This is a genomic window from Micromonospora sp. ATCC 39149, assembly GCF_000158815.1.
Classification (GTDB): Bacteria; Actinomycetota; Actinomycetes; order Mycobacteriales; family Micromonosporaceae; genus Micromonospora.
On the sequence record NZ_GG657738.1, the window covers coordinates 5081796 to 5122171 of the forward strand.

General features: G+C 73.4%; 33 protein-coding genes and 3 pseudogenes. 28 read left to right on the forward strand and 8 right to left on the reverse strand.

Annotated elements, in window-relative coordinates; genetic code table 11:
- Nucleotides 1–1127: pseudogene (locus MCAG_RS22240) on the reverse strand (YifB family Mg chelatase-like AAA ATPase); the annotation flags it as partial.
- A gap of 13 nt (nucleotides 1128–1140) precedes the next feature.
- On the reverse strand, nucleotides 1141–1500 hold the full coding sequence (locus MCAG_RS22245; RefSeq protein ID WP_007075228.1) for a YraN family protein: 360 nt from the start codon (nucleotides 1498–1500) through the stop codon (nucleotides 1141–1143).
- Between the two features lie 1110 nt (nucleotides 1501–2610).
- Here MCAG_RS22245 and MCAG_RS22250 point away from each other — a divergent pair.
- From MCAG_RS22250 to MCAG_RS22285, 8 genes are all read left to right on the forward strand, one after another.
- Nucleotides 2611–3003 carry a hypothetical protein gene (locus MCAG_RS22250; RefSeq protein WP_369751332.1) on the forward strand — a complete coding sequence of 131 codons (393 nt, stop codon included), beginning with the start codon at nucleotides 2611–2613 and terminating at the stop codon, nucleotides 3001–3003.
- A gap of 203 nt (nucleotides 3004–3206) precedes the next feature.
- Nucleotides 3207–4046: a 30S ribosomal protein S2 gene (gene rpsB, locus MCAG_RS22255; protein WP_007075231.1), complete on the forward strand. Its 840-nt coding sequence runs from the start codon at nucleotides 3207–3209 to the stop codon at nucleotides 4044–4046.
- Nucleotides 4047–4196: 150 nt separating this feature from the next.
- Nucleotides 4197–5024: a translation elongation factor Ts gene (gene tsf / locus MCAG_RS22260; protein ID WP_007075232.1), complete on the forward strand. Its 828-nt coding sequence runs from the start codon at nucleotides 4197–4199 to the stop codon at nucleotides 5022–5024.
- 191 nt (nucleotides 5025–5215) lie between these two features.
- Nucleotides 5216–5983: a UMP kinase gene (gene pyrH, locus MCAG_RS22265; protein ID WP_036374740.1), complete on the forward strand. Its 768-nt coding sequence runs from the start codon at nucleotides 5216–5218 to the stop codon at nucleotides 5981–5983.
- An 81-nt stretch (nucleotides 5984–6064) separates the two neighbouring features.
- Nucleotides 6065–6622, forward strand: coding sequence for a ribosome recycling factor (gene frr / locus MCAG_RS22270; RefSeq protein ID WP_007075234.1), 558 nt, complete (start codon nucleotides 6065–6067; stop codon nucleotides 6620–6622).
- A 403-nt stretch (nucleotides 6623–7025) separates the two neighbouring features.
- Nucleotides 7026–8321 (forward strand): phosphatidate cytidylyltransferase, encoded by a 1296-nt coding sequence (locus MCAG_RS22275; protein WP_007075235.1) that lies wholly within the window; start codon nucleotides 7026–7028, stop codon nucleotides 8319–8321.
- A 104-nt stretch (nucleotides 8322–8425) separates the two neighbouring features.
- Complete coding sequence (gene rlmN, locus MCAG_RS22280; RefSeq protein WP_036374742.1) at nucleotides 8426–9577, forward strand: 23S rRNA (adenine(2503)-C(2))-methyltransferase RlmN; 1152 nt, start codon at nucleotides 8426–8428, stop codon at nucleotides 9575–9577.
- A 30-nt stretch (nucleotides 9578–9607) separates the two neighbouring features.
- On the forward strand, nucleotides 9608–10756 hold the full coding sequence (locus MCAG_RS22285) for a DivIVA domain-containing protein (protein ID WP_007075237.1): 1149 nt from the start codon (nucleotides 9608–9610) through the stop codon (nucleotides 10754–10756).
- 118 nt (nucleotides 10757–10874) lie between these two features.
- On the opposite strand, the gene MCAG_RS22290 is transcribed toward MCAG_RS22285, so the two are convergent.
- Nucleotides 10875–11096, reverse strand: coding sequence for a DUF2631 domain-containing protein (locus MCAG_RS22290; RefSeq protein WP_083802333.1), 222 nt, complete (start codon nucleotides 11094–11096; stop codon nucleotides 10875–10877).
- A 242-nt stretch (nucleotides 11097–11338) separates the two neighbouring features.
- Between MCAG_RS22290 and MCAG_RS22295 the strand changes: the two genes are divergently transcribed.
- Entirely contained in the window at nucleotides 11339–12910 is a 1572-nt protein-coding gene (locus tag MCAG_RS22295) for a Rieske 2Fe-2S domain-containing protein (protein ID WP_007075239.1), read from the forward strand.
- Nucleotides 12911–13026: 116 nt separating this feature from the next.
- On the opposite strand, the gene MCAG_RS22300 is transcribed toward MCAG_RS22295, so the two are convergent.
- On the reverse strand, nucleotides 13027–14649 hold the full coding sequence (locus MCAG_RS22300; protein WP_036374747.1) for an NAD(P)/FAD-dependent oxidoreductase: 1623 nt from the start codon (nucleotides 14647–14649) through the stop codon (nucleotides 13027–13029).
- 181 nt (nucleotides 14650–14830) lie between these two features.
- Between MCAG_RS22300 and MCAG_RS22305 the strand changes: the two genes are divergently transcribed.
- Nucleotides 14831–15997, forward strand: coding sequence for an alkaline phosphatase PhoX (locus tag MCAG_RS22305; RefSeq protein ID WP_007075241.1), 1167 nt, complete (start codon nucleotides 14831–14833; stop codon nucleotides 15995–15997).
- Nucleotides 15998–16134: 137 nt separating this feature from the next.
- On the opposite strand, the gene MCAG_RS22310 is transcribed toward MCAG_RS22305, so the two are convergent.
- The gene (locus MCAG_RS22310) at nucleotides 16135–16980 is read right to left on the reverse strand and encodes a YhjD/YihY/BrkB family envelope integrity protein (RefSeq protein ID WP_007075242.1); all 846 of its coding nucleotides are present in this window, start codon (nucleotides 16978–16980) and stop codon (nucleotides 16135–16137) included.
- 51 nt (nucleotides 16981–17031) lie between these two features.
- Between MCAG_RS22310 and MCAG_RS22315 the strand changes: the two genes are divergently transcribed.
- Nucleotides 17032–17580 carry a GNAT family N-acetyltransferase gene (locus tag MCAG_RS22315; protein WP_007075243.1) on the forward strand — a complete coding sequence of 183 codons (549 nt, stop codon included), beginning with the start codon at nucleotides 17032–17034 and terminating at the stop codon, nucleotides 17578–17580.
- Nucleotides 17581–17873: 293 nt separating this feature from the next.
- On the opposite strand, the gene MCAG_RS22320 is transcribed toward MCAG_RS22315, so the two are convergent.
- Complete coding sequence (locus tag MCAG_RS22320; RefSeq protein WP_036374748.1) at nucleotides 17874–18431, reverse strand: DinB family protein; 558 nt, start codon at nucleotides 18429–18431, stop codon at nucleotides 17874–17876.
- Nucleotides 18432–18537: 106 nt separating this feature from the next.
- On the opposite strand from MCAG_RS22320, the pseudogene MCAG_RS35105 reads away from it, so the two are divergent.
- The 15 genes and pseudogenes from MCAG_RS35105 to ispG all read left to right on the forward strand — a co-directional run.
- Nucleotides 18538–18666 (forward strand): annotated as a pseudogene (locus MCAG_RS35105) (Tn3 family transposase); the annotation flags it as partial.
- A gap of 306 nt (nucleotides 18667–18972) precedes the next feature.
- Nucleotides 18973–20520 carry an isochorismate synthase MenF gene (locus MCAG_RS22325; protein ID WP_050778038.1) on the forward strand — a complete coding sequence of 516 codons (1548 nt, stop codon included), beginning with the start codon at nucleotides 18973–18975 and terminating at the stop codon, nucleotides 20518–20520.
- A complete protein-coding gene (locus MCAG_RS22330; protein ID WP_007075246.1) occupies nucleotides 20520–21701 on the forward strand; it encodes an AMP-binding protein in 1182 nt (393 codons plus the stop codon). Before MCAG_RS22325 ends, MCAG_RS22330 begins: the two co-directional genes overlap by 1 nt.
- Nucleotides 21698–22513 (forward strand): 1,4-dihydroxy-2-naphthoyl-CoA synthase, encoded by an 816-nt coding sequence (gene menB / locus MCAG_RS22335; protein WP_007075247.1) that lies wholly within the window; start codon nucleotides 21698–21700, stop codon nucleotides 22511–22513. The genes MCAG_RS22330 and menB overlap by 4 nt, the downstream gene beginning before the upstream one ends.
- Nucleotides 22513–23496: an o-succinylbenzoate synthase gene (locus MCAG_RS22340; protein WP_007075248.1), complete on the forward strand. Its 984-nt coding sequence runs from the start codon at nucleotides 22513–22515 to the stop codon at nucleotides 23494–23496. Before menB ends, MCAG_RS22340 begins: the two co-directional genes overlap by 1 nt.
- Nucleotides 23487–25184: a 2-succinyl-5-enolpyruvyl-6-hydroxy-3-cyclohexene-1-carboxylic-acid synthase gene (gene menD, locus MCAG_RS22345; protein ID WP_198141606.1), complete on the forward strand. Its 1698-nt coding sequence runs from the start codon at nucleotides 23487–23489 to the stop codon at nucleotides 25182–25184. The genes MCAG_RS22340 and menD overlap by 10 nt, the downstream gene beginning before the upstream one ends.
- Before the next feature lie 23 nt (nucleotides 25185–25207).
- A complete protein-coding gene (locus MCAG_RS22350; protein WP_007075250.1) occupies nucleotides 25208–25420 on the forward strand; it encodes a Trm112 family protein in 213 nt (70 codons plus the stop codon).
- Nucleotides 25413–25829: a VOC family protein gene (locus MCAG_RS22355; protein WP_036374750.1), complete on the forward strand. Its 417-nt coding sequence runs from the start codon at nucleotides 25413–25415 to the stop codon at nucleotides 25827–25829. Before MCAG_RS22350 ends, MCAG_RS22355 begins: the two co-directional genes overlap by 8 nt.
- Before the next feature lie 11 nt (nucleotides 25830–25840).
- A complete protein-coding gene (locus tag MCAG_RS22360) occupies nucleotides 25841–26533 on the forward strand; it encodes a ubiquinone/menaquinone biosynthesis methyltransferase (protein ID WP_007075252.1) in 693 nt (230 codons plus the stop codon).
- Nucleotides 26530–27540 (forward strand): amidohydrolase family protein, encoded by a 1011-nt coding sequence (locus MCAG_RS22365; protein ID WP_007075253.1) that lies wholly within the window; start codon nucleotides 26530–26532, stop codon nucleotides 27538–27540. The genes MCAG_RS22360 and MCAG_RS22365 overlap by 4 nt, the downstream gene beginning before the upstream one ends.
- A gap of 680 nt (nucleotides 27541–28220) precedes the next feature.
- Nucleotides 28221–28961 (forward strand): hypothetical protein, encoded by a 741-nt coding sequence (locus MCAG_RS22370; RefSeq protein ID WP_036374753.1) that lies wholly within the window; start codon nucleotides 28221–28223, stop codon nucleotides 28959–28961.
- A 50-nt stretch (nucleotides 28962–29011) separates the two neighbouring features.
- Nucleotides 29012–29794, forward strand: coding sequence for a hypothetical protein (locus MCAG_RS22375; RefSeq protein ID WP_007075255.1), 783 nt, complete (start codon nucleotides 29012–29014; stop codon nucleotides 29792–29794).
- A 186-nt stretch (nucleotides 29795–29980) separates the two neighbouring features.
- Complete coding sequence (dxr, locus tag MCAG_RS22380) at nucleotides 29981–31222, forward strand: 1-deoxy-D-xylulose-5-phosphate reductoisomerase (protein WP_085986126.1); 1242 nt, start codon at nucleotides 29981–29983, stop codon at nucleotides 31220–31222.
- Nucleotides 31222–32472: an RIP metalloprotease gene (locus MCAG_RS22385; protein WP_007075257.1), complete on the forward strand. Its 1251-nt coding sequence runs from the start codon at nucleotides 31222–31224 to the stop codon at nucleotides 32470–32472. The genes dxr and MCAG_RS22385 overlap by 1 nt, the downstream gene beginning before the upstream one ends.
- A 9-nt stretch (nucleotides 32473–32481) precedes the next feature.
- Nucleotides 32482–33654 carry a flavodoxin-dependent (E)-4-hydroxy-3-methylbut-2-enyl-diphosphate synthase gene (gene ispG / locus MCAG_RS22390; RefSeq protein WP_007075258.1) on the forward strand — a complete coding sequence of 391 codons (1173 nt, stop codon included), beginning with the start codon at nucleotides 32482–32484 and terminating at the stop codon, nucleotides 33652–33654.
- A gap of 124 nt (nucleotides 33655–33778) precedes the next feature.
- Here ispG and MCAG_RS22395 read toward each other — a convergent pair whose 3' ends face one another.
- A complete protein-coding gene (locus MCAG_RS22395) occupies nucleotides 33779–34363 on the reverse strand; it encodes a PadR family transcriptional regulator (protein ID WP_007075259.1) in 585 nt (194 codons plus the stop codon).
- Nucleotides 34364–34515: 152 nt separating this feature from the next.
- Here MCAG_RS22395 and MCAG_RS22400 point away from each other — a divergent pair, with 152 nt between their 5' ends.
- Both MCAG_RS22400 and MCAG_RS22405 read left to right on the forward strand, forming a co-directional pair.
- Nucleotides 34516–35355, forward strand: coding sequence for a DUF4081 domain-containing GNAT family N-acetyltransferase (locus tag MCAG_RS22400; protein ID WP_007075260.1), 840 nt, complete (start codon nucleotides 34516–34518; stop codon nucleotides 35353–35355).
- Between the two features lie 189 nt (nucleotides 35356–35544).
- A pseudogene (locus MCAG_RS22405) lies at nucleotides 35545–39131 on the forward strand (ATP-binding cassette domain-containing protein).
- A gap of 25 nt (nucleotides 39132–39156) precedes the next feature.
- Here MCAG_RS22405 and MCAG_RS22410 read toward each other — a convergent pair.
- A complete protein-coding gene (locus tag MCAG_RS22410) occupies nucleotides 39157–40224 on the reverse strand; it encodes an NADH:flavin oxidoreductase/NADH oxidase (RefSeq protein WP_007075263.1) in 1068 nt (355 codons plus the stop codon).
- Nucleotides 40225–40376 lie beyond the last annotated feature (152 nt).

The window sequence follows — 40376 nt, forward strand, 5'->3', positions numbered from 1 at the left end:
AGAGCCGGCCGAGGTAGCGCCGGCGGGCCTGTGGCGCGCACTCGCAGTACGCGTCGCCCGGCGGGCTTCGCGCAGGGACACGGATTGGCGGCGAGCACGAGCTGTGTCCGGGCCGGGTACTCGGTGCCGCCCCGGCTGCGGGCGAGTTGCACCCGGCCGTGCTCCAGCGGCTGGCGTAGCGCCTCCAGGGCCCTCTTGCCGAACTCCGGCGCCTCGTCGAGGAACAGCACCCCGCGGTGGGCGAGCGACACGGCACCGGGGCGGGCCAGCCCGGACCCGCCGCCGACCAGTGAGGCCACCGTGGCGGTGTGGTGCGGGGCCTGGAACGGCGGGCGGCGTAGCAGCCGGCCGCCCGCCGGCAGCAGCCCGGCCACCGAGTGCAGTGCGGTGACCTCCAGCGCCGCGTCGTCGTCCAGTTCGGGGAGGATCGACGGTAGGCGCTCGGCGAGCATGGTCTTGCCCGCGCCGGGCGGCCCGAACAGCGCCAGGTGGTGCCCGCCTGCGGCGGCCACCTCCAGGGCCCGCCGGCCCAGCGCCTGCCCGGCGACCTCCGCCAGGTCCGGCCCGTCCGGCCCGGTCGCCGGGGCGGCCCCGGGCGGTTCGATCAGCGGTGTGCCGTCCCGGACGAATCCGACCATCCGGTGCAGCGTGTCGACGGCACGAACCCGGACACCCGGGATGACCGCGGCCTCGGCGGCGTTGTCCACCGGCACGACCACCCGGTGCAGCCCCGCCCGCGCGGCGGCGGCCACCATGGGCAGCACCCCGCGCACCGGCCGGACGGTGCCGTCGAGTCCCAGCTCCCCGAGGATCACCACCCGTTCCAGCGGCAGCAGCGGCAACTCCCCGGAGCCACCGAGCAGCGCCACCGCGATCGCCAGATCGAAGGCCGAGCCGAACTTCGGCATCGTGGCCGGCAGCAGGTTGAGGGTGATCCGCCGGTTGGGCCAGCGCTGGCCGGAGTTGACGACCGCGGCGCGGACCCGGTCGCGGGCCTCGTGCAGGGCGGTGTCCGGCAGCCCGGAGATCACCACGGCGGGCAGCCCCGGGGCGAGGTCCGCCTCCACCTCCACCACGTGCCCGGTCACCCCGACCAGGCCGACGCAGAGCACCTTCGCGTAGCTCACGCCCGGCCGCCCATCAGAACGCGCCCTTGAGATGCTCGACGAGGGCCGCGCCGGCGTCGGGCAGGGCGACGGAGAGGACGTCGAATCGCACCTCGCCGGCGCTGGTGCCGGTTTCGGCGAGCCAGCGGGCCGCCAAGCCCCGCAGCCGCCGCGCCTTCGCCGGCACGACCGCCTCGGCCGGCGTCCCGTAGTGGGCCGCACGTCGGGTCTTCACCTCGCAGAAGGCCAGCACGGGGCCGTCCCAGGCGATGATGTCGATTTCGCCGGCCGGGCAGCGCCAGTTCCGGGCGACCGGGCGCAGCCCGGCTCCGATCAGGTGCCGGAGGGCGCATCGTTCCCCGTACGCGCCGACGGCCTGGTTCCGCTTCGTCATGCGTCGCACCCTGCCGAACCGTGGCCGCGTCCGCCGGCCGGCTGTGGATGACGGGGGCCGCTGTGGACAACCGGACGATCATGCCCTTGGTGTGCTACGGGGTGCTGGCCCCGTTCGTCCAGATGGCGCGGGGATGCGCGTGTCACATACGGTGCCCGTCGTGAACGCACGACGGAGCTTTCCCGAAGATCAGGAGTCGCGTTGGTACCCCGGCGAGCGCGGGTACGGCGAGCCGGACTGGCGGCCGGCGGGCGACGACCGCTATCGAGCGGACGAGTTCCGCGCCCCTGACCAGCACGAGGACACCGGCGAGCGGCGTTACGACGAGCTGACCGACCCGCCCGTCGGCCGGTACGGCGACACCGGGCGGCACGGCTTGGACGCGTACGGGGTCCCCGCCTCCGACACGGACAGTTACCGCCCCGCGCGGTCCCGCCGGGCCGACACGGGCTCGTTCGGGGTGTCGGCGGACGAACTCGCCGCTGAGCGGGAGGCACGCCGGGCGGCGCGTGACACCGACGCGGGACTGTCCGCCGACCCGACGCTGCCGGCGAGCCAGCACTCCGTCGCGTTCCCGCTGCCCCCCGCCCAGCGTGCCGTCGCGTTCCCGCTGACCGTCGGGCAGCGCCCCACGCCGGTCTCCGCCCCGCCGTACGAGGGTCCACCGCACGAGGGCCCACCGCTTTCTGGCGCGCCGCGCGAGGCGGGACCGCGGGACGCCTTGCTCGACGTGGACCCGCTCGGCGTCGACCGCGCCGCTCGGCCCGCCCCGCGCCGCTCGGTGGGTACCCGATCATCGAGCCCGGCCGCCCCGGCGAGCCCGGCCGCCCCGGCGAGCCCGGCCGCCCCGGCGAGCCCGGCCGCCCCGGCGAGCCCGGCCGCCCCGGCGAGCCGAGCCGCCCCGGCGAGCCGAGCCGACCCGCCGAGCAGGGCCGCCCGGACGAGCCGGCGGACCGGAGCACGGCGGCGTGGAACACGGCGGACCGGAGCACGGCGGACCGGGGCCTGGGGGCCACCACCACCGCGGCGGAGCCGGCGCGCGCCGCCGAGGCGGGCCGCCCGGCCGAACCGCCGCACCCGCTGGACCTGCCGACCGGGCCGATGCCGCCGGTGGCGGCCCGCCCGGACCTGCCGCCGCCCGGACTGGAGTCGGCGTACGGCCCGGACGGGCTACGCCGCTCCGGCCCGGCGCCCTCCGACGGCGTCTACCGGACCCGCCGCCCGGCGCTCGCCGTGCTGATCGCGGTGCTGGTGGCGATCTTCGAGGTGCCGGCCCTGCGGGTGCTGCGCCACGGCGTGCTGGGCGACCCGCTGTCGGCAGCCGACGTCGTGGTGGGCATCTTCCTGGTCGGCGGGCTGCCGATCTTCGGCATCGGGCTCTACGGTCTGCGCACGGGGGGTCTCGCGCTCGCCGACGGCAGCCGGGGCTGGCTCCGCCCGCCGACGGCGTACCTCACGGTGGGTCTGGTGCTCTTCCTCGCCGCCGCGCTCGCCGCCCGCTGACCGGCGGGCCGGGCAGGGGCGTACACTGGGCGCTTGGCGACCGCCGTACGCGGTCGACCTCGCGCGCCCTCCTCACGTTCTCGTGGGGCGGCGGCCTCCCTGGTCCCGATCCCGATCGGGCCCACCACGGCCGGCGACCGGGCGCCAGGACGCCCGGCCGCCGGCCGGGCGGCGCAACCAGGGATCACAAGGAGTACCCCACCATGGCCGTCGTGACCATGCGTCAGCTGCTGGAGAGCGGTGTCCACTTCGGGCACCAGACCCGGCGCTGGAACCCGAAGATGAAGCGCTTCATCTTCACCGAGCGCAACGGTATCTACATCATCGACCTGCGCCAGACCCTCGACTACATCGAGAAGGCGTACGACTTCGTGCGCAACACGGTGGCCGAGGGTGGCAGCATCCTGTTCGTCGGCACCAAGAAGCAGGCCCAGGAGGCCATCGCCGAGCAGGCGACCCGGGTCGGCCAGCCGTACGTCAACCACCGCTGGCTCGGCGGCATGCTGACCAACTTCCAGACGGTGTACAAGCGGCTCCAGCGGATGAAGGAGCTGGAGGCGCTGGGTGACCTGAGCGGCACCGCCGCCGGTTACACCAAGAAGGAGACCCTGCAGCTCTCCCGTGAGAAGATCAAGCTCACCCGCACCCTGGGTGGCCTCCGGGACATGCAGAAGCTCCCGGCCGCGATCTGGGTGGTCGACACCAAGAAGGAGCACATCGCCGTCGACGAGGCCCGCAAGCTGGGCATCCCGGTGATCGCGGTGCTCGACACCAACTGCGACCCGGACGAGGTCGACTTCCCGATCCCGGGCAACGACGACGCGATCCGTTCGGCCGAGCTGCTGACCCGGGTCGTGGCCGCCGCCGTCGCCGACGGCCTGATCGCCCGCTCCGGCCGTCGTCGGGGCGGCGACGAGAAGCCGGAGCCGGGCCAGGTCGGGGCCGACGAGCCGCTGGCCGAGTGGGAGCGCGAGCTGCTCGAGGAGCCGAAGAAGGCCGACGAGCAGCCGGCGGAGCAGCCGGCGGCGGCCGCCGCGGAGTGACCGCGCCGCCGCGTCCCCGCCGTCCGTTTTCCCAGGCGGCGGGGCGCGGTGGGCACGCCGGGCACACGCGGCCCGGATCCGGGTGACCGGCTCAGACTGGCCGCCCGGCCCCAGACCAACCCACCGAGTCCCAACACCGAAGAGAGAGTCATGTCCAACTTCACCGCCGCGGACGTCAAGAAGCTCCGCGACCTCACCGGCGCCGGCATGATGGACTCCAAGAAGGCGCTGACCGAGGCCGAGGGCGACTTCGACAAGGCCATCGAGATCCTGCGCGTCAAGGGCGCCAAGGACGTCGGCAAGCGGGCCGGCCGCACGGCCGCGAACGGCCTGGTCGCCCACTCGGGCAAGGCGCTGCTGGAGCTCAACTGCGAGACCGACTTCGTCGCCAAGAACGACGCCTTCATCGCGCTGGCCCAGCAGCTCGTCGAGCACGGTGAGGCCAGCGGCGCGACCTCCGCCGAGGAGCTGCTCGCCAGCAGCATCGACGGCAAGCCGGTCGCCGACCTGATCCAGGAGCAGTCCGCCAAGATCGGCGAGAAGCTGGTGCTCAACCGCTTCGCCAAGCTGGACGGCAACGTCGCGGTCTACCTGCACCGCAAGAGCCAGGACCTGCCGCCGGCGGTCGGCGTGCTGGTGGAGTACGCCGGCAAGACCGACGAGGCCGGGGACGCCGACGCGCGCGGTGTCGCCATGCAGATCGCCGCGATGCGGCCGAAGTACCTCACCCGTGACGAGGTGCCAGCCGACGTCGTCGAGTCCGAGCGGCGCATCGCCGAGCAGACCGCCCGCGAGGAGAACAAGCCCGAGGCCGCGCTGCCGAAGATCGTCGAGGGTCGGGTCAACGCCTTCTTCAAGGACTACGTCCTGATCGAGCAGGCGTCGGTCGCCGACAACAAGAAGACCGTGAAGCAGGTGCTGGCCGAGGCCGGCATCGAGGTGACCCGCTTCCTGCGGTTCGAGGTCGGCCAGGCCTGAGCCGCCGGTCGGGCGCGTTAGGCGCCCGTGGGCAGGAACATCGACGAGGAGGCCGCTGGTGTACGTGACAGGCACCGCGGCCTCCTCGTCACATGCCTGGCCCGCGCAGCCAACGGGGCGGCGTAGGGTCAGCGACGGCAGGTACGCGGTAACCGGCGCACGTGGGATGCGGCCGGGGAAGGGCGGGGCGGATGACGCAGGTTGTGAGTGACCGGAGCCTGGCGGCGGAGGATCCGACCGCCCCACCGCGCGGGCGGGCCCGGCGGGTGGTGCTGAAGCTCTCCGGCGAGGTCTTCGGCGGCGGAGCGATCGGCGTCGACCCCGACGTCGTCCAGGCCATCGCGCGGCAGATCGCCACCGTGGTCCGCCGTGGCGTACAGGTTTCCGTGGTCGTCGGCGGCGGCAACTTCTTCCGCGGCGCGGAGCTGCAGAAGCGGGGCATGGACCGCGCCCGCGCCGACTACATGGGCATGTTGGGCACCGTGATGAACTGCCTCGCTCTCCAGGACTTCCTGGAGAAGGAGGGCATCGAGACCCGGGTGCAGAGCGCCATCACGATGGCCCAGGTCGCCGAGCCGTACATTCCGCTGCGCGCGATCCGGCACCTGGAGAAGGGCCGGGTGGTCATCTTCGGCGCCGGCGCGGGCATGCCGTACTTCTCCACGGACACGGTGGCCGCCCAGCGGGCGCTGGAGATCCGGGCCGACGTGGTGCTGATGAGCAAGAACGGCGTGGACGGCGTCTACACCGCCGACCCCCGGGTCGACCCGACCGCCAGCAAGCTCGACTCGATCACCTTCTCCGAGGCGCTCCGCCGCAACCTGCGGGTGGCCGACGCCGCCGCGTTCAGCCTCTGCATGGAGAACGGTCTGCCGATGCTGGTCTTCGGCGCGCAGGGCGACGACACGATCATCCGTGCGGTGGGGGGCGACAAGATCGGCACCCTGATCACCGCCTGAGCGGCCGGCGGGCCGCGAGAGCCGGCCCCGCGACACCACAGCACAGCCCACGACGAGCACAAGAAGGAGGCGAGGAGACCGGTGATCGACGACACCCTCCTCGAGGCCGAGGAGAAGATGGAGCGCGCCATCGAGCACGCCAAGGAGGAGTTCGGCGCCATCCGCACCGGTCGCGCCAACGCCGCCATGTTCTCCAAGGTCATCATCGACTACTACGGCACTCCCACCCCGCTGCCGCAGATGGCGTCCATCGGGGTCCCTGAGCCGCGCATGGTCATCATCAAGCCGTACGACAACTCGCAGATCAACGCCATGGAGCGGGCGATCCGCGATTCCGACCTCAGCGTGAACCCGAACAACGAGGGCAACCAGCTACGCATCCTGCTCCCGCAGATGACCGAGGAGCGCCGCCGCGAGATGATCAAGGTGGCCCGGCACAAGGGCGAGGAGGCCAAGGTGGCGGTGCGTAACATCCGCCGCAAGGGCAAGGAGGAGCTGGACCGGCTCGTCAAGGACGGCGAGGTCGGCGAGGACGAGGGCCGCCGCGCCGAGAAGGACCTCGACGACCTGACCCAGAAGTTCGTCGCCACCATCGACGAACTGGTCAAGCACAAGGAGAGCGAGCTGCTCGAGGTCTGAGCCGCGATCGGCCCCGGGCCGGCGCGCATGACCTGCCGTGGCACCGGTGTGCCGTCGCCGTCGGGCGGCGGACGCCGGTGCTTCCGTCGTCCCGGGTCGAATCCGGGCGAACGACGGGACCGCCTCCGCCGCAACGGAGGCGGGCATCCGCCCGTGTCGCGGTGGCCGGCGCAGGCCCCGGGCGGCAGGCGCAGCGTCGTCCGCCCCGAACGGCGGGGAGGGCATCGTCCGCCCTGCCCTGGCGGCCGGTGCAGTAGGCTCGGCACGATTCCGGCCACCACGCGGTGAACGGGCGGGATCGGCCGGCCGTCGGGCCGGTCAACCGGACGGAACAGTCGTCGTAGGGGATGGTCTTGGTCGTACGTCATGTGGTGAACCCCGTACCGCGTCCGCTCGGTGCGTGATGTCCCACCTCGACCCCTACCGCAGCCCGGAGTCCCGAAGCTGGGACCGACCGGACGCCCCGGCGGCGCTCCCCTGGCCCGACCGTGACCTCGAACCGGGGCAGTGGGCCCGCACCGCCGCCACCGACGCGTACGCTCCCGTCGCCCCCGGCGGTCTGGCCGAGGCGCGCCGCCCGGCGGGCCGGCCGGAGCCGTTCGACGCGGACGCCACCGATCCGTACGGTGCCCGCCCGGTGCCCGCCGGCCCGGGTGACCCCGTCGGCGCGGCGGGCCCGCGCGGCGGACCCCTGCGGCCCGGCGACCGGCATCCGTCCGACGGTCCCGACGGGTCCTTTCCCGGGCACCCACCGGCCGGGCCGGTGTACCTGCCCGAGGAGCCCGCCGGGGGCTTTGTCGAGCCGGAGCCGTCCCGGGGTCGCCGCCGGCCCGGCCGGCGGCGGGCGAGCGCGGAGCGACCGCCCACCGAGCAGGCCCCGCCCAGCCGCGCCGGACGCAACCTGCCGGCGGCGATCGGGGTGGGCGTCGGCCTCGGCGCGGCCGTCCTGCTGCCGCTCTTCTTCTACCTGCCCGGGTTCCTCCTGGTGCTCGCCGCCGCCATGGCCATCGGCATCTGGGAGATGGCCCGGGCGGTCCGCCGTAGCGGGGCCCACCCGCCGCTGGTCCCGCTGATCACGGGCGGCGTGCTCATGGTCGGCCTGGCCTGGTTCGCCGGCCCGGACGCGCTCAGCCTCGGGCTGCTGGTCACCGTGCTCGGCACGATGATCTGGCGGCTGGGCGACGGGCCGGGCGACTACCAACGCGACCTGACGGCCGCCACCCTGATCGCGGTGTACGTGCCGTTCCTCGGCGGGTTCGCGGCGATGCTCGCCGCCGCGCCCGGCGACGGGCACCTGCGCGTGCTGGTCACCCTGGTCGCGGTGGTGCTCTCCGACACCGGCGGGTACGCCGCCGGGGCCAACTTCGGCAAACACCCGATGGCCCCCTCGATCAGCCCGAAGAAGTCCTGGGAGGGCTTCGCCGGCTCGGTCACCGCGGCGGCGGTGGGCAGCGCCCTGCTGATCTGGCTGCTGTTCGACGTGGCGCCCTGGTGGGGCGCGCTGTTCGGGGTGGCCGTGTCCTGCGCGGCGGTCCTCGGCGACCTGGCCGAGTCCATGATCAAGCGGGATCTCGGCGTGAAGGACATGAGCAACCTGCTGCCCGGGCACGGCGGCCTGATGGACCGACTCGACTCGATCCTGTTCGCGGTGCCCACCGCGTACCTGTTGCTGGCCGTCTTCGCCCCGGTGGCGGGCTGAGGCATGAATCACGCTGGTCAGCCCGTTCCGGCCGCCCGGTCGGGTCCGATTCGGCCCCTCCGGCCAGGTGCGCCGGGCGAACGGCGTGGGAGACTGGACGGGTCATGACGAGCCTTCCGCTGATCCCTGTCACCTCGGACGCCCCCGCCGCACGCCGCGCGGCCATGCCGCCCCGTCACCTTGCCGACCTCGACCTGCCCGCCCGGCAGGCGCTGGTCACCGAGCTGGGCGAGCCGGCGTTCCGCGCGAAGCAGATGTCCACCCACTACTTCGGCCGACTGGTCCGCGACCCCGCGTCGATGACCGACCTGCCCGCGGCCATCCGGGACAGGCTCGCCGGGGAGCTGCTGCCCACCCTGCTCACCCCGGTCCGCGAGCTCGCCTGCGACGACGGTGCCACCCGCAAGGCGCTCTGGCGGCTGCACGACGGCTCGCTGGTGGAGAGCGTGCTGATGGGGTATCCGGACCGCGTCACCGTCTGTATCTCCAGCCAGGCGGGCTGCGGCATGGCCTGCCCGTTCTGCGCCACCGGCCAGGCCGGGCTGACCCGCAACCTGTCCACGGCCGAGATCGTCGACCAGGCGGTCTATCTGGCCGGCGTGGCCGCCTCCGGCGCGGTCGCCGGCTCACCGCCGCGGCTGTCCCACGTCGTGTTCATGGGCATGGGCGAGCCGTTGGCCAACTACTCGCGAGTCGTCGCGGCGATCCGCCGGCTGGTCGCCCCCGTCCCCGAGGGGCTCGGCCTGTCCCAGCGGCACATCACCGTCTCCACGGTCGGTCTGGTCCCGGCGATCCGGCGCCTGGCCAGCGAAGACCTGTCGGTGACCCTTGCGCTGTCCCTGCACGCGCCCGATGATGAGCTGCGCGACGAACTCGTGCCGGTCAACCAGCGCTGGAAGGTAGCCGAGGTGCTGGACGCAGCGTGGGACTACGCGGCCCGGACGGGGCGTCGGGTGTCGATCGAATACGCGATGATCAAGAACGTGAACGACCAGCCATGGCGGGCCGACCTCCTCGGTCAGCTACTGGCTGGCAGGTTGACCCACGTCAACCTCATCCCGCTCAACCCGACCCCGGGCAGCCGATGGGACGCCAGCCCGAAGCCGGTCGAACGGGAGTTCGTCCGGCGTCTGCGCGCCGCCGGGGTCTCGACGACGGTGCGGGACACCCGGGGGCGCGAGATCGACGGCGCGTGCGGGCAGCTCGCCGCCGCCGGGGACAGGGACACCGAGACGCCGCAGGAGGCGACGGCGTGACCGGGCGTAGCGAAGAGACCAGGAGACATAGTGGCGAGTCAGGGTCAGCGTTTCCGGCGTAAGGCGCTCCGCCGGGGATACAAGGTCGACGAGGTGGACGCCTTCCTGGACCGGGTCGAGGCGACGCTCGACGGCCGGCCCGTCGGCGCGCCCGTGGCCTCCCAGGAGGTCCACGATGTCGTCTTCCGAGTTCGCTTCAACGGCTACGACGAGTGGCAGGTCGACCTGCACCTCGATCGCGTCGAGCGGCAGCTGGCCGAGCTGGAGGAGCGCGGCGGCTCGCCCGGCCGTGGCGCCGACCACAGGATGGCCGACCGGCTCGGCCCCCCGGACCGGATGGGCCCACCGATGCGCGACGAGCGCGGCCCCGTCCCCATGCGCGACGAGCGGGGGCCGCTCCCGATGCGCGACGACCGGGGCGCGCCGATGATGCCGCAGGCCATGCCGCCCCGGCCGATGCCGGCGCAGGCCGGCCCGCCCGCCGACCGCTACGGCCGGTACGACGAGCCGACCGGCGGGTTCTCCAGCGGGTACGACGCGCCGCGCGGCGGGTACGACTCCCCGCGTGGCCCGGGCGGCTCGATGGGTCCGGGTGGCCCGGTGGGCCCCGGCCAGGGCATGGGGCACGGCGGCCCGCCGCCCCGGGGCCTGCCCCCCGGCCCGGGCGGCTACGGCCCGGACGAGCAGCGCTTCGACGGCTTCGAGGCGGGCCGGCACGGGCGGGCCGACATGACCGCCGAGATCCGGATGCCCGAGCGGGACCTGCGTGAGCTGCGCGGCCGTGGCCCGGCCGGGCCGCCGCCCTTGCCGCCGCAGCCGGTCGGCGGGCCGCCGCCGATGGCCGGCCCGCCGGTCGGTGGTCCTCCGGCGGGCGGCCCGCCCATCGGTGGCCCCCCGGCGGGCGGCCCGCCGATGGCCGGTCCCCCCGGCAGCGACCTCTACCGGGTGGACCAGATCCGCCGCAGCTTCCAGGTGCGCCGCTTCGGTAGCGGGTACGACCCGGACCAGGTCGACCGGCTCTTCGAGGGCATTCTCGACGGCATGTCCGGCCGTGGGCCGATGCCGGTCAACCCGAAGGACCTGGACACCCTGCGCTTCGGTCTGGTGCCGGGCGGCTACTTCGAGGCCGAGGTCGACGCCGCGCTGAAGGGCGTGCAGGACATCCTCTTCGGCCGCTGACCCCGCCGGGTGGGCGGGCGGGAGCCTGCCCGCGCCGCCGGGTGGTGCGTATCCGACGAAGGGCCCGCCCCCGACGGGGGCGGGCCCTTCGCGTGTTGCCGGTCCGGGTGTCGGCGGGTCAGGAGCGCAGGCCGTTGCGGCGCAGCACCGCGTCGCCGACGACGACGGCCAGCAGGAGCACGGCCAGGCCGACCAGCCAGATGTCCTCGACCCTGCCCTCGTGGTTGCCGCACAGCATGGCCAGCAGCGCCAGCGCGGAGACCACCGCGCCGATCTGCCCGGCCTTGCGGTGCCCGGGCTTGTGCTGATCTGGCGACGTCACCGGCTCGCTTCCTGCCACTGTCGGTCCTTCCCTCGCGATCGGATCTCCGGTTAGTCTGGCACGCCCCGCGCCTGACCTCGTGCGGTGGGGGTTTCCCGCAGCCCCGGTCGGACGCGGGCCAGCGCAGACCACAGGCCCCGCAGGGCCGGTGGGCCTGAGGACCCGGGCCGGCGGGCACTACCGGCGTCGCGGGCCGGCGACCAGACTGCCTCCGGTAGCGTCGGGACGTACACCTTGATTGTCGTTTGAGGGGGACTGCGGTGCGAGTGACCGGTACGGGACATGCCAGCATGCGGATCGACACGGCCGTGGGCAGCATCCTGTGCGACCCGTGGGTCAATCCCGCCTACTTCGCCTCGTGGTTCCCCTTCCCCGACAACTCCCAGCTCGACTGGGAGACCCTCGGCGACGTCGACTACCTGTACGTGTCGCACCTGCACCGGGACCATTTCGACGCCGCGCACCTGCGCGATTTCGTGTCCAAGGACGCCACCGTCCTGCTGCCCGAGTTCCCCACCTCGGAGATGGAGGACGAGCTGCGGGCGCTCGGCTTCACGAAGTTCCTGCGGGCCCCGAACGAGCAGGTCGTGGAGCTCGACGGCGGCCTGAGGATCATGATCCAGGCGCTCATCAGCCCGACCGACGGCCCGATCGGCGACTCCTCCCTCTGGGTGGAGTACGACGGGGTCCGGCTACTCAACCAGAACGACGCCCGCCCGACCGACCTGAGTGTCTTCGCCGAGCTGGGCCACGTGCACGCGCACCTGCTCCAGTTCTCCGGGGCGATCTGGTACCCGATGGTCTACGAGCTGCCGCAGTCGGCGAAGACCGCGTTCGGCAAGCAGAAGCGGGAGCGGCAGTTCGACCGCACCTGGCGCTACATCGCCGACCTGAAGGCCGACCACGTCTTCCCGATCGCCGGGCCGCCGTGCTTCCTCGACGACGCGCTGTGGCAGTTCAACGACATCCACGGCGACGAGGGCAACATCTTCCCCGACCAGTCGGCCTTCCTCGCCGAGTACGCGAAGGTCGGCGGCACCAACGGCATCGTGCTGCTGCCGGGCAGCGTCGCCGAGGTGACCACCTCCGGCGCGACCACCACGCACCCGCAGCCGGTCGAGGAGTTCTTCGCGAACAAGGTCGCTCACCTGGAGGAAATGCGGGAGCGCAAGAGGGGCGTCATCGAGGCGGAGAGGGCGTCCTGGCGGCACCCCGAGGTCGACGTGCTGGCTGAGATGAAGCGCCGCATCGAGCCGTTGCTGGAGGAGTCGATCTACCTGGCCAAGGGCGTCGGTGGCCCGGTCCGCTTCGACCTGGTGGGGACCGACGACTCGGGCGGGGAGACCGTTGAATCCATCGTGGTGGACTTCCCCGGCAAGGAGGTGCGGCCGTACGCGGACGAGAAGGTCCGCTACCGGTTCCGCACCGAGCGGGCCCTCGTCGAGCACCTGCTGCACATCGGCGAGGTGGACTGGGTCAACTCGCTCTTCCTCTCCTGCCGCTTCTCGGCCGCCCGCATCGGTCAGTACAACGAGTTCGTCTACGCCTTCTTCAAGTGCCTGTCCACGGAGCGCCTCCAGTACGCGGAGGGCTGGTACGACGAGCACGAGCGCACCAGCGACGCCGAGGACATCACTCTCGGCGACTGGGTGGTGCAGCGCCGCTGCCCGCACCTGAAGGCGGACCTCACCCGGTTCGGCATCGTCGAGGGCGACCAGCTCACCTGCCAGTTGCACGGCTGGAAGTTCGACCTGCCCAGCGGGCGCTGCCTGACCAGCGTCGGGCACAAGGTGCGGGCGCACCGCGCGGACGCCCCCACCCCGACCCCCTGACCCGGCTGTTCCGCCCCGAGCCGCCCCGCCCGGGGGGCCATGGGCGGTGAGAGCGCACCGACTGGGCGGTGAGAAGGGAACCCTCTCTACCGTATGCGTTAACAAGGGGCCCCTCCTTACAGGTCGGCGAGGATGCGGCGGGCCGCGTTGTGGCCGGCCGCGCCGATGACGCTGCCCGCCGGGTGGCAGCCGGCGCTGCCGGCGTACACGCCGTCGATCCCGGTGGCGTACGGCATCCGGTCGGTGAAGGAGACCGTGTTGTCGACGTGGTGGATGTGCCCGCCGGTGATGCCGAAGTGCGCCTCGATGCCGGGCGGGGTCAGCGGCACGGCGTCGGCGATCAGGTCGCCGGTGCCGGGCGCGTACCGCTCGCAGATCTCCACGAGGCGCGACACGTACCCGGGCAGGGCCGCGTCCCAGGTGGTGCCGGCGAGGGAGTACGGCACCGACTGGACGAACAGCGCCGACGAGTGGTGGCCGGCGGCGTCGGACAGCGACGGGTCGACGGTGGTGTGCAGGTACCACTCGATGGTGGGCTCGGCCGGCAGCCGGCCGGCCCGCACGTCCGCCCACATCGCGCGCAGCGCCGCCATGGGCGGCTCACCCCCACCGCCGGCCAGCGACGCCGAGCCGGGCAGCAGGTGGATGGTGAGCCGAACGGGCTGGGCGCGCTCTTCGGGCAGGCAGGAGAACCGGGGCAGCCCGGTCAGCGCCAGGTTGAGCTTGAGGGTGGTGCCGGGGCGGCGGACCGCCGCCATCCGCGCGCCCAGCTCCGCCGGGAGCGCGCCGTCGGGCAGCAGGTCGGTCAGCCGATACGGGTCGCAGGCCCCGAGCACCACCCGGGCGGCCACGTGCCGGCCGTCGGCGAGCGCCACCCCGCTGGCCGCGCCGCCGTCGAGGGTGATCGCGGTGACCGGGACGCCGGTCGCGATGGTGGCTCCGGCGGCGCGGGCGGCGTCGGCGAAGGTGCGGGAGACGGTGCCCATCCCGCCCTCGGCGATCATCCAGGTGCCGTCGGAGCCGGGCAGCCGGCACATGTTGTGCACGAGGAAGTTGTGCCCGGTGCCGGGGTCGTCGGGGCCGGCGTTGAGCCCGGACAGGCCGTCGGTGACCGCGTACATGCTGACCAGCAACTCGGAGCGGAAGTCGAAGCGGGCCAGGTAACCGGCGACGGAGCCGCGTACCAGGTCGACGAAGACCTGCCGCAGGGCGGGCCGGACGTACCGCTCGGCGGTTTCCTCGACGGGCAGCGGCTCGGCCAGCCACGCCGGGGCCAGGTCCTCGCGGAGCTGGGCCAGCTCCGTCTGCATGGCGTCGTCGGCGGCCACGTCGGCGGGGGAGAAGAACTCCGCGAGCTGCCGCCGGGTGGCGGCGGTGTCGCTGCCCATCAGCAGGTACGGCGACCCGATGCCGCCCGGGGTGGGCAGGAAGTAGTGCGGGTCGCGGCGCAGCACGGGGATGTGCACGTCGAGCGTGGCGAGCAGCTCCGGCGGCATCAGCCCGAGCAGGTACGACCCGGTGGAGTGGCGCAGCCCGGGAACTTTCGGGAACGGGTTCTCGGTGCGGGTGGCCCCGCCGATGGCCTCTGCGGCCTCCAGCACCAGCACGTCGAGGCCGGCGCGGGCCAGCAGGATCGCCGAAACCAGCCCGTTGTGCCCGGAGCCGACGATCACCACGTCGGCGCGGGCCGGCAGTTCACTCGCCTCGCTGTGCGCGGTCGTCCCGCTGTGCTCGCTCATGCTCGGGCAGCCTAGTGCCGCGCGGGCCGGCAGGGGGGCCGTTGCCGTCACGCCAGCGACGGCCGAACCGGAACCCGTCGTGCCGGCGATCCGTCACCCCGCGTTCATCGGGTAGTTGCTGCCGTCGATGCCTCGCCGGCCCTACCGTCTGTGGGGCATCGACACTACCGGGAGGTAACCGATGGACCGTCGTACCGTCCTGCGCGCCACCGTCGTCGGCGGGGCCGCCGCCTTCTGTGGCAGCCTCTGGGCCTCCGCCGCGCTCGCCGCGCCCGCCCAACCCGGCCCCAGCCCGTACGGGGACCTGCTCGCCGCCGACGCCAACGGCGTCCAGTTGCCCGCCGGCTTCACCAGCCGGGTCATCGCCCGGTCCGGGCAGCGGGTCGCCGGCACCTCCTACCTGTGGCACTGGGCCCCCGACGGCGGCGCGTGCTTCCCCACCCCCGACGGCTGGATCTACGTGTCCAACTCCGAGATCCCCCTGGTCGGCGGCGCGTCGGCCGTGCGGTTCCGCGCCGACGGCACCATCGCCTCGGCGTACCGGATTCTCGGCGGGACCAGCCTCAACTGCGCCGGCGGGGCAACCCCGTGGGGCACCTGGCTGTCCTGCGAGGAAGCGCCGCTCGGTCGGGTCATGGAAACCTGGCCGGACGGCAGCCGCGCCGCCGAGGAACGGACCCGGATGGGCCGGTTCACCCACGAGGCCGCCGCCTGCGACCCCGACCGGCGGGTCGTCTACCTGACCGAGGACGAGGACGACGGCTGCTTCTACCGGTACGTCCCCGACACCTGGGGCGACCTGCGCACCGGCCGGCTCCAGGTGCTCTGCGCGCCGGCCGGCCAGGTGACCGGCCCGGTGACCTGGAGCGACGTGCCCGACCGGGACGGCTTCCCGGTCCCCACCCGCCATCAGGTCGGCGCGGCGCAGCACTTCGACGGCGGCGAGGGCTGCTGGTACGACCGGGGCACCTGCTGGTTCACCACCAAGGGCGACAACCGGGTCTGGGCGTACGACGCCGTCGGCCAGCGCCTCGACCTGGCGTACGACGACTCGCTGGTGCCCGCCGGGACGGCCCCGCTCACCGGCGTCGACAACATCACCGGCACCCGCTCCGGCGACCTGTACGTGGCCGAGGACGGCGGCAACATGGAGATCAACGTGATCACCCCGGCCGGCGTGGTCACCCCGTTCCTGCGCCTGCTCGGGCAGTCCGGCTCGGAGTTGACCGGGCCGGCGTTCTCCCCGGATGGCAGCCGCCTCTATTTCTCGTCCCAGCGCGGCACCAGCGGGTCGGTCACCGGGGCCGACGGCATCACGTACGAGGTCACCGGCCCCTTCCGCCGCTGACTCTTGACGGCAGCCTGACGGATGTCCGCGCCCCGCCGGAAACCAGGAGCCAGCCGGCTAGGGCGCGGCGCAGGCCGGTAGGCCGATGACCTCGGCGGCGACGGCGGGCCGGCACCGGGCGGGCGGGGCCCTGCGGCTCAGGCCGGGGCGAGGCGGGCGCGGCGGGCCCGCCAGTCGGACAGGGCGAGCGTCGCGGAATAGCCGGCCAGCACGATCACGTGGAACAGGTAGAGCCAGAGCAGCACGGCCACCCCGCCGCCGATCGCGTCGAAGCCGCCGAACGGCACGCCCAGGTCGAGCGGCAGCGAGGCGAACAGCACGAAACCGTGCAGGAAACCGGACAGGTTCGCCGCCGTGAACGACCCCATGCCCAGCGTCGACAGCCAGTCCGGCGACGCCGGCCCCACCACCCGGAACACCCACAGCAGCACCGGGGTGAGCACCAGCCAGACGCCGAGGAACGACAGCACCACGCCGAGCGCGCCCCGCCAGCCGCCCTGGCGGAGCAGTCCGGTCGTCACCGGCAGCGCCAGCAGGATCGACAGCAGCAGCGCGGGGGCGGGCGCGAGCAGTGGGAGCAGCAGCAGCCGGCCCCGCCAGCCGACCAGTGACCCGCCCGGCTCGCGCGGGATGGCCACCGAGACGAACGCCCGCCGCAACCCCTCGCCGTACAGCGATGCCGGCAGCAGCGAGGCCAGGGCGAGCGCCGGGGTCAGGCCGAGGCCGGCCTCCAGCAGCGCGGCCACCGCCCGGTGCGCGCCGATCTCGGTGGGCAGCGTGTCGATGGCGTACGAGGTGAGCCGGCGGACCCGGTCCGCCCCGGCGGCCAGCCCCGTCGTCCAGATGGCCAGCAGCGCCACGGGGACCACGGCGATCGCCCCGTAGAACGTGATGGCGGCGGCGTGCAGAGACAGGTCCCGCCCGCGTACCGGCCGGAACGCGGCACTGGTGATCCGCTTCGCCCGCTGCCATCCGCCCGCCACCGCGTACCTCTTCCCCGCGCCGCGCCCGGGTACGCATTACGATCCCGCGACATGACCGTGCTCACCACGGAACGCCTCGTCGTCCGCGACTGGACCGCCGACCCGGGCGACCTGGCCCGGATCTACGACATCTACTCCCGCCCCGAGGTGATCCGCTGGCTGGGCGCGGCCTCGGGGCTGCCGCTTACCGATCCGGCGGGGGCGGCCGACCGGCTCGCCTGGTGGCGGGAGCGGCACGCCGGCCACGGCAGCCGGTACGGCACCTGGGCCATCGAGGCGCGCGCCACCGGGCTGGTCGTCGGGACGGTGCTGCTCAAGCCGCTGCCGGGTCGCGACGAGCGCGTGCCGACCACCGACATCGAGGTCGGCTGGCACCTGCACCCCGACTCGTGGGGCCACGGGTACGCCACCGAGGCGGCCCGCGCGGTGGTGACGCGCGAGCTGGCGGCCGGCACCCCGCAGGTGTGGGCGGTCGTCGCGCCGGGCAACGCGGCGTCGGCGGCGGTGGCCCGGCGGCTCGGCATGGCCCACGTGGGCCGGCGCACCGACTGGTACGGCGGCGAGGAACTGGACGCGTTCGTGCTCCGCGCCGACGGCTGACGCGCGGGCGGCCGGGGTCGCCGGGGGCGGGTCCAGCCGATGAACCGGGCGAGTACACCGCCGGGTCGACCTGGGGCGGGCTTTGTCCGGGCGACCCCGTCGGGCCCGCTCGACCGCTCGTAGCGGCGATCCTTCGGTGCCCCGGGCGAATCGGGGCACCGGAGGGCGGGGCGTCAGCCGACCGGCAGCCCGAGTTGCCCCCTCCCAAGGGTGACTACCGCGAGTGCCTGCGGAGGGGGCCAGCGCGAGTAGAGACCCACCGAGCGCGCTTTATCTGCGGCAGCTGAGGACGTTCAGATGGTGAAGTCTTCAGGCGCGCCTTCACCCACGCGACCATCCACTGCTTCACGGAGGATGTCCGCGTGGCCCGTGTGTCGCGCGTACTCCTCAACCATGTCCAAGAGCATTGCGCGGACCGTAGGCGTGCGGCCGTCCGGCCAGGTGAACGACGCCGGCCCGTCGAGCCCGCGCTCCTTGATGATCTCGGCAACCAGCTCGCGCGAACGCTCGACAGCGTCTCGCCACACTGCGTAGACATCTTCCGGAGAGTCCAGCGCCCCAGTGCGCCATTCCCAGTCAGGCTCGGCGTCGAAATCTACGGCGTCCCACGGGGCTCCGTACTCCTTTCCGGCGAGCTTGACAGCCAGCCAGTCTGCCTCGACCAAGGCCACATGCTTGACGAGACCACCGAGCGTCATCGCACTGGCGGCGGTGGTTGCGCGCAGACCCTTCTCGTCGAGCCCCGACGTCTTCCAGGCGAACGTTCGTCGGTTGCGCTCGAGAACTGACAACAGGGACTCGACCTCGGTGGAAGCCGCCGACGGGGAAGGCTGTGGAACCGCTTCGCTCATGATCGGAGCATAGCCAGCCGCTCGTCCACCGCTCATCGACGGATCCGTGCACTTCTCGGGCTTGCCTTCCATCCGTGCTGCCGTGACCGAGCGTGATTGGGCGCTGGTGGGCAGGCGGCTCTGGAACAGCTGTTACATCGACCTGGCCGTCACCGCCCTACGCGCCTGGGGCTACCCCGTGCGCGACGAGGACGCCGCCCGCCTGTCGCCACTCGGCTACGCGCACATCAACCTGGTGGGCCGCTACGGCAGCCTGCGTGTCGCGGCTTGGATGGCGCGGTCCGCGTTCCGCATGTGGTCTACCGGTTTCCGCGACGAAGTGGTCCGTCACGACCACCATCCGCCGCCGATTCTGATGGCACGAACCGGACGAGGGTGCGACAGGAGAGGCAGGCGTTTCTGCGACTGCCCGCCTCCGCCGCAGAGCCGCCAGAACGGCGGTCGGATCCAGCCAGTCGGTCGGTGGAGACAGGAATTGCGATCGCCCGTTCGAGGGCCCGAGCGCGAGCAGTTGGGGCACCTGATGAAAGACGCAGAAACGATGACTACGGCAGCGACCGCGCCGCCCAGCCGCCTGGACCCGATGATCGACCCGGCCGACGTACGGCGGGCCTTCGTGGCGGCCCACGATGCGGCGCGCCGGCACGGCCGTCCGGTGCTGGTTGCCTGGGCACGGCCGCTGCCCAGGGTCGAGCCTCGGGCCCTGCTGCGGCGCGCTGATCGCCTCAGTGCGCGCGTCTTCTACTGGACGTCACGCTGGACCGGCGTCGAGTCGCTGGGCGTCGGCAGCTCGCTCGACCTGTCCGCCGAGGGTGCCGACCGGTTCGCGGTGGTACGCCGCGCGTGGCGCCGGTACGCCCGCGACCTCGTCGCCGGCGGCTCGGGGATCACCGGTCGGGCCGGCTTCCCGCTACTGGTCGGCGGCTTCGCGTTCCAGCCCGGGCGCTGGCATCCGACCGGTGGGGTGCCCGACTCGCTGACCTGGTGCCCGGCCGTACAGGTGGTCCGGCTCGGCGACGGCTCAACCCACCTGGCGCTCACCGCCCGGCTGACTGCCGACGCCGACCCGATCGCGCTGGCCGACGCGCGTCTGGAGCTGGCCGCACAGCTGCTGGCCGAGACCGATGAGCAGCCGCCGCCGGACCCGGCGGTCGACAGCCGGCCGAGGCTCGTCGTTCGCTTCGAGGTACCCGACGCCGAGCAGTGGCGGCGCGCGGTCGGCGCGGCCGTCGAGGAGATCCACCGCGGCGACCTGACCAAGGTGGTACTGGCGCGGCAAATTGTCCTGCACGCCGACCAGCCGTTCGCCGTACCGGCCGCCGTCGACCGCCTCGTCGAGGGCTTCTCCGAGGGCGCCGTCTTCGCGGCCAGGTTCGCCGGTTACTGGTTCCTCGGCGGCACGCCCGAGTGCCTGGTACGGGTCGCGCACGGCGAGGTGACGGCGCACAGCCTCGCCGGCTCGGCGGCCCGGGGCGCGACCGCAGCGGCGGACGCGGCCGGAGGGCAGTCGCTGCTGGACAACGTCAAGACCCGGCACGAGCAGGCCGTCGTGACGGACTTCGTGGCCCGCGTGCTCAGCGGCGTCTGCGTCGACGTCCGCGCCTCGGCGCGGCCCGGGATCCTGCGGCTGGGAAACGTGCAGCATCTGGTCGGTACGGTCACCGCGACCGTACCGGCGCAGCGGGGAGTGGGCCTGCTCGACCTGGTCGAGCGCCTGCACCCGACGCCCGCCGTGGGCGGCTACCCGCGCCGGGCGGCGCTGCGTTGGATCGCCCGGTCCGAGCCGTTCGATCGGGGCTGGTACGCCGCGCCGGTCGGCTGGTTGGACGCCGCGCAGGACGGCGAGATGGCGGTGGCGATCCGCTCCGCGCTGGTGTCGGGCGACCGAGCGGCGCTGTTCGCCGGCTGCGGCATCGTGGCCGGTTCCAGCCCCGACGACGAGTACGCCGAGACCGACCTGAAACTCCGGCCGATGCTCACCGCGCTCGACGCGGTCCTCGACGGCTCCGGCTCTGTGGCGCCCGGCCCAGCGCGCAGCCCTGACGCCGTCGAGGACGCTGCGGCCCCGGCGCGTTGGGACGCTGCCTGATGGGCCGGCCGCTGCACGCGTACCTGGCACCGGGCGGGAGCCGGTTCGTCGACGCGGTCGCGGTTGCACTCGACGGGGGCCCGGCGGTGCTGCCCGTGCCCCCGGGGCCGCCGGCGAGCGTCGCCGCCCTTCTCGACGAGCTGCGCCCGCACGCGATCGTGACGGCCGACGGCCGGACCGAGCGGCTGACCGACCCGGCCGACTGTCCGGACGAGGTCGCGGCGGTGGTCGTGACGTCCGGCTCGACCGGTACGCCGAAGGGCGTCGAGCTGCCGGCCGAGGCGCTGCGCCGATCGGCGGCGGCGTCGCTGGACGCGCTCGGCGCCCGGCCGGGTGGGCGCTGGCTGGCCTGCCTGCCGCCGTACCACATAGCCGGGTTGCAGGTGCTCGTCCGGGCGCTGGTCGCCGGAACGACGCCAGTGTTCGGCGAGCACTTCGAACCGGCGGCACTGGCCGGTGCTGACGCCGCATACGTGGCGCTGGTACCCACCATGCTCTACCGGGCCCTGCGGGCCGGTGCCGACCTGCGGCACTTCGGCGCTGTGCTGGTCGGTGGGGCGGCTACGGCACCTGCGCTCCTGGCCGAGGCGCGGGCGGCGGGCGTACGGGTGACGGCCACCTACGGCATGACCGAAACCTGCGGCGGCTGCGTGTACGACGGCCGTCCGCTGCCGGGGGTACAGGTCGACATCGACGCCGACGGGCGGGTACGCGTCGCCGGTTCAGTCCTGGCGCGGGGGTACCGGCTGCGCCCGTCGCTGACCGCGGCCGCCTTCGATGGCACCGGGTTCCGTACCGACGATCTGGGCCGGTTGACCGCCTCCGGGCGGCTGGAGGTGCTCGGGCGGGCCGACGAGGTGATCGTCACGGGCGGTCGGAAGGTACATCCGCAGCAGGTGGAGGCGCTGCTGGGCGCCCACCGGTCGGTGGCGGCCGTGGTGGTGGGCGGCGTCGCCGACGAGGAGTGGGGCCAGCGGGTCGTCGCCGCGGTCGTACCCAGTGACCCGCGCCGGCCCCCCGCGCTGGCCGCACTGCGGCGCCATGTCGCCACGTACGCGCCCGGCTGGACCGCCCCGCGCGGCCTGCTGGTCGTGCCGGATCTGCCGAGGCTCGCCTCGGGCAAGGTCGACCGCAGCGCGGCGGTCGCCATCCTGACCACAGAAGAGGAGCACCAGACGTGACCACCTGGAACGCCAAGGGCGGCTACGAGGACATCCGCTACGAGCTGGCGGACGGCATCGCGAAGATCACCATCAACCGACCCGAGGTACGCAACGCCTTCCGCCCGAGCACGGTCAGCGAGCTGTGCCGCGCCTTCGACGAGGCGCGCGACGACCCGTCGGTCGGCGTGATCATCCTGACCGGCGCCGGCGACCAGGCGTTCTGCTCGGGCGGCGACCAGCGCGTCCGCGGCGACGGCGGGTACCGCGACGTGCACGGCACCGAGCGGCTGAACGTGCTGGACCTGCAGGTGCAGATCCGGCGTACGCCCAAGCCGGTGGTCGCCATGGTGGCCGGGTACGCGATCGGTGGCGGGCACGTGTTGCACCTGGTCTGCGATCTGACCATCGCGGCGGACAACGCCCGCTTCGGCCAGACCGGCCCGCGCGTGGGCTCGTTCGACGGCGGGTACGGCAGCGGCCTGCTCGCCCGTACAGTCGGGCAGAAGCGGGCCCGGGAGATCTGGTTCATGTGCCGGCAGTACGACGCCCAGCAGGCCCTGGACTGGGGCCTGGTCAACGCCGTCGTTCCGGTGGAGCAGCTCGAGGACGAGACGGTCACCTGGTGCCGGCAGATGCTGCGGCACTCGCCGCTGTCGCTGCGCCTGCTGAAGGCGTCACTCAACGCCGCCGACGACGGGCTGGCCGGGGTGCAGCAGCTCGCCGGTGACGCCACGCTGCTGTACTACCTCAGCGAGGAGGCTCAGGAGGGTCGCGACGCGTACGTGGCCCGGCGCGAGCCGGACTTTGCCCGCTTTCCGCGACGGCCGTGATGGCCGCCCACGCGTATGCGATCCCGCTGCGTACCCGGTTCCGCGGCATCACCGTGCGGGAGGGCGTGCTGATGCGCGGCCCGCACGGGTGGGGCGAGTTCTCCCCGTTCCTCGACTACGGCAGCGAGGCCTCGGCGCGCTGGCTGGCCGCCTGCCGGGAGGCGACGGATGAGGGCTGGCCGGCGCCGGTACGCACCTCGGTGCCGGTGAACGTGACCGTACCCGCGGTGGGGCCGGACCGGGCGCAGGCGATCGTGCGGGCGTCGGGCGGCTGCCGTACCGCCAAGGTGAAGGTCGGGGAGCCGGGTCAGAGTGCCGGCGACGACCTCGATCGCGTGCAGGCGGTCCGGGACGCGCTCGGACCGGGGGGCGCGGTCCGGGTCGACGCCAACGGCGCATGGGACGTGGACCGGGCGGTACGCATGATCCGCCTGCTGGACCGGGTCGGTCTGCAGTACGTCGAGCAACCGTGCCGGAGCCTGGCCGAGCTGGCGGCGGTACGCCGGCGCGTGGACGTGCCGGTCGCCGCCGACGAGGCGGTCCGGCTCGCCGCCGACCCGACCCGGATCGCCGGCCTGCGCGCCGCGGCCGACATCGTCGTCCTCAAGGTGCAGCCGCTGGGCGGGGTCCGCCGGGCTCTGCGGGTCGCCGAGGCGGCCGGCCTGCCCGCGGTGGTGTCGTCGGCGCTGGAGACCTCGGTCGGCCTCGCGGCCGGGCTGGCGCTCGCGGCGGCGCTGCCCGAGCTGCCGTACGCCTGTGGTCTGGGCACCGCGCAGCTGCTCGCGGACGACCCGGTCGCCGATCCGCTGGTTCCCGTGGAGGGGGAGATTCCGGTGCGTAGGCCCGCCGTCGACGCCGTGCGGCTGTCGCGGTGCCGGCCCGCCGACCAGGAACGCACCCGCTGGTGGCTGCGCCGGATCGCCGAAACCCACCGCGAGCTGGTCCGTCTCGCCGAGCCGGTCGAGGAGCAGACGTGTCAGTGACGACAGCACCCAGCCGATCCACTGCGGACGGTCTCACGCTCGATCCGGCGACGGCACTCGCGACGGTGCTGGCCGACGAGCTGAGCCGGTGCGGGGTCACCGACGCGGTGGTCTCGCCGGGCTCCCGCTCGGCCCCGCTGGCCCGTGCGCTGTGGGCACATCCCCGCATCGTCGTGCACGTACGGGTCGACGAGCGCTCCGCCGGCTTCCTGGCGATCGGTCTGGCCCGGGGCAGTGGCCGTCCCGCCGCCGTGGTGTGCACCTCCGGCACGGCGGCGGCGAACCTGCACCCCGCCGTCCTGGAGGCGCACCACGACCGGGTACCGCTCATCGTGCTCACCGCGGACCGGCCGCCGGAGCTGCGCGGCACCGGCGCCAACCAGACGACCGACCAGACCAAGCTGTACGGCGCGTCCGCGCGTCTGTTCATCGAGCTGGGCGTGCCGGAACGGCGGCCTGGACAGGTACGGTACTGGCGCTCGGTGGTGAGCCGGGCGGTCGGTGCGGCCCGTACCGGGCCGGTGCACGTGAACGTGGCGCTGCGGGAGGCGCGCCTGGACGGTACGCCGGCCCCGTGGCCCGAGCCGCTCGACGGGCGGGCCGGCGGCGGGGCGTGGACCGTCGTGTCGCCCCCCGCGCCGCCGGTGACGGATCTCGTCGTACCCCCGCGCGGGCTGGTGGTGGCCGGCGCCGGCGCGGACGCTGCCGGGGCGGTCGCGTTCGCCGAGAGGGCCGGCTGGCCACTGCTCGCCGAGCCGCACAGCAACGCGCGGCACGGCCCGCACGCACTGACGTCCTATGTGGAGCTGTTGGCCCACCCGGCGATCCGCGCCGAACTGGCCCCCGAGGCGATCGTGACGTACGGCCGCCCCGGCCTGTCCCGGGAACTGCTAGGACGTTATGGCGACGTACCGAACACGGTCGTCGACCCATACCCGGCGTGGGACGACCCCACCCGGGACGCGGCGCTGGTCGTGCCGGCGCTGGACCGGCCGCTCCTGACCGGCCCGCGCGACCCGGCGTGGCTGGACCGCTGGCAGGCGCTGGACCGGGTGGCCTGCGCCGCCATGGACGGTGTGCTGGACGCGGGCGGGCTGACCGAGCCGTGGGTGGCCCGGGATGTGGCGGCGCGGGTACCCGACGGTGGCCTGCTGTTCGTGGCCGCCAGCATGCCGATCCGCGACCTGGAGCGGACCATGCGGCCGCGGGCCGGGCTGACCGTGCTGGCCAACCGCGGCCTCGCCGGCATCGACGGCGCGGTCTCGACCGCGATCGGCGCGGCGCTGGCGCACCGGGAGCGGGGCGGCGGCCGGGCGTACGGGCTGCTCGGCGACCTGTCGTTCCTGCACGACCAGAACGGCCTGCTGCTTGGCTCCGGGCCGGTACCCGACCTGACGCTCGTCGTCGTCAACAACGACGGCGGCGGGATCTTCTCGCTGCTCGAACCCGCCGGGACCGAAGACGGTTTCGAGGAGCTGTTCGGTACGCCGCACGGCGTCGACCTGGCCCACGTCGCCGCCGCCGCCGGCTGGCGGTACGCCCGCATCGACGAGCCCGGTGACCTGCCCGACCAGCTCGCCCGCCCGGGTGCGCGGATCGTCGAGGTCCGTACCGCCCGGGAGCCCAACGCGGTACTGCACCGACGGCTCCGCCGGGACATCGCCGCGGCGCTGAACGCCGCGCTCTGATCCCCTCACGACAGGAGTACGCCATGCCCGACCTCGCCCTCGACCCCGACCTGCTCGACGTGCTCGCCTGCCCGGACACCGACCACGCGCCGCTGCGCGCCGCTCCCGACGGCCGGACGCTGACCTGCACCGGCTGTGGCCGCGTGTACGACGTCGTCGACGGCATCCCGGTGCTGCTGCTCGACCGGGGCCGCCCGTCGGGCGGCGCGACCGGCGAGGACGCATGTGATGCCTGAGCTTGCCGGGGTGCAGCACGTGGCACTGACCGTCACCGATGCCGCACGCAGCGCCGACTGGTACGCCGAGGTGCTCGGGTTGCGCATCGTGGTGCGGTTCGAGGAGGGCGGCGGCGAGCGGTACAAGATCATTTTGGCCGACCGTGCCGCCCGGATCCTCGTCGGCGTCGTCGAGCACCGGGGTGCCCCGCCCGAACGCTTCGACGAGCGCCGGCCCGGCCTGGATCACCTGGCCTTCGCCGTCGACGGCCGGGCCGAACTCGACGCGTGGGCGGCCCACCTCGACGCACTGGGCGTGCCGTACTCGCCGGTCGCGCCGGCCACGCTCGACCCGCGTAACTCCGTCCTGGTCTTCCGCGACCCGGACCACATCCAGCTCGAATTCTTCGCCGTACCGGCCGAAAACTAAGGAGTTCCCGCATGGTCCGCGCCCAGCTCGACAAGAACGAACGGCAGGTCTCGGCGATGTTCGACGAGGTCGCCGAGGGGTACGACCGCACTCGCGCGGCGATCTGGCTCGGCCGCACCGGCGCGTGGGGCCGGGCGGCCGCCCGGGTGGCCGGGGTCCGGGCGGGGCACCGCGTGCTCGACGTGGCCGCCGGTACGGGCAGCTCCACGATCGCTATGCACCGCCCCGGCGTACGGGTGGTGGGCTGCGATTTCTCCCTGGGGATGCTGCGGATCGGCCGGCGCCGCGTCGGGATGGCCGGGTTCGTCGCGGGGGATGCGCTGCGGCTGCCGTTCGCCGATGCCAGCTTCGACGTGGTGACCATGTCCTTCGGGCTGCGTAACACGGCCGACGTGGGGCGGGTGCTCGCCGAGATGCGCCGGGTCTGCCGGCCGGGCGGGCGGTTGGTGGTCTGCGACTTCAGCCATCCGCCGAACCCGCTGGTGCACCGCCTGTGGCTGGGCTACCTGCGCCATGTCGTGCCGTTGATCGCCCGCCTCGTCAGCACCAACCCCCAGGCATACGTCTACCTGTGGGAGTCCATCAACGCCTGGCACCGCCAGCCCGAGCTGGCCGAGCTGCTCCGCGCGGCGGGCTGGGCCGAGGTCGCCTGGACCAACCTGACCGGGGGAGCCGTCGCGCTGCACCACGGGGTACGTCCGTGACCGGCCCGGAGCTGAAGGTGACCGGCCCGGTGATCGATGTGCACCATCACGTCGTTCCCGGCTTCTATCGCGCCGTCCTGGAGTCGGCCGGCCTGCTCCGGCCCATCCCCGGCGTGGCTTACCCCGACTGGTCGCCCGCGACCAGCCTCGCGATGATGGACGGGCTGGGCATCGACGCCGCCGTGGTGTCGATCACCGAGCCCGGCGTGCACTTCGCCGACGCGGACCTCGCCCGCCGGCTCGCCCGGCAGCTCAACGAGTACCTAGCCGGGCTGGTGGCGGACGCGCCGACCCGGTTCGGGGCGTTCGCCGTGCTGCCGTTGCCCGACGTCGACGCCGCGCTCGACGAGCTGGCGTACGCCCTCGATGTGCTGCGGCTCGACGGGATCGGGTTGCTGACCAACTACCGGGGCGAGTACCTGGGCGACCCCGCGTTCGAGCCAGTGCTGGCCGAGCTGGACCGCCGGCAGGTGCCGACGTTCCTGCACCCGGCCCGCCCGCCCGGACGTGACCAGCCCGCGTTCGACCTGCCGGCGTCGGTCTACGAGTTCCCGTTCGACACCACCCGCACGATCGCCAACCTGCTCTATGCCGGCGCGCTGGACCGCTACCCCGGACTCCGGCTGATCGTGGCGCACGCCGGCGGGGCGGTGCCGTTCCTCGCCGGCCGGCTCGCCGACGCGGCGGTGATCAGCCCTGCGGTCGCCCACCGGCTGCCGGCCGACCCGGTCGGCGCGCTGCAACGCCTCTACTTCGACACGGCGCTGTCTGCCAACCCGTACAGCCTGCCGAGCCTGCACGCGCTGGCCGACCCCGACCGGGTGGTCTTCGGTACCGACTTCCCCTTCATGCCCGCCGAGCACGCCGGACAGAGCTGGACCCGGCTGTGCCGCTTCCACGCCGGAACCCCGCACCTGCTCGACCGGATCGCCGGCGGCAACGCCGGCGCCCTGTTCCCACGCCTGCTGCCGCGGGCGGTTGCGCACCAACCCGTCGTGTCACGCTGAGGAGGCACCATATCCACCGACGTCATCAGCCAGGTCTTCGGCGCCCGTCGACCACCGCGACGCCGACGGCTTCGCCGCGCTGTTCGCACCCGACGGCCGCTTCACCTTCGGCAACGCCGAGCCGGTGCTCGGCCGGTCGAGATCGACACGACGTACATATCTGCCGCGTTGGTCGTTTGGGCGAACGGTTCCGCCCAATCAGGTCTCGCTCCCGTCGGCACCGTCGGCCGCCACGCTGCCTCCATCATTTCGTAGGTCACCCGGCCAAAATACGGCGTCTTGCGAACGCCCTGGCATCGAGCGCCACAGGAGTTTTTTGATCCTGCCGCTGGCCCCGGGCGGGGCAACGGACCGTCAACCCATCTCACGCTGGATGCGTACGCTATGTCGTTGATCGTTCACATGGGGATGCGGTGGCGCATGCCCAGCCAATAGGTTTACGGGTAAAGCGGCCCAATGGTTCAAGGGAATGCAACTTTTCACATAACCGGCTGGATCGTCGTCAGCAGCGAAGATTCGCCGGCTATCATCGCCACTCCCGTTCCACTTCGGAAACGCCGCGCCGATGGCGTCGGCACTACGAACAGGAGTTCGTGATGGGAAGGAAAAGGAGAGCTCATCGAGCGATAGCGGTCGGTGCGGCCGTCGCGCTCGGTCTCGGATTCGTGACCGTGACTCAGATGGCGAGCGCCGCCGAGGCGGGCTGCACACCCGTCAACGGAACCGGCCAGCTCGTGAATCCGTGCCCAAAGGGTGACGCCATGCGGCTGTGCAAGGGGTCGATAAAGATCAACGGGGTGACTCAGGAGGCCAGGGAATTCGCCCAGACCTTCCCGGCCGACACCTGCGATTTCAGGGTCACCGAAGTGGTCGGGGCGGGTGACGCGAACGCCATCTTCGGGGCCCCGTTCAAACCGTCGGCCGAAGTGGCCAACTGCCCGCCCAACACGGCGAACAACCTGAGCCTCGAAGTCCAGATGGAGCAGGGTGCCGCAAAGAACTCGGGTGACTTCGTCGGCGACGGCGACACCTTCGCCGCCAATTTCCTGGGCCTGCTGGGTATCGAGTGGGGCAAACACGAGACCGAGACCAACCTCGTCTCCGAGGTGCGGACGGTGACCAGCGCCCGGACGGTGAACGTGCCCGAAGGCAAGCGGGGGACCTTCCAGTTCTTCCCCCGGCGCGCCCAGATCAAGGGCACCTGGACCGTCACCGGTGGCACCCGTAACAGCGCTGGCGGTGGACCGTTCGGCCCGCCGAACAGGCCGTGGGAGTGGACCTTCGACACCGTGATCGAGGCGCCGCTGGTCCTGCCCAACGGCCAGGCCGACGGGGAGGCACGGCCCACGCTGACGGACTGCACCGGCTCCGAGTTCGAGGGTGACGAACCCGAGCCGTTCCCCGGCGAGCCGGGGAACTGACCGCCGAGCCCGAGCCCTTGATCGCACGAACGAAGGTTTAGGAGTCTGACGTGTCCACATACCAGTTCGCCCGGCGTGGTCGGGCCACCTCGGCGAAGCGTCGCAAAATCGTCGTCGCCACGGCGTTCGCGCTGGCCGCGGCCGCACTGATCCCGCTGATGAACCGCACCAACGCTTCCGCCGCCACCCCCGACGAGGTGTCCCTGCACTGCCGGGACGGTTCGCCGCTGCTGGAGAACTGCACCTTCATCCAGCGCCGGGAGGCCACGGCCGGCGGAAACTCGTTCCGGGTCAGTGAGGTGCAGAACAACTGCGACGGAACCGTACCCGACCCGTTCAGCCTCGCGGTCAGCGTGCGATCGACGACCGAGGTCCAGTTGGAGAACGGTGCCTTCTTCAACGTCAGCGGCACCCCGAGCCTGCTGGAGGCCATCGGTGCCACCGCGACCTCGGTCAAGAACCGGTTCAAGATCCTCGGTTTCGGTGAGGACTCTGCGGTGACCGTCACCATCAGGGCCGACGTCGAGCCCGGGCAACGGGCGGCGATCTACTTCCGCCCCGAGGTGGTGGAGTCCGGCGGCTACCTGGAGGCCGAATACAAGCAGGCGCAGGACGGGACGAAGGTCTTCTTCTTCCCGGAGCAGAACGCCGACACCGTCCTGGTGAGGTTCCCGCTGGCCAACGACAACGGCGACCCGAAGGGCTTCTACTGGATCCGCAGCATGCCCTGTCGCGAGAACTCCCGCTTGGTGATCCCCGGCTTCGACACCGCCGACTTCGGCGGCTTGGACGGGGCCTTCGGGATCACCGACACCCCGGTGGCGGCCGGCTGAGCCGGCCCATCCGTACCCTCGCCGGGGTCCTCAACACCAGCCCGCGGAACACGCGACGGTGCCTCGCTGCGGAGGGCCCGTTCGACGGCGAGGTGCCCGAGGCGACGCCGGCCGGGTGAGGCTCCCGGCGGGCGCACAGCCCGGCTGGGGAAGAATGGGTGGGTGACAACTCCTCCCCGCGATCTTGTGCTGCTCGGGTCGACCGGCTCGATCGGCACCCAGGCAGTCGACATCGTCCGGCGCAACCCTGACCGGTTCCGGGTGGTGGCGCTCGGTGCCGGCGGCGGCAACGTCGGCCTGCTCGCCGCCCAGGCCCTCGAACTGCGCGTCGAGGCGGTGGGGGTGGCGAAGGCGTCGGCCGCGCAGGACCTCCAGCTCGCCTTCTACGCCGAGGCGAGCCGGCGCGGCTGGGCCAGTGGCGACTTCAAGCTGCCCAAGATCGTCGCGGGGCCGGACGCGATGACCGAGCTGGCCCAGTGGCCGTGCGACGTCGTACTCAACGGGGTGGTCGGCTCGCTGGGGCTCGCGCCGACCCTCGCGGCGCTGCGCGCCGGGCGTACCCTCGCCCTGGCCAACAAGGAATCGCTCGTGGCCGGCGGCCCGCTGGTGCGGGCCGCGGTGACGCGGCCGGGGCAGATCGTGCCCGTCGACTCCGAGCACTCGGCGCTGGCCCAGTGCCTGCGCGGCGGCACCCGGGGCGAGGTGCGCCGGCTGGTGGTCACCGCCAGCGGCGGGCCGTTCCGGGGGCGGCGGCGCGACGAGCTGACCCAGGTCACGCCCGAGCAGGCCCTCGCGCACCCGACCTGGAACATGGGCCCCGTCGTCACGATCAACTCCGCCACGATGGTCAACAAGGCGCTGGAGGTGATCGAGGCGCACGAGCTGTTCGACGTGCCGTACGCCGACATCACCGTCATGGTGCACCCGCAGTCGGTGATCCACTCGATGGTCGAGTTCGCAGACGGGTCGACACTGGCCCAGGCCAGCCCGCCCGACATGCGGCTGCCCATCGCGCTCGGCATCGGCTGGCCCGACCGGGTGCCGGACGCCGCCGCCGCCGTCGACTGGACCACCGCCCACACCTGGGAGTTCACCCCGCTCGACGACGAGGCGTTTCCGGCGGTGGCGCTGGCCAAGGCGGCCGGACAGGCGGGGCGCTGCCGCCCGGCGATCTACAACGCGGCCAACGAGGAGTGCGTCGCCGCGTTCGTCGCCGGCCGGCTGCCGTTCCTCGGCATCGTGGACGCCCTCCGGCGGGTGCTGGAGGACGCTCCCGATTTCGCCGAACCAGGTACCGTCGAGGACGTGCTCGCCGCCGAGTCGTGGGCGCGCGCGCACGCGCAGGAGATCATCGTGGCGTCGTCATCGGCGGCGTCAGCGTCGTCGTCGGCCTCGGCGTCGTCGTCGGCATCGGTGGAAGGAGCTTGATGGCGTACCTGCTCGGGGTGGTGTTGTTCGCCCTGGCCATCCTCGTCTCGGTCAGCCTGCACGAGGCGGGGCACATGCTCACCGCCAAGGCGTTCGGGATGAAGGTCACCCGCTACTTCGTCGGCTTCGGCCCCACCATCTGGTCGTTCAAGCGGGGCGAGACCGAGTACGGACTCAAGGGCATCCCGCTCGGCGGCTTCTGCAAGATCGTCGGCATGACGCCGCAGGACGACGACGTCGAGCCGGGCGACGAGCACCGCGCGATGTGGCGCTATCCGGTCTGGAAGCGGACGATCGTCATGTCCGCCGGGTCGATCACCCACTTCGCGTTGGCTGTGGTCGCGACCTGGATCATCGCCGTCTCCGCCGGCCTGCCCAACCCGGACTTCCCGACAACCGACGCCGAGGCCCGCCAGGAGCCGGCGGTGATCGCCCTGGCCAAGTGCGTGGTGCCGGAGAACGCCGTCCGCGAGTGCGCGGCGAGCGACCCGACCAGCCCGGCCGCGGCGGCCAACCTGCGCGACGGCGACCGGATCACCTCGCTCAACGGCACCCCGATCAACAACTACGGCGACCTGCTGGTCGCCCTGCGGGCCACCAAGCCGGGCGACACCGCCACCATCTCGTACGTCCGCGACGGCCAGCCCGGCACCACGAGCACGGTGCTCGCGCAGACCCAGCGCCCGCCGCTGGACGACCCGAAGGGTGCGGTCGGCCCGGTCGCCGCGCTCGGCATCGGCCTCCAGTTCAGCACCCCCACCCGGGTCCAGTACGGCCCGGTCGCCGCGCTCGGCGGGACCGCCCGGTTCACCGGCGACATGGCCGTCGGCACGTACGAGGCGATGAAGCGCATCCCGCAGAAGGTGCCCGCCCTCTGGACGGCGATCAGTGGCGGCGAGCGGGACGTGGACACCCCGATCAGCGTGGTCGGCGCGAGCCGGCTCGGCGGCGAGGCGGTGGAGAACAACGCCTGGCTGGTGTTCTTCATGCTGTTCGTGTCGCTGAACTTCTTCATCGGCGTGTTCAACCTGCTGCCGCTGCTGCCGCTCGACGGCGGGCACATCGCGATCGCGTGGTTCGAGCGGGCCCGGTCCTGGGTCTTCGCCCGGTTCGGCCGGCCGGACCCGGGCCGCGTCGACTACCTCAAGCTCATGCCCATCACGTACGTGGTGATCCTGATCGGTGGCGTGTTCACGCTGCTGACCGTCACCGCGGACGTCGTCAACCCGATCACGCTCTTCTCAAGGTGAGTGCCTGAAGTGACCGCAGTCAGTCTCGGTATGCCCGTCGCGCCGCCCCCCGCGCTCGCCCCGCGCCGGGCCAGCCGTCAGATCATGGTCGGCTCGGTGCCGGTCGGTGGGGGCGCGCCGGTGTCGGTGCAGTCGATGACCACCACCCTCACCTCCGACGTCAACGCCACCCTCCAGCAGATCGCCGAGTTGACCGCGTCCGGCTGCCAGATCGTCCGGGTCGCCGTGCCGAGTCAGGACGACGTCGAGGCGCTGCCGGCGATCGCCCGCAAGTCGCAGATCCCGGTGATCGCCGACATCCACTTCCAGCCGAAGTACGTCTTCGCCGCGATCGACGCCGGCTGCGCCGCCGTCCGGGTGAACCCGGGCAACATCCGGCAGTTCGACGACAAGGTCAAGGAGATCGCCGCAGCGGCCTCCGCCGCCGGTACGCCGATCCGGATCGGCGTGAACGCCGGCTCGCTGGACAAGCGGCTGCTCGCCAAGTACGGCAGGGCCACCGCCGAGGCGCTGGTCGAGTCGGCGCTGTGGGAGTGCTCGCTGTTCGAGGAGCACGGCTTCCGGGACATCAAGATCTCGGTGAAGCACAACGACCCGGTGGTGATGATCCGGGCGTACCGGCAACTCGCCGAGCGCTGCGACTATCCGCTGCACCTCGGCGTCACCGAGGCGGGCCCCGCGTTCCAGGGCACCATCAAGTCGGCGGTCGCCTTCGGCGCGCTGCTGGCCGAGGGGATCGGCGACACGATCCGGGTGTCGCTGTCCGCCCCGCCGGTGGAGGAGATCAAGGTCGGCAACCAGATCCTGGAGTCGCTGGGGCTGCGCGAGCGGGGCCTGGAGATCGTCTCCTGCCCGTCCTGCGGCCGGGCCCAGGTCGACGTCTACAAGCTGGCCGAGGAGGTCACCGCCGGCCTGGAGGGGCTGCCGGTGCCGCTGCGGGTGGCCGTCATGGGCTGCGTCGTCAACGGCCCGGGGGAGGCCCGCGAGGCCGACCTCGGCGTCGCCTCGGGCAACGGCAAGGGCCAGATCTTCGTCAAGGGCAAGGTCGTCAAGACCGTCCCCGAGGGGCAGATCGTGGAGACGCTGATCGCCGAGGCGCTGCGGATCGCCGACGAGATGGGCGCCGAGCTTCCCGAGGAACTGCGGGACCTGGTCCCGGGTGCCACCGTCACCGTGCACTGACCGTCGCGTAACTCCGCAAGGGGGCCGTTCCACCGGGAACGGCCCCCTTGCGCGTACCCGCGGGCCACCACCGGGGTGAGAAGGGGACCCTTCTCTACCGTAGGCGTTAACAAGGGGCCCGTCCTTACCCCTCGGCGAGGATGGCGTAGAGCTTGCGCCGGGTCTCGGCGAGCACCTGTGCGGCCCGCTCGCGCTGGTCGTCGGTGCCGGTCATCATCACCTGCCGCAGCGCGTGCATCGCCTGTGTGCCGGCGTCGCGGATGTCGTGCCAGCTCGCGACGGTGTCCTCGGCGAACTCGCCCCACGGTGGGGCCTGCGCCGCCTGGTCCGCCTCGGCGCGGCCCGCGTCGGTGAGGGTGAACCGCCTGCGTCCGCCGCCGGCCTCCTCGGTCTCGGCGACGACGACGCCCTCGTCCTCCAAGAGCTGAAGGGTCGGGTAGATCGACCCGGGGCTGGGCCGCCAGGCCCCGCCGGTGCGGGAGTCGATCTCCTGGATCATCTCGTACCCGTGCATCGGCCGCTCGGTGAGCAGGGCCAGCACGGCCGCCCGGACGTTGGGCCGCCGCCCCCGTCCCCGCCCCCGGTGGCCGCCCCGCCCGCCGTGCGGGCCCCCGTGTCCGGGCGGCACCGGCGGAAAGGGTGGGCCGGGCGGGAAACCGAAGCCGCGCATCCGCGCCTCGCGCATGGGCGTACGTCGGGGGATTCTCATGGTTGTCTCCCCTCATAGTTCGATCGCTGATGCATCAACGATATATCGCCAACCTGTCGCCGAAAAGTTGTTTTTCCGGTGCCGGCGGCGGGTGGAGGACGGACCCCGCACTCGGCCGGCGAGGCGGGGGGCCGATCTGGCAGGCTGGTGACGTGCTGACGGTGCCGGTGCGGCAACTCGGGGAATCGGAGCGGCGCGCGGTCGAGCGGCTGCTCGACCTCGACCCGTTCGCGGGAGCGCAGGTCGCCGAGCGGGTCAACGCGCGCGGGTTGGCCTGGTGGCGGGCCGAGGGGCGGATCCTGGGGTACGGCGCGCGCCGCAACCTGGAGTCGATCTGTTGGCTCGGCGGCAACCTCACCCCCGTGCTCGCCTCGGAGTCCGCCGTCGCCGCCTACGCCGAGCTGCTCGCCGCCGAGGAACGGCTCTGCTCGTCGATCGTCGGGCGGGCCGACGCGGTGCTCGGGCTCTGGGACCGGTTGTGCGGGCACTGGGGGCCGGCCCGCGACGTCCGGCCCAACCAGCCGCTGCTGGCCACCGACGCGCCGCCGTCGGTCGTGACCGACCCCGACGTGCGGCTCGTGCGCGGCAACGAGGTCGACCGGCTCTTCCCCGCCGCCGTTGCCATGTACACCGAGGAGGTCGGCGTCTCGCCGCTGGTCGAGGACAGCGGGCGCGGCTACCGGCGGCGGGTCGCCGACCTGGTCCGGGCCGGTCGGGCGTACGCCCGGTTCGTCGACGGCCAGGTCGTCTTCAAGGCCGAGCTGGCGGTGGTGACCCGGCACACGGCGCAGGTCCAGGGCGTCTGGGTGGCCCCGCAGTGGCGCGGCCGGGGGATCGCCACGGCGGCGATGGCGGCGGTCGTGCGGGACGCGCTGCTGCGGGTGGCCCCGACCGTCAGCCTGTACGTCAACGACTTCAACCTGCCGGCCCGCCGCGTCTACGAGCGCTGCGGGTTCCGCACGGTCGGCACTCTCGCCACCATCCTCTTCTGAGGTGCAAGGAAGGGCCCCTTCTTAACGCCTGCGGTAGAGAAGGCTCCCCTTCTCACCCCGCCAGCTCGCCGGCGGCGCGGGTCGGGCCGGTCCGGCCTCGGACGGGTGGCGCGGGCGGTAAATGCGTTGAAGGCCCCGGCCGGATCACGGAGGGTGGAGATACCGCCCCGAGAGTCCGGAGGGACCGACATGCGCCTTTTCCGTGACCTGTGGGCCACCTCAGCACGCCGGATGACGCTCGTGGCCGCGCTGGTCGTGCTCGGTGCCGCAGGCCAGGCCGCCGCCGCGGCGCTCGCCGGCCCGGTGCTGGTGCACCGCTCGGGTGTCCTGTTCGTCGTCCTGGCGGTGGCGCTGTGCGCCGTCGTCGTCACCGACCTCACCATCGGGCTCGTGATGGCCGGCGTCACCGCCGACTGGTCGGCCGACGTCCGGCGGCGGCTGTGCCGGGTGGCGCTCGGGCAGGACCTGCCGACCCTGGAGGGCACCCCGGTCGGCGAGCTACTGGACCGGATCGACGGCGACGTATACCAGGTCGCCTCCGAGGTGCGCGGGCACGGCGTACGCATCGCCCAGATGGCCGCCACGGGCCTGCTCTCCACGGTCGTCGCCCTGGTGGTGTGGTGGCCGGCCGGGGTGAGCATGCTCGCGCTGAGCGCGCTGCTCGCCCTCGTCCTGCGCCGCCCGACCCAACGGATCGCCCCGGCCCGGATGGCCGAGGAGGAGGCCCAGACCGACCTCGCCGCCGTCATGGAGGAGGCCGTCCACGGCCAGGACGACGTGCGCACCAGCCTCGCCCGGCCGTACGTGCTGCGACTCTATGCCCAACGCGCCGCCGCCGTGCTGGCCCGGGGGGCCGTGGTGTGGCGGATGTCGGCGTGGGTGACCGTCGTCGGCGCCGGCGTCATCCGGGTCGGCATCGCCGGGGTGGTCCTCGGCGGGGCGTGGGCCCTGGCCGCCGGACGGATGGACGCGGCCCGGCTGACCGCCGTGTGGCTGCTCGTGCTCGGGTTCGGCATGACCGTCGAGCACGTCAGCCGGATGGTGCCCGAGTTGCAGTACGCGATCGGCGCGTGGGGGCGGGTGCAACTGCTGCAGGACGCCCCGCAGGAGCCGGCCGGCGGGCGGGAGCCCGTCGAGGGCGACCTGGTCGTGCGCCACCTCACCTTCCGCTACCCGGCGGGCGGGGTCGACAGTGACCGCGCCCCGGCGCTGCGCGACGTGTCGCTGACGTTCGTCCGGGGCCGGTCGTACGCCCTGATCGGCCGGACCGGGTCCGGCAAGTCGACGCTGGCGAAGGTGCTCACCCGGGCCGTGGACCTGCCGCGCGGCACCGTCCTGCTCGGCGACACCGACCTGCTCGACCTCGACGTCGAACGGCTGCGCCGGTGGATCGCCGTGGTCCCGCAGCGCACCGAGATCCTGTCCGGCACCCTCGCCGAGAACGTCGCGCTGTTCGACCCCGAGCTGCTCGACGACGCCGCGCGGGCGCTGGACGAGCTGGGGTTGGCCGGCTGGATCGCCGGGCTGCCCGACGGCCTGGACACCCGGCTGGGCGAGGGCGGGCACGTGCTGTCGGCCGGGCAGGAGCAGCTCGTCGCGTTCGCCCGGATCCTGGTCCGCGACCCGCACGTGGTGATCCTCGACGAGGCCACCGCGCGGCTGGACCCGATCACCGAGACGCTGGTGCAGCGGGCCACCGACCGGCTGCTCGCCGGCCGGATCGGCATCGTCATCGCGCACCGGCTCTCCTCGGTGCGCCGCTGCGACGAGGTGGTGGTGCTGGCCGACGGCGCGGTCGTCGAGGCGGGACCGCTGGATTCCTCGGAACGGTTCGCCGAGCTGCTGGCGGTCAGCCCACGCCTCCGCGTACGCCGGGGCGGGCGTTGGCGGGCGGGCCGGGGCGGGTGGCGGTGGACAGGCCGGGGCAGGCGTTGGCGGGGCGGGTGCCAACGGGCCCGCCGGGGCGGGTGTCGGCGGGCAGGCGGCCGGCACCGCCGTACTGACCGACCTGCCGCCGGCGTCGGACGCGGCCGGCGGCCCCGGCACGCCCGTGGGGGCCGCGCGGGCGAAGGTCGCGCCGCCACCGCTGCCGCCGGCACCGCGCGTCCGCACGATGCGGGAGATCCTCCGCCTCGCCACCAACGACCCGCGGTACGGCGTCACGGCGATCTCGCTGTTCGGGTTCGGGACCCTGCTCGGCCTCGACGGCTCGGTGCTGCCCTGGCTCTGGGCGGACCTGGTCGACGGAGTCGGTGGCCCGTGGTGGCCGGCGGTCGGGATCGTGACCGCGTTGCTGGTGACCGTGCCGGTGCCGTACCTCACCAGCATCCTGTTCCCGAACTGGTGGGTGCGGCAGATGCTGCGGATCAGCCTGCGGCTGGTGCACGGGCAGACCGGGCCGCGCCGGATCAGCGGGCACACCCCGGCCGAGGTGGTCGCCCAGGGCGGCGACACCGAGCGGGTGGTGATCCTCGCCGACAACCTGTTCGATCAGGGCATCGTCGTGCTCATCTTGGCGGCGATGACGGTGGTCTCCGGCTTCGTGGTCCCGGCCGCTTTCTTCCTCGGGACGATGGTCGTCTCCGGGCTCGCGGCGACGCTGTTCGGGCCTCGCCTGGAGCGGTCGGCGCGGGCCACGGGTGGCGGCGCGGGCGGCGTTCGCCACCGCGCTGGTGTCGTCGCTGTCGGCCGCCCGTACGGTGAAACTGGCCGGTGCGACCCGGCCCGTGCTGGGCCACCTCGCCGACCTCGACACCGTCCGCAGCGAGCGGCAGCGCCGGGAGATCTCCGTGCAGGTCTGGGCCCGGTCGACGCCGGCCCTGGCCAGCGGCCTGCTGCCGATCGGTGCCTGGGCGCTCTACCTCACCGGCGGGCTGTCCGCCGGGGCGACCCTGGTCGTGGTCTCCACGCTCGGCGCGGCCCGCTGGTTCGCGTGGACGACGGCGTCCCTGGTCTCCCAGCTACCGTCCGCGCGGGTGTGGACGCGCCGGACGGTCGCGATGACCGGGGTCGGGGCGTACTCGGCGCCGGTGCCCGGGGTCGACCTGGCCGCCGGGACCGCGCCCGCGCCGGAGCCCCCGCCGCGGCACCCGTTGCGCCGGCTGGAGATGGTCGGCTTCGGCGCGCTGCACACCGACGGTACGCTCGCCGTCCACGACGTCGACCTGACCGTGGAACGTGGCGAGCTGGTGCTCGTCGTCGGGCCGGTCGGCTCGGGCAAGTCGTCGCTGCTGCGCGCCCTCGCTGGGATCGTGCACCACACGGGCAGCCTGCGGTGGAACGGCGAGCCTGTCACCTCGCCGGAGCTGTTCCTTCGTCCCCAGCAGGTCGGTTACGTCGGTCAGCTACCCCGGGTGCTCTCCGGCACGGTCGCCGACAACGTCGCGCTCGGTCACGAGGTGGACGCGGCCGGGGCGGTGTCGACGGCCCAGCTCGAGCACGACCTGGCGACGGCAGGAGGCGGGCTCGGGCTGCTCATCGGGCACAAGGGCACCCGGCTCTCCGGCGGGCAGCTCCAGCGGCTGGCGCTGGCCCGGGCGCTGGCCCCGCGCACGGAGTTGCTGGTCGCCGACGACGTGTCCTCCGCGCTGGACGTCACGACGGAGCTTGAGTTGTGGGCGGCGCTGCGCGAGCACGGGGTGACGGTGGTCGGCTCGACGTCGAAGCGGGCGGCGCTGGTCCGCGCCGACCAGGTGGTGGTGCTCGTCGACGGCACGGTCGCGGCCCACGGCACCTGGCGGGACCTGGAACGGGACTGGGGCCACCTGGCCGGCTGACCAACCCGGCGGTGCGGGCGGCGGGTCAGAAGGCGCGGGCGTACTGGGCGGGCCAGTCTGGCGTCGCGCCGAGCTTGGCCGCCGCCCGCCGGGGCCAGTACGGGTCACGCAGCAGTTCCCGGCCCAGCAGGACCAGGTCCGCCTCCCCGCCGGCCACGATCCGCTCGGCCTGCTCCGGCTCGACGATCAGGCCGACCGCGCCGGTCGGCACGCCGACCTCCCGGCGGATACGAGCGGCTAGCGGCACCTGGTATCCGGGGCCGACGGGGATGGTGGCCCGGGGAACCGCGCCGCCGGAGGAGGTGTCCACCAGGTCGACGCCGGCCGCCGCCAGTTCCCCGGCGAGCACGACGCTGTCCTCGATGGTCCACCCGCCGTCGGTCCAGTCGGTGGCGGAGATCCGGGTCAGCACCGGGACGCTCTCGCCGACCGTCGTGCGGACCGCGCGGGCCACCTCCAGGGTCAGCCGCATCCGGCCGGCCCGGTCCCCGCCCCAGCCGTCGGCGCGGTGGTTGGTCAGCGGGGAGAGGAACTCGTGCAGCAGGTACCCGTGCGCGGCGTGGATCTCCACGGCGGCGAAGCCGGCGGCCACCGCGCGGCCGGCGGCGGTGGCGAACGCCTCGACCACCCCCGCGATCCCCGCCTGGTCGAGCGCGGTCGGCACCCGGTACTCCGGGGCGAACGGCTCCGCGCCGGGGCCGACGGGCGTCCAGCCGCCCTCGGCGTCGGGCACCCCGCCGCGTTCCCGCGCCCACGGCTGGTACGTCGACGCCTTGAACCCGGCGTGCGCGAGCTGCACGGCGGGCACCGCGCCCTGCGCCGCGACGAACGCGGTGATCGGCCGCCACGCGTCGACGTGCGCGTCGGACCAGAGCCCGGTGTCCCGGGGGCTGATCCGGCCCTCGGGCACCACGGCGGTCGCCTCGGTGAGCACCAGGCCCGCGCCGCCGACCGCGCGGGAGCCCAGGTGTACGCGGTGCCAGTCGGTCGGCAGGCCGTCCGGTCCCGCGCTGTACTGGCACATCGGGGCGAGGGCGACCCGGTTGGGCAGGGTGACGGCGCGCAGCGCCAGGGGCGTGAACAGGGTGCTCATGTCGTGATCTTCTCCGGAGCTGTCAGGCGGGTACGGGGGCCGGCCCGTGGGCGCGGGAGGGGTGGCCGACGTCGCCCGGCTGAGCCGGGGCGTCCCGGCCAGCCTCGTCCGTCGCCGGTGCGACGAGGTCACGGCGGCTGGCAGAGTCGTAC

Excerpts from the sequence above, each read along its gene's own strand:
- rpsB (WP_007075231.1), top strand. The coding sequence starts at position 3,207 with ATGGCCGTCGTGACCATGCGTCAGCTGCTGGAGAGCGGTGTCCACTTC.
- MCAG_RS22370 (WP_036374753.1), top strand. The coding sequence starts at position 28,221 with ATGGCGAGCGCCGCCGAGGCGGGCTGCACACCCGTCAACGGAACCGGC.
- MCAG_RS22305 (WP_007075241.1), top strand. The coding sequence starts at position 14,831 with ATGGACCGTCGTACCGTCCTGCGCGCCACCGTCGTCGGCGGGGCCGCC.
- rlmN (WP_036374742.1), top strand. The coding sequence starts at position 8,426 with ATGACGAGCCTTCCGCTGATCCCTGTCACCTCGGACGCCCCCGCCGCA.
- MCAG_RS22395 (WP_007075259.1), bottom strand. The coding sequence starts at position 34,363 with ATGAGAATCCCCCGACGTACGCCCATGCGCGAGGCGCGGATGCGCGGC.
- MCAG_RS22340 (WP_007075248.1), top strand. The coding sequence starts at position 22,513 with ATGGCCGCCCACGCGTATGCGATCCCGCTGCGTACCCGGTTCCGCGGC.
- MCAG_RS22245 (WP_007075228.1), bottom strand. The coding sequence starts at position 1,500 with ATGACGAAGCGGAACCAGGCCGTCGGCGCGTACGGGGAACGATGCGCC.
- MCAG_RS22355 (WP_036374750.1), top strand. The coding sequence starts at position 25,413 with ATGCCTGAGCTTGCCGGGGTGCAGCACGTGGCACTGACCGTCACCGAT.
- tsf (WP_007075232.1), top strand. The coding sequence starts at position 4,197 with ATGTCCAACTTCACCGCCGCGGACGTCAAGAAGCTCCGCGACCTCACC.
- MCAG_RS22315 (WP_007075243.1), top strand. The coding sequence starts at position 17,032 with ATGACCGTGCTCACCACGGAACGCCTCGTCGTCCGCGACTGGACCGCC.
- MCAG_RS22330 (WP_007075246.1), top strand. The coding sequence starts at position 20,520 with ATGGGCCGGCCGCTGCACGCGTACCTGGCACCGGGCGGGAGCCGGTTC.
- MCAG_RS22300 (WP_036374747.1), bottom strand. The coding sequence starts at position 14,649 with ATGAGCGAGCACAGCGGGACGACCGCGCACAGCGAGGCGAGTGAACTG.
- pyrH (WP_036374740.1), top strand. The coding sequence starts at position 5,216 with ATGACGCAGGTTGTGAGTGACCGGAGCCTGGCGGCGGAGGATCCGACC.
- MCAG_RS22385 (WP_007075257.1), top strand. The coding sequence starts at position 31,222 with ATGGCGTACCTGCTCGGGGTGGTGTTGTTCGCCCTGGCCATCCTCGTC.
- MCAG_RS22325 (WP_050778038.1), top strand. The coding sequence starts at position 18,973 with ATGACTACGGCAGCGACCGCGCCGCCCAGCCGCCTGGACCCGATGATC.
- MCAG_RS22320 (WP_036374748.1), bottom strand. The coding sequence starts at position 18,431 with ATGAGCGAAGCGGTTCCACAGCCTTCCCCGTCGGCGGCTTCCACCGAG.
- MCAG_RS22350 (WP_007075250.1), top strand. The coding sequence starts at position 25,208 with ATGCCCGACCTCGCCCTCGACCCCGACCTGCTCGACGTGCTCGCCTGC.
- MCAG_RS22275 (WP_007075235.1), top strand. The coding sequence starts at position 7,026 with ATGTCCCACCTCGACCCCTACCGCAGCCCGGAGTCCCGAAGCTGGGAC.
- MCAG_RS22360 (WP_007075252.1), top strand. The coding sequence starts at position 25,841 with ATGGTCCGCGCCCAGCTCGACAAGAACGAACGGCAGGTCTCGGCGATG.
- MCAG_RS22410 (WP_007075263.1), bottom strand. The coding sequence starts at position 40,224 with ATGAGCACCCTGTTCACGCCCCTGGCGCTGCGCGCCGTCACCCTGCCC.